This is a genomic window from Candidatus Pandoraea novymonadis (assembly GCF_003004665.1).
GTDB classification, from domain to species: Bacteria; Pseudomonadota; Gammaproteobacteria; order Burkholderiales; family Burkholderiaceae; genus Pandoraea; species Pandoraea novymonadis.
Genome location: NZ_MUHY01000001.1, coordinates 115,343 through 173,013, shown reverse-complemented (window position 1 = coordinate 173,013; position 57,671 = coordinate 115,343). Strand labels below are relative to the sequence as shown.

50 protein-coding genes, 1 tRNA gene, 1 other RNA gene and 1 pseudogene (2 of these 53 running past the window's edge) are annotated in these 57,671 nt (G+C 43.3%); 13 read left to right on the top strand and 40 right to left on the bottom strand.

Features of this window, described 5'->3' with window-relative positions:
* A protein-coding gene (locus BZL35_RS00770; protein WP_106181906.1) for a M3 family metallopeptidase crosses the window boundary here: on the top strand, nucleotides 1-937 show its 3' portion. It extends 1,157 nt beyond the left edge of the window; 937 of the gene's 2,094 nt are visible here — the last part of the coding sequence; its start codon lies off the left edge, out of view; it ends in the stop codon at nucleotides 935-937.
* Nucleotides 938-1,039: 102 nt separating this feature from the next.
* Here the strand turns inward: BZL35_RS00770 and BZL35_RS00765 are convergent, their stop codons facing one another.
* The 15 genes and pseudogenes from BZL35_RS00765 to ndk all read right to left on the bottom strand — a co-directional run bounded on the left by BZL35_RS00765 (nucleotide 1,040) and on the right by ndk (nucleotide 17,157).
* On the bottom strand, nucleotides 1,040-1,576 hold the full coding sequence (locus tag BZL35_RS00765; RefSeq protein ID WP_106181903.1) for a phosphoribosyltransferase: 537 nt from the start codon (nucleotides 1,574-1,576) through the stop codon (nucleotides 1,040-1,042).
* Nucleotides 1,577-1,612: 36 nt separating this feature from the next.
* On the bottom strand, nucleotides 1,613-2,959 hold the full coding sequence (locus BZL35_RS00760; protein WP_106181901.1) for an adenylosuccinate synthase: 1,347 nt from the start codon (nucleotides 2,957-2,959) through the stop codon (nucleotides 1,613-1,615).
* Nucleotides 2,960-3,022: 63 nt separating this feature from the next.
* The gene (locus tag BZL35_RS00755) at nucleotides 3,023-4,171 is read right to left on the bottom strand and encodes an ATP phosphoribosyltransferase regulatory subunit (RefSeq protein ID WP_106181898.1); all 1,149 of its coding nucleotides are present in this window, start codon (nucleotides 4,169-4,171) and stop codon (nucleotides 3,023-3,025) included.
* A 246-nt stretch (nucleotides 4,172-4,417) separates the two neighbouring features.
* On the bottom strand, nucleotides 4,418-5,317 hold the full coding sequence (gene hflC, locus BZL35_RS00750; protein ID WP_106181896.1) for a protease modulator HflC: 900 nt from the start codon (nucleotides 5,315-5,317) through the stop codon (nucleotides 4,418-4,420).
* Between the two features lie 12 nt (nucleotides 5,318-5,329).
* Nucleotides 5,330-6,601 carry an FtsH protease activity modulator HflK gene (hflK, locus tag BZL35_RS00745; protein ID WP_245916309.1) on the bottom strand — a complete coding sequence of 424 codons (1,272 nt, stop codon included), beginning with the start codon at nucleotides 6,599-6,601 and terminating at the stop codon, nucleotides 5,330-5,332.
* A 250-nt stretch (nucleotides 6,602-6,851) separates the two neighbouring features.
* Nucleotides 6,852-7,919: pseudogene (hflX, locus tag BZL35_RS00740) on the bottom strand (GTPase HflX); the annotation flags it as partial.
* A 73-nt stretch (nucleotides 7,920-7,992) separates the two neighbouring features.
* Nucleotides 7,993-8,229 carry an RNA chaperone Hfq gene (gene hfq / locus BZL35_RS00735; protein WP_181276525.1) on the bottom strand — a complete coding sequence of 79 codons (237 nt, stop codon included), beginning with the start codon at nucleotides 8,227-8,229 and terminating at the stop codon, nucleotides 7,993-7,995.
* 116 nt (nucleotides 8,230-8,345) lie between these two features.
* Nucleotides 8,346-9,683 (bottom strand): ribosome biogenesis GTPase Der, encoded by a 1,338-nt coding sequence (der, locus tag BZL35_RS00730; protein WP_106181887.1) that lies wholly within the window; start codon nucleotides 9,681-9,683, stop codon nucleotides 8,346-8,348.
* 64 nt (nucleotides 9,684-9,747) lie between these two features.
* Nucleotides 9,748-10,890: an outer membrane protein assembly factor BamB gene (bamB, locus tag BZL35_RS00725; protein WP_476727299.1), complete on the bottom strand. Its 1,143-nt coding sequence runs from the start codon at nucleotides 10,888-10,890 to the stop codon at nucleotides 9,748-9,750.
* Between the two features lie 107 nt (nucleotides 10,891-10,997).
* Complete coding sequence (locus BZL35_RS00720) at nucleotides 10,998-11,627, bottom strand: tetratricopeptide repeat protein (RefSeq protein ID WP_106181882.1); 630 nt, start codon at nucleotides 11,625-11,627, stop codon at nucleotides 10,998-11,000.
* A 29-nt stretch (nucleotides 11,628-11,656) separates the two neighbouring features.
* The gene (hisS, locus tag BZL35_RS00715) at nucleotides 11,657-13,069 is read right to left on the bottom strand and encodes a histidine--tRNA ligase (RefSeq protein ID WP_106181879.1); all 1,413 of its coding nucleotides are present in this window, start codon (nucleotides 13,067-13,069) and stop codon (nucleotides 11,657-11,659) included.
* Nucleotides 13,070-13,080: 11 nt separating this feature from the next.
* Nucleotides 13,081-14,361 carry a flavodoxin-dependent (E)-4-hydroxy-3-methylbut-2-enyl-diphosphate synthase gene (ispG, locus tag BZL35_RS00710; protein ID WP_106182815.1) on the bottom strand — a complete coding sequence of 427 codons (1,281 nt, stop codon included), beginning with the start codon at nucleotides 14,359-14,361 and terminating at the stop codon, nucleotides 13,081-13,083.
* A 30-nt stretch (nucleotides 14,362-14,391) separates the two neighbouring features.
* Nucleotides 14,392-15,303, bottom strand: a complete 912-nt coding sequence (locus BZL35_RS00705; protein WP_219860852.1) for a helix-turn-helix domain-containing protein — start codon at nucleotides 15,301-15,303, stop codon at nucleotides 14,392-14,394.
* A 266-nt stretch (nucleotides 15,304-15,569) separates the two neighbouring features.
* Complete coding sequence (rlmN, locus tag BZL35_RS00700; protein WP_106181875.1) at nucleotides 15,570-16,685, bottom strand: dual-specificity RNA methyltransferase RlmN; 1,116 nt, start codon at nucleotides 16,683-16,685, stop codon at nucleotides 15,570-15,572.
* Between the two features lie 46 nt (nucleotides 16,686-16,731).
* Nucleotides 16,732-17,157, bottom strand: a complete 426-nt coding sequence (gene ndk, locus BZL35_RS00695; protein ID WP_106181872.1) for a nucleoside-diphosphate kinase — start codon at nucleotides 17,155-17,157, stop codon at nucleotides 16,732-16,734.
* A gap of 216 nt (nucleotides 17,158-17,373) precedes the next feature.
* On the opposite strand from ndk, the gene BZL35_RS00690 reads away from it, so the two are divergent.
* Entirely contained in the window at nucleotides 17,374-18,075 is a 702-nt protein-coding gene (locus tag BZL35_RS00690) for a Bax inhibitor-1/YccA family protein (protein WP_106181870.1), read from the top strand.
* A gap of 390 nt (nucleotides 18,076-18,465) precedes the next feature.
* Here BZL35_RS00690 and BZL35_RS00685 read toward each other — a convergent pair whose 3' ends face one another.
* The 7 genes from BZL35_RS00685 to ffs form a co-directional block, all read right to left on the bottom strand.
* Nucleotides 18,466-19,266 carry a 3'-5' exonuclease gene (locus BZL35_RS00685; protein ID WP_106181868.1) on the bottom strand — a complete coding sequence of 267 codons (801 nt, stop codon included), beginning with the start codon at nucleotides 19,264-19,266 and terminating at the stop codon, nucleotides 18,466-18,468.
* 318 nt (nucleotides 19,267-19,584) lie between these two features.
* On the bottom strand, nucleotides 19,585-20,394 hold the full coding sequence (locus tag BZL35_RS00680; protein ID WP_106181866.1) for a peptidoglycan DD-metalloendopeptidase family protein: 810 nt from the start codon (nucleotides 20,392-20,394) through the stop codon (nucleotides 19,585-19,587).
* 243 nt (nucleotides 20,395-20,637) lie between these two features.
* Complete coding sequence (gene surE / locus BZL35_RS00675; protein ID WP_106181864.1) at nucleotides 20,638-21,387, bottom strand: 5'/3'-nucleotidase SurE; 750 nt, start codon at nucleotides 21,385-21,387, stop codon at nucleotides 20,638-20,640.
* Nucleotides 21,388-22,116: 729 nt separating this feature from the next.
* Nucleotides 22,117-22,710, bottom strand: a complete 594-nt coding sequence (recR, locus tag BZL35_RS00670; RefSeq protein ID WP_106181862.1) for a recombination mediator RecR — start codon at nucleotides 22,708-22,710, stop codon at nucleotides 22,117-22,119.
* Between the two features lie 73 nt (nucleotides 22,711-22,783).
* Nucleotides 22,784-23,110, bottom strand: a complete 327-nt coding sequence (locus BZL35_RS00665) for a YbaB/EbfC family nucleoid-associated protein (protein ID WP_106181860.1) — start codon at nucleotides 23,108-23,110, stop codon at nucleotides 22,784-22,786.
* Between the two features lie 49 nt (nucleotides 23,111-23,159).
* Nucleotides 23,160-25,010: a DNA polymerase III subunit gamma/tau gene (dnaX, locus tag BZL35_RS00660; RefSeq protein ID WP_106181857.1), complete on the bottom strand. Its 1,851-nt coding sequence runs from the start codon at nucleotides 25,008-25,010 to the stop codon at nucleotides 23,160-23,162.
* A 201-nt stretch (nucleotides 25,011-25,211) separates the two neighbouring features.
* Nucleotides 25,212-25,311: signal recognition particle sRNA small type (ffs, locus tag BZL35_RS00655), an RNA gene on the bottom strand.
* 305 nt (nucleotides 25,312-25,616) lie between these two features.
* Between ffs and trxA the strand changes: the two genes are divergently transcribed.
* A complete protein-coding gene (trxA, locus tag BZL35_RS00650) occupies nucleotides 25,617-25,943 on the top strand; it encodes a thioredoxin TrxA (protein ID WP_106181855.1) in 327 nt (108 codons plus the stop codon).
* A 145-nt stretch (nucleotides 25,944-26,088) separates the two neighbouring features.
* Complete coding sequence (gene rho / locus BZL35_RS00645) at nucleotides 26,089-27,351, top strand: transcription termination factor Rho (RefSeq protein ID WP_106181852.1); 1,263 nt, start codon at nucleotides 26,089-26,091, stop codon at nucleotides 27,349-27,351.
* Nucleotides 27,352-27,544: 193 nt separating this feature from the next.
* Here the strand turns inward: rho and BZL35_RS00640 are convergent, their stop codons facing one another.
* Nucleotides 27,545-28,126, bottom strand: coding sequence for a C40 family peptidase (locus BZL35_RS00640; protein WP_106182814.1), 582 nt, complete (start codon nucleotides 28,124-28,126; stop codon nucleotides 27,545-27,547).
* An 887-nt stretch (nucleotides 28,127-29,013) separates the two neighbouring features.
* On the opposite strand from BZL35_RS00640, the gene fabI reads away from it, so the two are divergent.
* Nucleotides 29,014-29,808: an enoyl-ACP reductase FabI gene (fabI, locus tag BZL35_RS00635; protein WP_106181850.1), complete on the top strand. Its 795-nt coding sequence runs from the start codon at nucleotides 29,014-29,016 to the stop codon at nucleotides 29,806-29,808.
* Nucleotides 29,809-29,833: 25 nt separating this feature from the next.
* On the opposite strand, the gene BZL35_RS00630 is transcribed toward fabI, so the two are convergent.
* The 7 genes from BZL35_RS00630 to cysS form a co-directional block, all read right to left on the bottom strand.
* Entirely contained in the window at nucleotides 29,834-31,054 is a 1,221-nt protein-coding gene (locus tag BZL35_RS00630; protein ID WP_146128567.1) for an MFS transporter, read from the bottom strand.
* Between the two features lie 647 nt (nucleotides 31,055-31,701).
* Nucleotides 31,702-31,795, bottom strand: a tRNA-Ser gene (locus BZL35_RS00625).
* 129 nt (nucleotides 31,796-31,924) lie between these two features.
* Entirely contained in the window at nucleotides 31,925-33,178 is a 1,254-nt protein-coding gene (locus tag BZL35_RS00620) for an aspartate kinase (RefSeq protein ID WP_106181845.1), read from the bottom strand.
* Between the two features lie 124 nt (nucleotides 33,179-33,302).
* Complete coding sequence (gene tilS, locus BZL35_RS00615; protein ID WP_181276524.1) at nucleotides 33,303-34,850, bottom strand: tRNA lysidine(34) synthetase TilS; 1,548 nt, start codon at nucleotides 34,848-34,850, stop codon at nucleotides 33,303-33,305.
* 10 nt (nucleotides 34,851-34,860) lie between these two features.
* The gene (locus BZL35_RS00610; protein WP_106181838.1) at nucleotides 34,861-35,829 is read right to left on the bottom strand and encodes an acetyl-CoA carboxylase carboxyltransferase subunit alpha; all 969 of its coding nucleotides are present in this window, start codon (nucleotides 35,827-35,829) and stop codon (nucleotides 34,861-34,863) included.
* Between the two features lie 174 nt (nucleotides 35,830-36,003).
* Nucleotides 36,004-36,846 (bottom strand): DNA-3-methyladenine glycosylase family protein, encoded by an 843-nt coding sequence (locus tag BZL35_RS00605; RefSeq protein WP_181276523.1) that lies wholly within the window; start codon nucleotides 36,844-36,846, stop codon nucleotides 36,004-36,006.
* Between the two features lie 24 nt (nucleotides 36,847-36,870).
* Nucleotides 36,871-38,265, bottom strand: coding sequence for a cysteine--tRNA ligase (gene cysS / locus BZL35_RS00600; protein WP_106181836.1), 1,395 nt, complete (start codon nucleotides 38,263-38,265; stop codon nucleotides 36,871-36,873).
* Nucleotides 38,266-38,522: 257 nt separating this feature from the next.
* Here cysS and BZL35_RS00595 point away from each other — a divergent pair, with 257 nt between their 5' ends.
* From BZL35_RS00595 to BZL35_RS00585, 3 genes are all read left to right on the top strand, one after another.
* Nucleotides 38,523-39,164 carry a tetratricopeptide repeat protein gene (locus BZL35_RS00595; protein ID WP_245916306.1) on the top strand — a complete coding sequence of 214 codons (642 nt, stop codon included), beginning with the start codon at nucleotides 38,523-38,525 and terminating at the stop codon, nucleotides 39,162-39,164.
* 212 nt (nucleotides 39,165-39,376) lie between these two features.
* Complete coding sequence (locus BZL35_RS00590) at nucleotides 39,377-39,871, top strand: peptidylprolyl isomerase (RefSeq protein WP_106181834.1); 495 nt, start codon at nucleotides 39,377-39,379, stop codon at nucleotides 39,869-39,871.
* A gap of 85 nt (nucleotides 39,872-39,956) precedes the next feature.
* Nucleotides 39,957-40,739, top strand: a complete 783-nt coding sequence (locus BZL35_RS00585) for a UDP-2,3-diacylglucosamine diphosphatase (RefSeq protein WP_245916305.1) — start codon at nucleotides 39,957-39,959, stop codon at nucleotides 40,737-40,739.
* A gap of 336 nt (nucleotides 40,740-41,075) precedes the next feature.
* Here the strand turns inward: BZL35_RS00585 and BZL35_RS00580 are convergent, their stop codons facing one another.
* A complete protein-coding gene (locus BZL35_RS00580; RefSeq protein ID WP_245916304.1) occupies nucleotides 41,076-41,831 on the bottom strand; it encodes an RNA methyltransferase in 756 nt (251 codons plus the stop codon).
* A 790-nt stretch (nucleotides 41,832-42,621) separates the two neighbouring features.
* On the opposite strand from BZL35_RS00580, the gene BZL35_RS00575 reads away from it, so the two are divergent.
* Complete coding sequence (locus tag BZL35_RS00575; protein WP_106181826.1) at nucleotides 42,622-43,437, top strand: inositol monophosphatase family protein; 816 nt, start codon at nucleotides 42,622-42,624, stop codon at nucleotides 43,435-43,437.
* 114 nt (nucleotides 43,438-43,551) lie between these two features.
* Here the strand turns inward: BZL35_RS00575 and gltX are convergent, their stop codons facing one another.
* The 5 genes from gltX to BZL35_RS00550 all read right to left on the bottom strand — a co-directional run bounded on the left by gltX (nucleotide 43,552) and on the right by BZL35_RS00550 (nucleotide 49,184).
* A complete protein-coding gene (gltX, locus tag BZL35_RS00570) occupies nucleotides 43,552-44,955 on the bottom strand; it encodes a glutamate--tRNA ligase (RefSeq protein WP_181276522.1) in 1,404 nt (467 codons plus the stop codon).
* A gap of 436 nt (nucleotides 44,956-45,391) precedes the next feature.
* The gene (locus BZL35_RS00565; protein WP_106181823.1) at nucleotides 45,392-45,727 is read right to left on the bottom strand and encodes a DUF6587 family protein; all 336 of its coding nucleotides are present in this window, start codon (nucleotides 45,725-45,727) and stop codon (nucleotides 45,392-45,394) included.
* Entirely contained in the window at nucleotides 45,724-47,571 is a 1,848-nt protein-coding gene (gene feoB, locus BZL35_RS00560) for a ferrous iron transporter B (protein ID WP_106181820.1), read from the bottom strand. Before feoB ends, BZL35_RS00565 begins: the two co-directional genes overlap by 4 nt.
* A gap of 2 nt (nucleotides 47,572-47,573) precedes the next feature.
* Nucleotides 47,574-47,846 carry a FeoA family protein gene (locus BZL35_RS00555; RefSeq protein ID WP_245916303.1) on the bottom strand — a complete coding sequence of 91 codons (273 nt, stop codon included), beginning with the start codon at nucleotides 47,844-47,846 and terminating at the stop codon, nucleotides 47,574-47,576.
* 1,020 nt (nucleotides 47,847-48,866) lie between these two features.
* Entirely contained in the window at nucleotides 48,867-49,184 is a 318-nt protein-coding gene (locus tag BZL35_RS00550) for a DUF3579 domain-containing protein (protein WP_106181818.1), read from the bottom strand.
* A 264-nt stretch (nucleotides 49,185-49,448) separates the two neighbouring features.
* On the opposite strand from BZL35_RS00550, the gene argF reads away from it, so the two are divergent.
* Nucleotides 49,449-50,372, top strand: coding sequence for an ornithine carbamoyltransferase (gene argF, locus BZL35_RS00545; RefSeq protein WP_106181815.1), 924 nt, complete (start codon nucleotides 49,449-49,451; stop codon nucleotides 50,370-50,372).
* A gap of 886 nt (nucleotides 50,373-51,258) precedes the next feature.
* On the opposite strand, the gene murB is transcribed toward argF, so the two are convergent.
* Nucleotides 51,259-52,275 carry a UDP-N-acetylmuramate dehydrogenase gene (gene murB, locus BZL35_RS00540; protein ID WP_106181813.1) on the bottom strand — a complete coding sequence of 339 codons (1,017 nt, stop codon included), beginning with the start codon at nucleotides 52,273-52,275 and terminating at the stop codon, nucleotides 51,259-51,261.
* A gap of 138 nt (nucleotides 52,276-52,413) precedes the next feature.
* Here murB and BZL35_RS00535 point away from each other — a divergent pair, with 138 nt between their 5' ends.
* Nucleotides 52,414-52,899 carry a YajQ family cyclic di-GMP-binding protein gene (locus BZL35_RS00535; RefSeq protein WP_106181810.1) on the top strand — a complete coding sequence of 162 codons (486 nt, stop codon included), beginning with the start codon at nucleotides 52,414-52,416 and terminating at the stop codon, nucleotides 52,897-52,899.
* 87 nt (nucleotides 52,900-52,986) lie between these two features.
* Here BZL35_RS00535 and plsY read toward each other — a convergent pair whose 3' ends face one another.
* The gene (gene plsY, locus BZL35_RS00530; RefSeq protein WP_106181808.1) at nucleotides 52,987-53,580 is read right to left on the bottom strand and encodes a glycerol-3-phosphate 1-O-acyltransferase PlsY; all 594 of its coding nucleotides are present in this window, start codon (nucleotides 53,578-53,580) and stop codon (nucleotides 52,987-52,989) included.
* A 382-nt stretch (nucleotides 53,581-53,962) separates the two neighbouring features.
* Entirely contained in the window at nucleotides 53,963-54,901 is a 939-nt protein-coding gene (xerD, locus tag BZL35_RS00525) for a site-specific tyrosine recombinase XerD (RefSeq protein WP_106181806.1), read from the bottom strand.
* A gap of 294 nt (nucleotides 54,902-55,195) precedes the next feature.
* On the opposite strand from xerD, the gene tsaE reads away from it, so the two are divergent.
* Nucleotides 55,196-55,807 carry a tRNA (adenosine(37)-N6)-threonylcarbamoyltransferase complex ATPase subunit type 1 TsaE gene (gene tsaE, locus BZL35_RS00520; protein ID WP_420837010.1) on the top strand — a complete coding sequence of 204 codons (612 nt, stop codon included), beginning with the start codon at nucleotides 55,196-55,198 and terminating at the stop codon, nucleotides 55,805-55,807.
* Nucleotides 55,801-57,225, top strand: a complete 1,425-nt coding sequence (locus tag BZL35_RS00515) for an N-acetylmuramoyl-L-alanine amidase (RefSeq protein ID WP_106181801.1) — start codon at nucleotides 55,801-55,803, stop codon at nucleotides 57,223-57,225. Before tsaE ends, BZL35_RS00515 begins: the two co-directional genes overlap by 7 nt.
* A gap of 73 nt (nucleotides 57,226-57,298) precedes the next feature.
* Here BZL35_RS00515 and BZL35_RS00510 read toward each other — a convergent pair whose 3' ends face one another.
* A protein-coding gene (locus tag BZL35_RS00510) for a VTT domain-containing protein (RefSeq protein ID WP_106182809.1) crosses the window boundary here: on the bottom strand, nucleotides 57,299-57,671 show its 3' portion. 269 nt of this gene lie beyond the right edge of the window; 373 of the gene's 642 nt are visible here — the last part of the coding sequence; its start codon lies beyond the right edge, outside the window; its stop codon occupies nucleotides 57,299-57,301.

The window sequence follows — 57,671 nt, the reverse complement described above, 5'->3', positions numbered from 1 at the left end:
TATAACCATCAAGTCTCAGGTTGCTGAAGTGTGGCATCCAGACGTTCGCTTCTTCAGGATCGAGCGCAACGGCGAGCTCATAGCACAATTCTATATGGATCTCTTTTCACGTGAAGGGAAAAGAGGGGGGGCTTGGATGGACAGCGCTCGTACGAGAAAACGTCTACATGATGGCAAATTACAAACACCTATCGCATATTTGGTATGTAACTTCGCAGCTCCTGTACGCAACAAAACAGCCTTATTACTGCACGAGGACGTCATTACGCTATTCCATGAATTCGGTCATACCTTACACCACGTGTTAACAAAAATAGAAGACAGCGCCGTTGCAGGCATCAACGGTGTCGAGTGGGATGCTGTTGAACTACCATCGCAATTCATGGAAAATTTCTGCTGGGAATGGGATGTGATAGAACATATGACATCCCATGTTGATACCGGAAAATCGCTGCCACGCACACTCTTCGACAAAATGATTGCCGCCCGTAATTTCCAAAGTGGTCTGATAATGCTACGTCAGTTAATGCTTTCGGACTTCGATATGCATTTACATTACGACTTCGATCCACACTCTCCAATGCCATCAGTGCTCGATCTGTCACGCAACATCAATGCAAAATTCAACGTCATCCCACAAGTGGAGTTCTCCAGATGGCCACTCACTTTCAGTCATATTTTCTCTGGAGGTTATGCCGCTGGCTACTATAGTTACAAATGGGCCGAAGTGCTGTCGGCAGATGTATATTCAGCATTCGAAGAAGCAGCCAGGTCAAGCGGAACAATCCTCGATACTGTTACGGGAAAACGTTATCACGATGAAATCTTAGCTGTTGGCGGAAGTCGTGAAGCAATGACATCGTTCATTGCTTTCCGCGGTCGCCCACCAAATGTCGATGCATTGCTTCGTCATAGTGGAATGATTTCAAAGAATTGAAGATAAAAGCTCAGGGCTGTCCGAAGTCTACAAAATCTTCTGAAAAAGGGAGGGGGTTCATTTTTTCATGAACCCCCTCCCTTTTTTCTCATCCCACGTGTTTTACTTTGATCGTCGAATTAAAATCGAAAGATTTTCAGGCGATAATGCATCGTAATATTCAAACGGTTGATGAATCCAAGGATTCATCAACAAGAACTTGACATAATAATCGGGTACTAATATCGAACGTGATTTGCACCATAAGACTGCAGACCTTATCTCAGTCACCTCTGGAAAGCGATCCTTTAAATGAAAAAGGACACGCTGAATCGTGACGCCAGAATCCACTAAATCATCAACTAATAACACTCTTCCTTTCAATGCACCACGTGTAATGGTGATGTGCTGAGCTATATCCAGATCAGAACGCACCATCCCAGTAGAGTCATGATAGGAACTTGTTGCCAAAATGGCAAGCGGAAGACCATAGATACGCGACAAATGGTCTCCAACGCGTAAACCTCCACGGGCAAGACACAGAATTTGATCGAATTTCCACTGAGATTCGTAGATTATGAACGCCAAATACTCAATCATACGATGATATTCATCCCATGAGATCCAAAGATTATCATCGTCTTTTTTCGACAAATTCATACCCCTTTCTCAACTAGGTATTAACTCTCCGATATGTCATACGTAATCCTTAAAGGGGTGGCGAAGTAAAATCGTTTCATCACGATCTGGTCCAGTCGAAATCATATCAATCGAAACAGTACTTGCTTCCTCAATACGTTTGAGATAATTTTGAGCCTGAATCGGTAATTCACAGAATTCCGTCACACCAACAGTACTTTTGGTCCAGCCCGGGAAATCTTCGTAGATCGGTATGCAACGTGCAACATCCACAGCACCACGTGGCAAGATATCGATGACTTTCCCATCAACAGTGTAACCTACGCACAAACGGACTGTCTCCAGACCATCGAGCACATCAAGTTTAGTGATGCATAGTCCAGACACACCATTGATCTGAATCGAACGCTTAAGTGCGGCAACATCTAACCAACCCGTTCGACGAGGACGACCCGTCACTGAACCAAATTCTTTACCAATGGTAGCCAATCGCAAACCAATTTCTTCCTGACAAGCAGAATTATCAGCATCGTACAACTCGCTCGGAAATGGACCTACACCAACACGAGTACAATACGCTTTTGTAATGCCCAAAACATAATGTAAATGTTGCGGAGATACCCCTGCACCAGCAGATGCTGCACCAGCAACGCAGTTACTGCTTGTAACAAATGGGTAGGTCCCATGATCAATGTCGAGCAGAGTGCCTTGGGCGCCCTCAAACAATAGGTTGTGGCCTTTTCCATTGAGTGAATATAATTCTTGCGATACATCAGCAACCATTTTCCTCAACCGAGGCGCATAACCAAGCATTATGTCAAGAGTTTCTTGAAAATCGATAGCCTTCGCACCCAAGTACTGGGTCAGTACAAAATTATGATAATCGAGATTATCTTGTAGATGATCGGCAAAAGTTTTCGGATTGAATAAATCTTGGATACGCAGCGCACGGCGTGCGACCTTATCCTCATACGCTGGGCCAATACCACGACCAGTCGTGCCGATCTTAGTTCCCTTTCGACGAGCTTCACGAGCCTGATCAATCGCAATGTGATACGGCAAAATAAGTGTACAAGCCTCAGAAATTCGGAGACGGCTACAAACATCTAAGCCTGTACTTTCAAGTTCTTCGACTTCTTTAAACAATGCCTCAGGTGATAATACAACACCATTGCCAATGTAACAGGTAACCATCGGGTGCATAATGCCAGATGGAATCAAACGGAGAATCGTCTTCTTCCCCTTAATAATAAGGGTATGTCCAGCATTATGCCCACCTTGGAAACGCACCACGCCTTTCGTATGATCAGTCAACCAATCTACAATCTTACCTTTACCTTCGTCACCCCATTGAGTACCGATGACAACTACGTTGCGTCCCTGATTCAAAGCCTTACCTGACATAAAAATAGTTAGGTTGGTTAAAAATGTATTTTACCCGTGTTAGCACAAAGGAGCGCTGCTTTTTCAGCGAGCTACCACAACCCACTCTCCATTTTTCTCGACCAACACACGATCACAAGCAAATTCTTCCAAATCATAATGGTGGCCTGTCATCATACAGATGACAACTTCACCCATATCACGGAGCATCTTGACCTTGACTGATAAGCCAGGTGGGTCACCGGCAGGCGCCAAAATAGCCTGCCTTCGTGCTTCTATTCTGGCAATTCTTGCCAATTCAGGCAAATCTAGCGAAAACCCTGTCGCAGGACGTTCCTGACCACACGATAATCCTGCCCTATCATAACGTCCTCCACGAGCAATAGCATTTGGAATTCCATCAACATAAGCAGAGAACATCACGCCATTGTGGTATTTATAGCCTCGTAGATCCGCCAAATCGATTGTGACAACAGTCTCTTTACTCTGTGCCGCCAAATAAGCGAGATCCTCGAGCGCCTCTCGTACACGAAGTAAATCAGGCAGACGATGACGAGCTTCATCAATAATACTTGGAGCACCGTATAGCTTGGGCAAAGCGCGTAATGCTTCACGTGTTACGGGTGGCAAGGCAGCTGTTAGCTCCCTAAGTTCAGATACATCTTTCTTTGCCAATGCACTAAATAACATTGATTCGAGTGCCTTAGCCTCCGGAACACTATCAAGCAAAGCGTCGAGTATACCTGCATGACAAAGATCAATACGAATATGGTCAAGGCCAGCTAACCTTAAACAATGTAACAATAACTCTTGAATCTCCAAATCGGCTTCCAGGCTTCCATGTCCAAAAATTTCCGCTCCAATTTGAATTGACTCACGTGCCCCCAATAAGTTACGAGGCCTTGTAAATAAAACACTGCCAGCGTAACACAAACGAGTAACCGCTTTACGATCGAGTAAATGGGCATCGATACGGGCAATTTGTGGCGTGATATCAGCACGCAAACCCATCGTGCGGCCCGATAATTGATCAACAAGTTTAAAGGTCTGCAAATCTAAGTCATGACCAATCCCGGTCAGCAAAGACTCAACGTACTCTACCAAGGGTGGCATAACAAGCTCGTAGCCATAAGTGCGAAATCGATCAAGCATCAGACGTCGCAGATCTTCAATCTTACGTGCTTCTAAGGGCAACACATCAGCAATGTTTTCTGGAAGTAGCCACTTCGACATGGAAATATCTTGATAAAGAGATGAGAAAACGCTATTCAAAAATCAGCTAAAACACTCATAAACAAAAAGCAGAAAAACAGGCACTTACGAAGACTTTGGAAGTATATAACACATCTTGCATATAACACTTCTTACAAAAAAGAAGACACCCTGATAAAAATCAGGGCATGAAAGTCAATACTAGAGAGAAAACAAGTAAGTAAATGGAAAAAATACAGATTATTCAACAGAATTTTCAGTGCGATCTCATTTACCCGCTTGTTCTTTAGATGTACCAGTTGCTTTGGAATTTCTCATAAAGCGAAAGAAATCAGAGTATGGATCCGTAATAATCACATCTTTCTTGTCTCGAAAAGTATTCCGATAAGCTTCTAAGCTCTGATAAAACTTCGCAAATTGTGCATCACGACCAAAAGCCTTACCGTAAATCAACGATGCTTGAGCATCTCCCTCACCTTTAATTCTCTCAGCTTTGGCATAGGCTTCTGCCACCACAATATCTCGCTGGCGGTCTGCATCTGCACGAATTCGCTCAGCCTCAGCAGCACCGGTAGAACGTAGCTCATTTGCCACACGCTTACGCTCCGCCTCCATACGACGATACACTGACTCGCTAATACCAGAAGACAGATCAACACGTCGCATTCGCACATCAACGATCTGAATCCCAACTTCCGCAGCATCATCCCCAACCTTGTGGCGCACCCACTGCATTACCTGTTCACGTTGTGAAGATACCACTTCGCTTACAGTCCTTTTTGTAAAAGCCTCTTGCAACGCTGAACGAATCTGCTGCGTCAAACGATCACGAGCTAGATTGTTGTCACCTTTAAAACTGATATAAAACTTACGCGGGTCAACAATACGCCACTTCACATACGAATCGACAATTAAGTTCTTTTTCTCAGCAGTGATGAAACGCTCGGGCTCAGGATTATCAATCGTCATGATCCGCTTTTCGAAATAAAGCACATTCTCAAGTGGTGGAGGTAATTTAAAATGTAAACCTGGCTTGTCAATCACCTTTTTAATTTCACCCAACGAAAACACAATCGCAAAACGTCGTTGATCGACCACAAACACCATAGAGACAAAAACAAACATCAAAATGATGAGCGTAAAAATAATGGTTCCAATACGGTTCATGAGCCTATCCTCTTAGCGTGAGTCTCGCTCGCGGTTGCGAAGTCTCTCGGGAGATCGATCATAATCATCAGCTGTAGCAAGGTCATCGCTCATTTTTCCTGCAGCAGCAGGAGTCACTTCAGTAATACTCTCAGCACGATTATGCTCCATGATTTTATCTAGCGGCAAATACAACATGTTGTTATTGCTCTTCGTATCAATCAAAATCTTGGTTGTGCGGGAATAAATTTGCTGCATAGCTTCAAGATACATTCGCTCACGCGTAACCGCCGGTGCCTTAGCATAGGCCTCCTGAACGGCCTTGAAACGATCAGCATCACCTTGTGCAGCCGAAACGGTACGTGCCTTATAAGCGGCAGCATCCTCTGTTAAACGCGAAGCTGTCCCCTGTGCACGGGGCACCACATCGTTAGCATAGGACTGAGCTTCGTTCTTCAAACGCTCTAGATCTTGCCCTGCCTTAATTGCATCATCAAATGCTGCCTGAACCTGTTCTGGGGGTTGGACACTTTGTATTGTCACCGTAGTTACGATGATACCACTCTTATAACCATCCAGAATGCGCTGAATCGACGAAACTAATTCATTCGCGATCTCTTCGCGACCCGCGTAAAGAACAAAATCCATTTTGCTCTTGCCAACAATCTCCCGGACTGCAGTGGCAGCTGCCAAACCAACTGAAGATTCCGCATCAAGATTATTAAATAATAATTCACTCGCATCTTTAATGCGATACTGAACTGCAAAACGCACGTCAATAATGTTCTCATCGCTTGTCAGCATAGACGAATCCTTGAGGTCTGTATCACGAATCGTATTCGGACGACCAACCTCGACTGAACGGATTTGAGACATATTGACGATCTCATGAGACTGAAATGGATACGGAAAACGCCACTGAATGCCCGATGTAGTGGTATATTTGTACCGTCCAAACTCAGTCACAACTCCCACCTGTCCTTCCTGAACAATAAAAATCCCTGAAGCCAGGAAAATCAAGGCAGCGATCACAATGGCAACGATAAGACCTAAGCCTGAGGTACTCTTGGTACCAGAAGACTTACCCTGATTGCCATTTTTTCGGCGAAATAGATTAGTCAATCGATGATTAAAATCTCGCCAAAGTTCATCAAGATCAGGCGGACTATCTTTTCGATGAGATCCTTGATCTTTCAGATCAGGAGTGTTTTGGTTCAGCTCATCAACTCCCGTTAGGGGTTCATTGCCCTGACTTCGTCCCCACCGCGGGTCATTCAGGGAAAAAATTAAGCCAACTCTTCGCATTAAGGCTCTTGAAAGCATAAAAAGAAGCATGGTAAAAAAGTTATCGATAATGAAACTTAAAGTGGCCTGGTGACACCTTCCACAACTATCCTCATCCACTATTCGGCATACTAATGCCATAGCCTGTTAAAAAATAGGGCAATAGGTAAATCATTATGTAACGTTTTTTAAACGTCCTTAGCTCTTTTTTTAAAATTCATCAACTAAAGGTGGCGTCTCCGCCTCATTGTAACTCAATATTTAACCTTACTAACTCTGAAATCGCCTGTCGAAGTAAATCAAGTCCTTCTCCTGTGTGAGCACTCAAGAACACACGCGAAATTCGACCAGTCTCATCGCGCTGAATGTAAGGTCGATGCGATATTAATCTCGGCACAAGATCAATTTTATTCCAAACCAGAATCTGTGGAATATCAGCGCAGTTAATGTCAGACAAAACTTCATTCACTTCGTCCATCTGGTCTCTACGTACAGAATTCGAGGCGTCGACGACATGTAACAAGATATCGGCGTGCACCGTTTCTTCCAAAGTCGCACGGAATGCCGCCACTAATTGATAAGGCAACTCACGAATAAATCCAACAGTATCGGACAATACTACGTTTCCAATAGTATCCAAGTAAACACGTCGTGATGTCGTATCAAGTGTTGCAAACAACTGATCAGCGGCGTAAACCTTTGCTTTCGTCAAAGCATTGAATAATGTGGATTTACCCGCATTGGTATATCCAACCACTGAGATCGAAATCGTACCATTACGTTTACGTAAACGGCGCTGCGTATCATGCTGACGCCGCAACTTAGCCAACCTCATTTTTAGTAGTTTTACACGACCACCAATCAAACGACGATCTGTTTCAAGCTGAGTTTCACCGGGTCCCCGCAAACCAATTCCACCTTTTTGACGCTCCAAATGAGTCCAAGCACGTACGAGGCGTGTACTTAAGTAATTCAATTGCGCAAGTTCAACCTGTAATTTGCCTTCATAGCTCTTCGCCCGTTGTGCAAAAATATCAAGAATCAAAGCAGTACGATCAACAACGCGTGTTCCAAGAAAATTCTCGAGATTACGCTGCTGCCCAGGACTTAAACTGTGATTCAAAATCACTAATTCAGCTGCGTAGTGACGAATAGCTTCTTTCAGCTCCTCGGCCTTACCTTTACCGATGAATAATTTTGCATCAGGACTACAACGACGACCAGTGATCGTAATTACAGACCGTGCCCCTGCACTTTTCGTCAGAAGATCAAGTTCATGGAGAGCAGCTTCGAAATCGATTTTTCCGAAATCAATACCAACAAGAGCGGCATTTATCAAATAATATGCGTAAAAATAGAATAGATTTAAAAATATGTGAAATAATTTTTTTATTTTACCAGAAGAATTAAGATCAAGTTGACTCGGCTTCCATATTGAAATTTACTGCACGCGTCGGGACCACAGTAGAGATCGCGTGCTTATATACCATCTGCGTCACTGTATTACGCAATAAAACAACATACTGATCAAACGACTCAATATTTCCCTGCAACTTAATACCATTGACGAGATAGATCGAAACGGGAACATTTTCTTTGCGCAAAACATTCAAAAACGGATCTTGTAACAGTTGCCCTTTGCTGCCCATAGGATACTCCATTTATTTTTTTATCTATTGCCCGTAAGCTGGAAGGTGTAGTCACACTATATTTCAACCTCAATACTATAGCTGATTTTAGCAAAATCACGTACAGCATCGATGATTCATTCTGTTTTTGCATAAGGATTTTTTCCATTTCGAAATTCAATACGTAATGGAGTTCCCTTAACTCCAAAAGCTTCACGAAATCTGCGTTCAAGATAACGTTTATATGCCTCAGTGACACCATCGAGACCATTGCCGTGAATCACAATAATTGGTGGATTTGATCCACCCTGGTGAGCATATCGTAATTTTGGCCGCGAGAATCCATAACGGCGTGGCTGTTGGAATGCGACTGCTTCCTGCAAAGTTCGCGTCAACTTTGGCGTTGGCAATTTTGCCATTGCCGCGGTATAAGCACTATCGACCGAATACATCAATTGTCCAACACCAATTATCTTCAACGCCGAAATAAAGTGAACATTAGCAAATTCAAGGAACTTAAGTTTTCTCTTCAATTCTTCTTTTATACAATTACGAAGATACTCATCAATATCGTCCCATTTATTGACACCCACTACTAATGCTCGCCCCGACTCAACAATAAAGGCAGCAATATTAGCATCCTGACTCGAGATATCTTGACGAGCATCAAGCAACAAAATAACAACATTAGCATCTGCAATCGACTGTAGTGTTTTAACCACAGAAAACTTTTCGATCGCTTCGAAAACTTTACCTCGACGCCTCAAACCAGCAGTATCGATCAAGGTGTAGAGTTTTTGATGTCGCTCAAAATCAATATAAATAGAGTCTCGTGTTGTGCCTGGCATATCAAAAGTAACCACACGCTCTTCTCCTAGAAGAGCGTTGACTAACGTTGATTTTCCAACATTCGGACGACCGACAATAGCAATCCGAATACGACCATTGTTTTGTTGCGATACATTAGTTTCCTCAACATGCATGCAGAACGACTCGAGCGCAATATCGATTACTTCTCCGACGCCATCACCATGCGCAGAAGAAATTGCAAATGGCTCACCCAAACCAAGTTCATAAAATTCATTGACAACGGCGGTAAACTTCATGCCCTCTGTCTTATTGACAACAACCATGATCGGCCGCCCTGTCTTGCGCAGGTAATCAGCAATAATGAGGTCCTGCGGCACAACCCCCAACCGCCCATCAACGACAAAAATAACCATATCGGCTTCAACCACAGCCTGGGAGGTCTGTTTACCCATCTCGTGAAAAATACCATCCCTCGTTACTGGCTCAAAACCACCTGTATCAATCACAAGATAAGGATATTTGCCAAGCCGGCCTTCGCCATAGTGCCGGTCACGCGTGAAACCCGGAAAGTCAGCAACGAGCGCATCACGAGACCGAGTCAAACGATTAAAGAGTGTTGATTTTCCAACATTAGGGCGTCCAACAAGTGCAATCACAGGTTTCATAAACAAAGTCTAGACAAGTGCGCCCGACATTCATGCCGGCCGCGCACAAAAACATAGGGCTTGATTATTTGGGATAATAGCCAATCAAATTACCGTCACAGGTCTTAATAACGAGAGTCTGTCCTGCTAATACTGGTTGTGTACTAACAGCGCTACTCGTCTTCATCCTAAAAACAAGTTCACCTGTATCTCGAGAAAGAAAATGCACATAACCTTGTAAGTCCCCTACGACGAATAAATGACCAAATGCCAACGGCGCACTCAAACCACGGCACTTCAATAGATCGTTTTTCCAATATATTTTTCCATCGCTGGCAGAAAATGAAAATATCGAAGAATCGGGATTAACAGCAACGACCATTTGATCATCTTGTGTCATCTGTTTAAGTGATAAAAACTCCCGCTCCCAGATGCCGCCACCGTTCATTGCGTCAACGCAAACCAGACGCCCTTGGAAGGTCGACGCACATATCTGCTGACCAAATGGTACTGGAGTACCGCTTACATCATTCATAAGCTCAATTTCAGTTATACTTTTTATATGGGACAGTGATTTAATCCACAACGGATGGCCTGTTTGAAGATCGAGTGCCGCGAGCTTCCCCCCTGGAAAGCTGGCCACCACAGCACTGTCACCAAGAAAAATCATCCCGGAGTATGTGCGCAACATCAATGGCAGTGAAGGCTGTGTGTAGATCCATTTCACAGCACCCGAAACAGAATCGAAGGCCAGTACACGGCCATTAATTGCACGCACAACAACGAGTCCACGTCCAACCAGCGGTGGAGCGAGCACTTCGCCACCAGCAGGCGCAGTCCAAATCTGTTTACCACTACTATCTAAAGCAATAACATTTCCATCAGCTGTCGCCACCACCGTTGTGTCGCCATCACTACCCGGATTAGCAGTAATATCAGATCCAATTTTTGCCGACCACGTCTTTACACCGGTATCGGCATCGATACAAATCACACTATCCTTTCCATCCAAAGTTAATATTGAATGGCCAACCACAACCGGCGCGAAGTCATAATGACCTGCCTTAGCAATGGGAATACTCCAGATTTGACGCATCATCAAATCTTGCTGAGTCTCCTGTATCAATGACATCTGTTCATGTACCGGTTTTCTAACAAATAGGCCGCATCCTCCAAATAATGTCATGGCAATGATGCTAGAAATGAATAATCGAAAGAAATAATACATATGCTTTAGTAGACTATTGCTAAGTGGGGGAAGCATCAATCGATCAAAATCGATAAAGATCATCATGATCCTCGCTTATACACAATTAGTATCTAAGTGGTTCACATTTAGCCACCCAAAGCATCTAGTTTGAACTGAATAAATTCACGAAGCGACACTTCTTTTGTATCCAATTTCTCGAGCGAAAGTTTATACGCTATACGGGCAGCTTCAATTTTATCCTGTGCGGCAAGCAAATCACCACGACGATCCTCAAACAAACCTATAAACGAAGGTGATGGGACACTACTAAGCACCTTCAAACCTTCCTCATACTCTTTTTGATCTAACAACAAACCCGCCAACCGGAGCTTCGCAAGTTGCCGATATTCATTATCCTTTGAACCTTCAATAACCCATTGCAAGTGCTTCTTCGAAGCCACAGAGTCGCCAGATCCATCAAGAATTTTCGCTGCGAGTAGCGCCGTCATCTTCGCATAAGCGATATTCCTAAACTTATCTTCCATATCGAGCACAATCCGCGCAACCTGTTTCTTATCATTTTGGTCTACAGCTTTGTTCAAAGCTCCATATAAGACACGCGCTTTGACTACCTGCTTATGCTCAAGGTAACGACTAAGATTCCAACCGACAAAAGCTAAAATAATTAGGATGAAGATCCAAATGATATTTTTACCACATCGCGCGTACCATGCCTTGATTTTCTGGATCTGTTGATCTTCCTGATGATTGTCCATTCCTTATGCTCCTGATGAATTCCTAGAAATCATTCACTATGAGTAGACTCCATGGATGCTATCCGGACTTCATTGGAAGTCTCTCTCACTTCTTGAGGGAATGCTGTTCTATTCACTGGCCTCTTTGCAGAGGAAACAATTGCATCCATCAGGTACTCAGTCAACATATCGAATGCTACACGAGTCTGATTATTTTTTTCGTTGGTAGCACGAAGATGCTTAACTACCGCAGCTCCATCAATAACCTCATTTTCACCGAAAATAACAGCAAACGCAGCACGACTAGAATCCGCACGCTTCATCTGCGATTTAAAACTACTGCTCTTACCGGCGGGACTACAGTGGAAAAGAACATTAAGTCCCGCATCACGCATGCGCTCAGCCGCAATCAATGCAGGTGCAACAGCCATTTCTCCATGATGAACAACGTATACGTCGCAGCTTTCCATCTGAGGCACCAAAGCTGCTTCGCGAAGCAGCTCCAAAATACGTTCAACCCCTATTGCCCAACCACACGCTGGCGTGGAATCGCCACCAAGTTGTTCGATCAATGAATCATAACGACCACCACCCGCAACTGTACCTTGTGCACCAAGCTTATCCGTTATCCACTCAAAAACTGTCAGATTATAATAATCCAGTCCGCGTATAAGGTGTGGATTAATCTTAAAAGGAACATTATTTGCCTTAAGCAAGGACTGCACCTCTTCAAAATGCTGCTTCGAAGAAGCTCCAAGATAGTTGATTAACTGTGGTGCTCCTTCCAGGAGCAATTGAATTGCTGGATTCTTCGAATCTAGTATGCGCAATGGATTTGTATACAAACGGCGTTTACTGTCTTCATCAAGATATTCAATGTGATTCTCAAAATAAGCCATCAAATCTTGACGATACACTGCGCGCTCTTCCGCTTGACCTAATGAATTTAGTTCAAGATGAATACCAGTTAATCCAAGATCGTCCCATAACCTCTGACATATAAGAATAATCTCAACATCTACGTCCGGACCTGCAAAACCAAGAGCTTCCAGTCCAAGTTGATGAAACTGGCGATAGCGGCCACGCTGTGGCTTTTCATGACGAAACATTGGACCAAAATACCACAAACGCTGCGGACCGCTATACAGGAGATTGTGCTCCAACGCAGCACGCACCACAGCGGCAGTATTCTCTGGACGCATAGTGAGCTTTTGGCCATTAAGAATGTCAGTAAAACTGTACATTTCCTTCTCAACAATGTCAGTCACTTGACCAAGACCATGCAAGAATAATTGTGTCTGCTCAAGAATCGGCGTGCGGATATGCTGATAGCCGTAAGCACGTAATATAGCACGCACGGTTTCTTCAAAAAAATCCCACAGCGACTCATCCTGCGGCAGGATATCATTCATACCTTTTATGCCAGTCAACCTGCTGATGCGATCTTGCTTTGCTTCACACATAGTCAAATCTTTTAACCTTTTTTTAATTGCTCCAGTGGAATCTCTGGTGCATATCGAGTCTTCACGTAATCCTCAATGATTTCCTGAAACGATTCAGCAATGTCGTCACCACGCAAGGTACATATTTTTTGTCCATCAACAAAAACAGGAGCTGCTGGTGATTCGCCAGATCCCGGCAAACTAATACCGATGTTCGCATACTTCGACTCGCCAGGGCCGTTAACAATGCAACCCATCACCGCCACATGCATGTTCTCAACACCACGAAATTTAAGCTTCCAAACCGGCATTTGCTCGCGCAGATAAATCTGAATTTTTGATGCTAACGTTTGAAAAAGATTACTTGTCGTGCGTCCACAGCCAGGACACGAGATAACCATGGGTGAAAATGCCCTAAGGGCCATGGTCTGCAAAATCTCCTGTGCGACAAGAACTTCCACGGTCCGGACTCCATCTGGCTCAGGAGTCAATGAAACCCGAATGGTATCCCCAATTCCTTCTTGAAGAAGAACGGACAACGCCGCGGTCGATGCCACAATGCCCTTTGATCCCATACCGGCCTCGGTCAAACCAAGATGCAATGCATAATCGCAGCGCCTTGATAATTCACGGTACAACGCGATCAGGTCCTGCACTCCACTCACCTTACAAGATAACAAAATATGATCAGCTGCCAAACCAATATCCTGCGCACGGAGTGCGGATTCGGTGGCTGATGTAATCAGTGCCTCATACATCAGACTTTGTGCATTCCAAGGTTTCACACGCTGAGCATTTTCATCCATAATGCGAGCAAGTAACAAGGGATCAAGACTTCCCCAATTCACGCCAATTCTCACAGGCTTATCGTACTTACACGCCACCTCAATCATCTGCGCATACTGCGTATCACGCTTTTTACCTTGTCCAACATTACCAGGATTAATTCGATATTTTGAAAGAGCCTCTGCACAAGCTGAAAAATTTGTCAACAGCATATGACCGTTGTAATGAAAATCGCCAATCAAGGGCACATTAATATCCATCCGATCGAGTTGCTCTCGAATCAGAGGAACTGCAGCTGCTGCTTCTGGTGTGTTAACGGTAATGCGCACCAACTCTGATCCAGCCTGTGCCAACTGCTTAACCTGAATAGCCGTAGCAATCACATCAGTAGTTTCAGTATTTGTCATTGACTGAATACGAATAGGCGCATCTCCCCCAACCGTCACGAGATTACCATCCCAACTGATGGCAACCTGCCGAGTCTTACGACGCGTGACTGACCCAGCAATAATTGGCATGCATTCCATAGAAGTCATAATTTCTCTCACGACTACGCCTTACTGCAATGTAAGGCGTACTACATTGCCAACATTGTTAGCTTTCAATTCAAGAGGTTGGCCATTGAACTGAGCGTGCTCAACACCATAGACATTACCGATTACGACCTTCAAAGGGACATCTCCTGTGATGTCCTGGACATCACCTCCACTGAGCAATTGTGAAAGTAGCACACTGCCATCACTCTGACGCACTTCAACCCAACTATCAGCCTTGAGGCTCAAGATCAGATTTCCCCTATTCATAGCCCCATTATTCAGCGTAACATCTGATGGCAGTTCTATTGGCTCGACCATACGAACTGGTAAAGAAGCCACCGACATCGAGCTCACGAAACCACTCGCAGCAGTTATCATCTCATGCAATAAATCTGGGTAAGTGATTAAATCAGAATTAGCCATCACACGCTGACTGTCTAACTCAATCAATTTGTGATTATCATGCCTGATGAAGTATCCAATAACACCTGCCACAATTCCCCCTATCACTACTAGCATCCAAAGCCATTTCACTGCAGAAGAAAAAGCTGAAGAACGGAAGGGAATTGTTGTGTAAATGCTAGAATCGTCCAATGCAGGGGGCGGCATGAAAGCATTCGAATGGCGAAATGGACGCAACGGCTCGATTAGCTCCATCGGATTAGCGCCAACGATACGAGCGTAACCCCGCACAACACCTTGGAGAAAAGAGATCTCCGGCAAGGTATCCCATTCCCCAGATTCCAAACATCGAAGCTTTAATGGTGAGACTTTAAGTCTCGCTGCGACCTCTTCTATACAAATACCACGTACTTGACGCAGTACCATAAGTTGGACGCCCACCTCAGTGGCCACATCAGCGAGACTTCTCTCAAAATTTGCACCTACCGGTTCAGATTTCTCATTAACTTCAATCTGGTCTCGCTTATCCATCGATAAGCCCCCATTCATAAGCAGCCGTCATAGAAAGCTTAGAAGATATACTGATGAAGCAAAGAAAGTTCGAAAATTCTCCACGAATAATCACCTGAACGGAACTCTACAGTGCTTGATGGAACTATCGAAATGGCAGTTCGAAATTGATAAGCAGTGCCTCATTCGAAATTCGTATAACTGCAGTAAAGAAAAAATCAACACATAAAACAGCATCAATCAACCCCCTCTGCATCATCGAAATATGACCACACAATCTCATAAAACTACACGTCAAGAGGAATTTGACCAAATTTACCACGTTGTACCAAACGTGTGCGGTCCTGCACTTCTCCAGCCAGTTGCCCACAAGCCGCATCAATATCATCACCTCTGGTCTTTCGAATAGTTGTCACGAGCCCTGCTTCCAGTAAAATCTGAGAAAATCTTCGGATTTGAGAATCCTGAGAACACAACAAACCCGAGCCAGGAAATGGATTAAAAGGAATCAAATTAAACTTGCTAGGGACATCACGCGTCAACGCCACCAGCTGTCTTGCATGCGCTTCCGAATCATTAATACCGTCGAGCATGCAGTATTCAAACGTAATAAAACCTCGAGGGGCAACTTCTACATAGCGGGTACACGCACCCATTAATTCTCGCAATGGATATTTCTTGTTAAGTGGCACCAAGCAATCACGTAGCAAATCATTTGGCGCATGTAACGAAACCGCGAGCGCCACTGGCAATTCAGATCCAAGCCGGTCCATCATCGGAACAACCCCAGACGTCGACAGCGTGACACGACGACGTGACAATCCATAGGCGTTGTCGTCCAACATTAAATGCATCGAACCTACAACAGGCTCAAAATTAAGCAATGGCTCTCCCATACCCATCATCACCACGTTGGTGACCACACGTGGCTGTCTGGCATGACTGCCGAGAGATTTGCGCAGTGAGAACTCCGCCATCCACAGTTGTCCAATGATTTCACCCATCGTGAGATTACGCGAAAAGCCCTGTTTTCCTGTCGAACAAAAACGACAATTGACTGCACATCCAGCTTGAGAAGAAATACAAAGTGTGCCACGCGTTTCCTCTGGGATATAGACAGTTTCGATCGCATTACCCTGACCCACATCGAGCAACCATTTTCGCGTACCATCGATAGATGTGTGATCAGTGATTACTCGAGGGACACGAAACTCCGCACGCGTACTGAGTTTTTCCCGCAGCGGTTTTGCTAAATCGGTCATGCTTCCAAAATCAACCACTCCAATCTGGTGAATCCACCGCTGCAACTGGCGCGCACGAAAAGGCTTTTCGTTAAGAGACTCGAAATACGCGATAAGCCTATCTGGATCGTAATCAAATAGATTCTTTAGCGATTCGGTCATAACATCTTATTTATTCCATCAAAGATTGTGAAATATCTGATTCCGTTTAGCGGGAGTAGACATTCAGCCCCGGGAAGAAGAACGACACTTCAAATGCAGCTGTTTCTGCTGCATCAGAACCATGCACCGCGTTGGCATCAATGCTATCTGCAAAATCGGCACGAATCGTGCCCACAGCAGCTTCCTTCGGATTCGTCGCACCCATCAACTCACGATTCTTGGAAATCGCGTTTTCGCCTTCGAGTACTTGGACCATAACCGGACCCGAAATCATAAATTGGACCAAATCATTAAAAAATAAGCGTGAACTGTGAATAATGTAGAATTGCTCGGCTTCCTCACGCGAGAGCTGAACGAACTTTGCCGCTGCAATCTTTAATCCTGCGTTTTCAAAACGACTGTAAATCTGTCCAATCACGTTCTTGGCAACAGCATCGGGCTTAATAATCGACAATGTGCGTTCAATCGCCATAAAAAACTCCAAAAATTAATCAAATATGAGGCAATAAACAGCTCGGCATTCTATCACGAAGGCTGTTATAATTTGCTTGGTTCGACTGTTTGCTTTTTTGATCGAGATTCTTCCTTGTTTGCACAAGGCATAACGTGTCTTTTGTGACAAAGGGAAAGTTGTTCAATTTCCCTCACTCAAAATTAGCATCGAGTGTTCACTTGCAGAGGAAAATATATGAACCAGGATTTTCAGAATTTTAGTCAAAGTCTCAGTAATAAAAATACAAGCGTTCGCACACATAATCGCGTATTACGCAACACTTACTGGCTCCTTGCGTTATCTATGCTACCAACAGTCGTTGGAGCATGGATAGGGGTGAGATATGGTTTGATGCACTTCGCAGCCGCCCCAATAATCAGAGCAGTCGGATTCCTAGTGGTTGCTTTCTGTATTATGTCTGCGATAGAAAAATTCAAGCATAGTGGCGTTGGTGTTGTATTATTGCTTGGCTTCACCTTCTTCATGGGCATTATGTTAACGCCATTGCTTGGCCACATTTTAGGTTACGTCAATGGTGCTACGCTCATTATGACGGCATTTGGCGGCACAGCGACAATTTTTGGCGTAATGGCGAGCATTGCAACTGTGAGCAAGCGCGACTTCAGTAACATGTCAAAGTGGTTGTTCGTAGGTGTTATGCTAATATTAATTTCCTCAGTTGCCAACATTTGGCTTCAACTGCCTGCCCTAACGCTGACGGTATCGACCTTGGCAATTGCAATCTTCTCAGCCTACATCCTTTTCGATGTGCAGCGTGTTGTTAATAAAGGCGAGACCAACTATATAACAGCAACATTAGCCATCTACCTCGATCTGTATAATGTCTTCGCCAATCTGCTATCGATCCTTGGCATTTTCGGTGGAAATCGCAGCTAACCCTTGCCTTATTATCACGGAAATGACGAATCTTTAAGATAGATACCATTAACTTTGCGAATTTTCATGAGTCCACCCACTCTACAGATGTCCTGCCATTTTTCAGTCCCCTAACACAATTGGTACCTACAATAAAATTTAACAGTTAGAAATAATCAAATTAAACAGATTTAGCATCTCACCTCACAGTAACATCGCTTAGATAGATAGAAAGACACTGTGATGCCTACTCTTTTCGCAGATATATCCAAAATTAAACGCGAGGATCATGAGTTTCAAAAGCTATATAATCGATCGAACCGAAGACTATCGATAGTGGAAATTAGAAAAGTTGGCTATTTGAATGAGGATTGCCAGTATCCGTAAGCAATACACTCAAAAAAATCTCATTCAAAATGAAGTATTGCTTGGCTCATCATGCCAAGCAGCCAAATATTCCTTCCAGTGTAGTCCAACTTGGACCTTTAATGTATGTTTAACGAGTTGAATTTCTTTTTCATACTCTGACATCTTTAGCCCACCTCGCATGAGCTGAAATCGACAATACAAGAGATACGTATTCACAACATCCGTCTCACAATAATTTCTAATTTCAGCAAGTTTACCTTGCTGAAAGGCTTCCCACACTTTGCCACCGTCCATACCTAACTTGCCAGGAAACCCGCAGAGCTTCGCAAGATCGTCCAATGACACACTCGCACGCGCCTGATGCATAGCCAGAAAATTCATTAAATCGAGATGACGCCGATGATAACGACTGATGTAGTTATTCCATTTGAATTCACGATCGGCATCGCCCATTTCCCAATAACGAAACGCTTGTACACCGTAGATCATCCCTCTATAGTGCAGAACCGGTAAATCAAACCCACTACCATTCCAAGAAACGAGTTGAGGTGTATACTTTTCTATCGTTCGATAGAATCCACTTACCAGTGTCACCTCATCATCTTCAAGAGTACCAATAGATTTCACACGAAATTCATCACGATCTCGAAAAACACAAGAAATAGCAACAATACGTTGCAAATGTAGCGGCAAAAAATCATGCCCAACCTTCTCGCGACGGGCAGCAAATGCTGCCTCAGCAACAACATCATCCGAAAGTTGGGAATATGAAGCTTCAAGACTGCGTAAACCATCTACATCCGGAATAGTTTCAATATCAAAAACTAGTGTAGGAGCTGTCATCAATCAGTAAAAAACGTACAATTTTAAAAAAAGATATGAAGTTGTATACCAAAATTAACATTCAATTTAGCAGATTTTTCTACATTCAAATCAGGGTCGTAGATTAGAAAATCTAGAGTATACAAGTGGAATCAATATTTAAATTGAAGCACTAGAGTTCAAATGAGTAAGAAACTGCTGTGCAATTAATATATTATTAAAATGTCAATCATCAGGTCATGTAACTCTTCAACCCAAAGGGATAAGATACAGCGAAAACGTCATCTATATCTTGTAACTCCGTTACAAGTAGGCCTCTTGATTATTTAATCTCAATTTTTATTGAGGTTTCAAATACTTTATCGGATCTACAGGCTTTCCATCACGCCGCACCTCGAAATGCAGCATCACGCGGCTCGCATCAGAGTTTCCCATTTCAGCAATCTTTTGCCCAGAGATTACGCTGTCTCCTTCTTTAACTAGCAAGCTTTTATTGTGAGCATATGCAGTCAGAAAAACAGCATTGTGTTTGATAATTATTAAATTACCATACCCACGCAAACCGGCACCCGAGTACACCACCTTCCCAGCGTTTGCGGCTAACACAGGGTCGCCTACATTCCCTGCAATATTCAAACCCTTATTATTTCTATCATTAAATGCGGCAACAATGTTGCCTCGCGCGGGCCATGCTAACTGAAAAATCTCCTCACTCGTAGGAACCGATGCAGCTGACGCTGCTGGCATCCGGCTGACAGAAGATGATCTATTGTTGGATAAACTATCGGCCGGCGCTGCAAGAATACCTGATTGTGGCATTAATGTCAGTCTTTCTCCAATAGGCGCCTTCATACATAGCACTTGGCCAACTTCAATCTGATCAGGATTCGTAATATTATTCCAACGCGCAATATCATGGTAATTCTGTCCATTATCCAGCGCAATCCGGTATAAACCATCTCCTGACTTAACACGATAATAACCTGGTGGCACTGGCGGATAATCTACCGCCGGTGGGATGCGAGATACAGTCGTTATGATCGTTCTGTCAACGATAGGTGCATTGACTTGTCGGGTCGAGCATGCTGGCACCATACTCAACAACAATACACTTACGATGCACTTATAAAATCCCGCTCGAAAATTCACTCCACTCCTCCGGAAAATATTACAGTTTCCTCTCAAATGAGAGATAATTTTAAAGGTATAGACAAAATCCACAAGATACATTTCTCCCCGCTCATGGACTTCCATCTGCTCAATCATCGTCGAAATTTATTGTGCGCCACCCATTGGCGTGATCAAAAATGCTGCGACACTCGACAATCGTAATTGCCTATCACTATATTTAAATATAGTATGAAACTTTAGTTTGGTTTCCTCATTGTCCAATCACCCACATCGCATAAGCCAATCATTCACGACTCGAAGCTGATCTGTATGTGTTAAATCAAGTTGCAAGGGAGTCAACGAAACGTGATCGTGTTCCACGGCATGAAAATCTGTGCCTTCGCTGCTATCGCGTGCCTCTCCAGCAGGACCAATCCAATAAATTGTGTCACCATGTGGACTCTCTTGACGGATTACTGGGTGAGATGGATGTCTCTTCCCCAGACGGGTAGCAAGCATACCCTTGAGTTGAGAATATGGTAAATTTGGAATATTGACATTCAACAAGAAAGGTGTACTCAAAGGCCACTCCATATAACGTTCAACGACCTCGCGTACTACCTGCGTTGCACTATCAAGATGACTCCAGCCCTTATTAACTTGTGAAAAAGCAAATGATGGGATGCCAAACAAAAAACCTTCAGTCGCAGCTGCCACAGTCCCAGAATAAAGAGTGTCTTCCCCCATATTTTGACCATCATTGATACCAGATACAACAATATCAGGATGTGTGTCCAACAAACCCGTCAAAGCAATGTGCACACAATCAGTCGGTGTACCATTAACATAACGGAACCCATTGGCACCCAGAAAAACTGATAATGGTCGTTGCAGAGTCAAAGAATTAGATGCACCACTACAGTTTCGTTCTGGCGCCACCACGGTAATCTCACCAAGAGGAACCAAGGCCTCATAAAGCACTGCCAAACCTGGTGACTGATACCCATCATCGTTGCTAATCAGGATTCGCATGAGATAAAAATTGTAAACGGGTACGACCCCGACTATATATCACAAACAAGTTTACTATCCATTGCCTAATTTTATCATTCTCTTTTTTCGGGCAAAATTTTTCTAATTTTAACTTGATCAAGCTAGGTAGCACACAGCGCATTTATTCTCCGAAGGCACGAAAAAGTGAACGTACCTTTCACAGAAATGATCAGTTGAGATAAATTATTCGCTATACCATCCATCGGCAAATACAAGTGAATAAGAAAAATCTTGCCATTATTCGACAACTTTAGTAACACAATCCAAGATTGTCTCTTGAACCAGGATCCACCGAAAACTACATCAAAAACAAGAACAATAATACAGCCTGTTACTTAGAAACACTGTATGGTTTTTAAAATCATGGCCATGCGTACCTCTTGTCATCACATAGCTATCACTGAATAAATAGCCATCATGAGTATTAATGTAACCACCTTCATTTCCATAGCTATAGATTACTTAATTCAAGTCTGTAAAAAAGCAATTTATCGCGCACAGTATATCGATACCACCGAAGTGGTAATTGCGAGCTAAGCCACGCATAGGACAACTAAAGGCTACGGTATTTCAGCGCGATACTATGCAAAAATTGGAAATCCACTAAAAAATGACGATAAATATCACTAAAAACACATGCAGTATCTTCAGCATCAAAACCCATTCAACGCAAAAACTCCACTCACCAAACATCACTTCGAGACAGACTCAGAGTACCCTACGATCGAGCACAGCACGCGCAATTGTCTCTGGATCAACATATTCCAGCTCAGCTCCCACTGGTACACCTCGAGCAAGGCGCGACACCTCTAGACCACGAGATTTCAGCACTTGAGTAAGATAGTACGCTGTAGCCTCACCCTCGTTCGTAAAACTCGTCGCCAGCACAACTTCCTTTACGACACCATCCGTCGCGCGACGAATCAATTGCTCGAAATAAATTTCATCGGGCCCCACACCATCAAGTGGTGACAAGTGTCCCATCAACACGAAATAAAAACCCTTGAATGTAAGTGTTTGCTCGACTCTATTTTGATCAACAGGAGTTTCGACAATGCACAACAAGGTAGCATCACGATCTGGATCAAGGCATGTCTCGCATATACCAACTTCTGTAAATGTATTACAACGTGTGCAATTCTTCATTTGCTCCGCAGCATAGACGAGTGCCTTACCAAGGCGAAGTGCACCAATCCGATCACTTTGTAGCAAGTGATATGCAATTCTCTGCGCAGACTTAGGTCCGATGCCAGGCAACGCTCGGAGTGCCTCAACCAACGTTTGAAGGCCAGAGAAACTCATGTAAGGATTCTCCACAAACGGGGTGCCATACTGTCCTTGGACTAATCATAAAAAAACAAACGAAAAACATCGATTAAATGGGAAACTTAAAACCTGGTGGTAATGGTAAACCAGACGTCATATTACCCATTTTTTCTTGTGTTATGGCTTCGATTTTGTGTGTTGCATCATTAAAAGCAGCGCCGACAAGATCTTCAATCATATCCTTGTCCTCTGCGAACAAGCTTGGATCGATAATGACTCGTCGTACATCGTACTTACATGTCATCATAACTTTAACAAGACCAGCACCAGAATTTCCCTCAACTTCAATATGAGCCAGCTGCTCCTGCATCTTTTTCATATTATCCTGCATTTGTTGAGCCTGCTTCATCAGGCCAACAAGCTTTCCTTTCATCATAATGACTCCTGGGAGGGTAAAATTAAAATAATCGTGTAAGCTCACTGAATTATTCTATTGGACGAATCGTTCCAGGAAGGATTTTTGCACCAAAATCATCTATAAGTGAGCTCACCATAGGATCATTCGCAATTGACTGCTCAGCAACATGCTGACGTAGTACTACCTGCCTTGTAGCAATCGCAGCTGCTGTATTGTTAGTGGCACCTATTTCGACATGAAGCTCGACCGGAGAATTGAAATATTGAATCAAAACTTGTCTTAGTTTATCAACAGTAGATGCATCCGTCAGCTGCTTCAAGGGAACACGCAGCCTCAACATCTCTCCTGAGACTTCGATCAATTCGCTCTGACAAGCAAGCTGTTTTGCTAAACCACGCATAGGTAATTTTTCCGCCAATGCGGGCCATTCATCGATCAAGGTTAGTGGTACGTTGCCTCGACCATGGTTGAGCCCAAGAACAGAAGTACTGGAAGAAGCAAGCAAATGCTCTGCATCAGTGCTGCTACTTGAAGATTTACAGTTATAGCCATCTTCATATTCATTCTGCAATCTCGAACGCTGTTGCAGTATTGGCATCTTTCTGTTTGCTAAAGTGGAACTTGCTGCAAAAGTGTGCTTGGCTTCTTTCGTCAGTGACGTCGATGTCCCCGTCGTCGATGCAACAGCATCTCTCGTCGTAAGCGATTCTCTTGGTGTATGTCGCACTGCATACGTGTCATCTGAACTTGATGAAGAAAATGATGTTTTTGCGGAAACATTCGACTCTGACATTTGCGATGATAAAGGGGTGTGCGCTAGTGTCCCAGAAAAAAGTAAAGGGGTAAAAGCGGCCATACGTAGCAATGCCATTGAAAAACCAGTATATTCATCTGGGGCAAGCAAAAGATCACCTCGAGCTCGCGTGGCAATTTGATAATAGAGCTGCACTGTCTCTGCAGAAAATGCCGTTGCCAAACGGCGAATATCTTCTATCTCCACCCAATCATCGAAGAGAACATCGGGTGCGTACTGCACAAGCGCAATTTTATATAGCAGACTGCAAAGATCCTGAAGGCCAACAGAAAATGAGAAACTATTCTCAGCCATCTCATCGACTAAAGTTAGTAATTGACCATGTTTATTATCCTTCAACGCATCCAGCAAACGTACAAGTACGTGCTGATCAATGGCGCCAAGCATGTCACGCACCACAGACTCAGATAATGTCCCATCAGCATAAGTAATGGCTTGATCAGTCAAAGACAATGCATCACGCATACTCCCACTCGCTGCCTTGGCGAGCAAACGCAAAGCTTTCGGCTCATTTTTAATCTCTTCTTGACTCAAAATATGTGCGAGACGCGATACAATTTGACCAGCTGGCATCTGCTTCAGATTAAATTGAAGGCATCGTGACAAAACTGTAACTGGGATTTTCTGTGGGTCTGTTGTGGCTAGAATAAATTTTACGTGTGTGGGAGGCTCTTCAAGCGTTTTAAGCATGGCGTTAAAAGCATGCCCGCTGAGCATATGCACTTCGTCGATCATATAAACTTTGAACCGAGCATCGGCAGGTGCATAAATCGCCTTTTCCAGTAAGGACGTCATTTCATCAACGCCTCGATTCGAGGCTGCATCCATCTCCACGTAATCGACAAATCGCCCTTCATCAATCGCAGAACAAGAATGACAAACACCACAGGGCACAGCTGTTATACCACTTTCGCAGTTGATTGCTTTTGCAAGAATCCGAGATAACGTAGTCTTGCCGACACCACGTGTCCCAGTAAAAAGATATGCATGATGTAAGCGTTTCTGCTCAAGAGCATTAGTAAGTGCACGTACAACATGCTCCTGTCCAACTAACGTCGAGAAGCCTTTAGGGCGCCATTTTCGCGCGAGTACTTGATAAGTCATGGTGAATTATAACAGCTCGTCAGATGTACATCTGAGGGGAAAGTACACACTCATTACCGGATTTTACTGAAATATATGTAGCCACAATCAGGCCAAACAAAATCTCTGAAACATAAAGAGAGTACGTGGCACATAGAAACTGTGGTATGCATTGATAGGGTTGGCGAAAAAATGAGATTATTCGACGCCCGACCCGAAGAAGAGGACGAGCCCGACCCTCGGCACTGACAGAAACGGCTATGGCTGCTTCGTTCCCGATCTGACCAGATTGACCGCTCACTCCATGCGAAGGAGACCCGTCCATTTTTCATTATAGCATAATTTTATTTCGGCAAATCGATAGTGACGTTAACTGCGTGAACGTGACTCTTTAAAAATTGACCACAAACCTGTCACTTTCCACAAAGCTATGTTTATTACACATCCAACTAAGAATTCCGTTAACATACAACAACTTCATTAGCTTTTCTATCAGCTCCGCTTGAAGTTTTTGTAGTAGACTCCATCTATCTAGTAGATTCATCGTTTTATCTACCGGGGGAGCCATCTCTATTGGTTAGAGTTCAGCTAATCCATTTTTGAATAGCCAGATGTAATAACTTATCGATGAAAGAAAAAATCAAACATATTACTGACGAATCCTTCGAACAGGACGTTCTGAAGTCCGAAAAACCAGTGTTGCTGGATTTTTGGGCCGCCTGGTGTGGTCCATGTAAGGCGATTGCACCAATCCTCGAAGAAATCGCATCGGAATACAATGAAAAGCTACAAGTCGCTAAGCTTAACGTTGACGATAACCAAGTAACACCAACCAATTTTGGGATTCGTGGTATTCCAACACTAATTCTTTTCAAAAACGGGGTGATTGCTGCGCAAAAGGTTGGTGCCTTGTCGAAGGCTCAATTAACCACCTTTCTAGACAGTAATCTCTAAAAATTACTATGCTGTACATAATGTGATGCTTGTATATAACACTGCATGCCCTATAATTTGACAGAAGTTTCTAAGAGTTCTTCGAGCGTTCCCTCACTTTTCCCCTGATTTATCACTTGTCGTCATCCTGAGACGACGTCTCCGTATGCACTTATCCGAACTAAAATCTCAGCATGTCTCCCAACTGCTGGAAATGGCGAATAGTCTCGAAATCGAGAATGCCAACCGTATGCGCAAGCAAGAACTAATGTTTGCCATCCTAAAAAAACGCGCACGAACTGGCGAAACGATCTTTGGTGATGGAACACTTGAAGTCCTGCCTGATGGATTTGGCTTCCTACGCTCTCCAGAAACCTCATACCTAGCTAGTACGGATGATATCTATATCAGCCCATCTCAAATCCGCCGCTTCAATTTGCATACCGGCGACACAATCGAAGGAGAAGTACGTACTCCGAAAGATGGCGAGCGCTACTTTGCACTTGTTAAGGTAGATAAGATCAACCACCAACCACCTGAAGCCTCGAAACACAAGATCATGTTCGAGAACCTCACTCCACTACATCCAAATAATCCACTTCTGCTTGAGCGAGAGATTAGGGGTGAAGAAAATGTGACAGGCCGTATCATCGATATGATCGCACCAATCGGCAAGGGACAACGCGGCTTGCTAGTCGCCTCACCGAAATCAGGCAAAACTGTGATGCTGCAACACATTGCACATGCGATCACTGCCAATCATAGCGATGCGAGACTATTCGTGCTTCTAATCGACGAACGTCCTGAAGAAGTAACAGAAATGCAGCGTTCAGTTAAAGGAGAAGTAATCGCTTCCACCTTCGACGAGCCCGCCACACGTCACGTACAAGTTGCGGAAATGGTCATCGAGAAAGCCAAACGTCTGATCGAAATGAAAGAAGACGTGGTTATCTTACTGGACTCCATTACACGTCTCGCGCGTGCCTATAATACTGTTATCCCAGCTTCTGGCAAAGTCTTGACCGGGGGAGTAGATGCAAACGCATTACAGCGTCCAAAGCGCTTCTTCGGAGCTGCGCGTAACGTGGAAGAAGGAGGCTCACTAACGATCATTGCAACAGCAATGATCGAGACCGGCAGCCGCATGGACGACGTTATTTACGAAGAATTTAAAGGCACAGGAAACATGGAAGTGCACTTGGAACGTAGGCTTGCTGAGAAACGCGTTTATCCATCCATCAACTTAAATAAATCAGGCACACGACGTGAAGAACTCCTCATTAAACAAGAAATACTGCAAAAAGTCTGGGTGCTGCGAAAACTCATTTATGATATGGATGAAGCCGAAGCCATGGAGTTTCTTCTTGATAAAATGAAGCAGACTAAGAACAATGCAGAGTTCTTTGACCTAATGCGACGTGGTAGTTAATTAACATGCCTTGCATTGTAATGCCAGATTTTTAGCTTTTTTTGATTAGAATCTAGTAGCTGTAGAATGGCAAAAGTGAAACTGGCTATGGAAGAGATTGGAAAACTTCTCATCTCTTCCATAGCCTACTAGGGTTGTATCTTTCCATTTCTACGGTTACACAAACAATCAATGAAATTGCCAGTCCATTATATTACATAGGACACTCGTTCTTAAATAGTGTCTCAACACGAGTTAACTCACAATTACTGGCAAGTGATTCAACACGACGAGCACCATTGTAACGCGACATCCAATACGACTGACTAATATTTTCCACACGAATCTTTCCACCTGTTGATGGAGAATGCACGAACTTATCGCCACCAATGTAAATTCCTACATGTGAAAAGCTACGCCGCATCGTATTAAAAAATACAAGATCTCCAGGCTTCAGCTCATTTCTAGCAACGCGCTTACCAACACGACTCATCTCTTCGGAGCGACGTGGCAACATCATGCTAGCTGCATTTTGAAATACATAACGAACAAAACCGCTACAATCCAATCCACTTTCTGGTGTATTCCCCCCATAGCTGTAACGAACACCAATGAATTGGAGTGCATTAAGCACAACATCACTCGCCTTATCGCTAACATTAGAAAGGAGTTTTTGTGCCTGTTGTACACGCGATTCAACAAGTACGCTACTTCCAGTACTCGCTAACACTGAATGAGCAACAGGGTGGAAAACAGTTGATTGCGGCGGCTTAAGAGTAGTCGAAACCCTCGCCATTGCCGATGGGCTAGTATTATAAGGATCATCAAGTGAGTAAACAGACATCGAACCACTAAACAGGCCCGCAGCAATAAACATAGATAAAAATTGTCTTCTGTTGCGTAAAAGGTTTGCCTGCATGGGGATGCGTTCTAGCGATCGCTTAAAATGCTAATTCGTTGATAAACCAAGTAAATTGGTAAAAAATAAATTATTACCAATAATAACGTGTTTTCTATTAAATATACATATGCAATAAAAAATAACAATTAATAAAATGAAAAATTAAAATATTTCTGATTACATGAGGAGCGCTAAGTCCATAGCATATACTGCATTTTCAGAGTTACCATATATCTTGAAATACGATGAATAAAAAAGTTGATGATTTGGGGATGATGCACATTGAACTATCTTTAAAAGCTCAGATCAGAAAAACTTTCGAAAAAGGAAATTAGCTTATGTCAGATAATGTCTAAAAAAGTCACATGCTTGATACTGTGTAACGCGCCTAAGTCATGACAACAGAGTCAAAAAATGACTAGCTGATCACCAACTCTCTACCAACGTAAAGTACGCAAAAAAGAGCACAGAAATACGCTCCATCAAGGAAATGTAGCCACCACCGATACATCATTTTTACTTCTAGCAGATATTTCAAAAAATTCGTTGCTACCGATGACAGATACGAAGAAATCAAGATCCATCAACGTCAAAATATAACTCACTTTTAAAAAGATCGTTCAAAAATATTCATCGAAAACTCACTCCGAGTTTCTGAAAAAGCTGATAGACATATCAAAAGTACTGATCAAATATATCAATATCTTTCGCCTATTGAATCACTTTATGAGACAATTCGCATATTGGCATCCTCAAATTTTGTATCTAATTTAGGAGAATCTGTGGGTTTCCTAACTGGCAAGCGAATTTTAGTTACTGGCCTACTGTCGAACCGATCAATAGCGTATGGTATCGCAACAGCATGCAAGCGAGAAGGCGCTGAGTTGGCTTTCACTTATGTTGGATCACGTTTCAAAGAACGCGTTTCGGATTTGGCAAAAGAATTTAATAGTAAAATTATATTAGAACTCGACGTAAGCATCGATGATCAAATCTCCGCTTGTTTCGAAGAACTTGGTAAAACATGGTGTTCGCTGGACGGCATAGTTCACTCTATCGGGTTTGCACCACGTCAAGCCATCGCAGGTGATTTCCTTGATGGATTGTCACGTGAGGCCTTCCATATCGCTCACGACATTTCTGCCTATAGCTTCTCTGCGCTTGCGAAAGCTGCACTTCCAATATTATCAAATTCCGCTGCACTGCTCACATTGACCTACCTTGGCGCTGAGCGTGTCGTACAAAACTACAATACGATGGGTCTTGCAAAGGCTTCCCTCGAAGCAAGTGTACGTTATCTAGCGACATCTCTCGGCCCTCACGGTATCCGTGTCAATGGGATCTCTGCCGGTCCAATCAAGACACTGGCTGCATCAGGTATCAAGGGTTTCGGCAAGATTCTCGAATTTGTCGAACAAAATGCTCCCCTACAACGGAACGTAACAATTGAAGATGTTGGCAATGTATCAGCATTCCTACTATCGGATCTGTCTTCTGGCATAACAGGCGAAATCACTTATGTCGATGGTGGTTTTAATACAGTTGTTGGTGGTATACAAAGTTCCGTCACCGACTGAATAAAACCTTATTTCTTAAAAAGAACTACCCACTAACATTTTTAGATTCCTCGACTGCATCTCGTGTAGGCGCTTTCATAAAGTTCGTCGCTAATTTTGCAACAATGACTGCAGCTATCATTATAGCAATACCGAGCGAGACATCACCAAAGGCAAGGTATGCCACCTTGATGCTCTCGATCATAGCTACTGCTACAACAATTGTGATCATGCTCAACATGCCTGCGATTGTCGCGCGATTTTGGCTGTCCACTACAAACAACGATTGGCGGTACACAATACCGTAGCTCATCCCCATACCAAGTGCATGAAGGGAAATACCAAAAAGTAATGCCATATAACCAAAGTCAAAAATTGTGGTGCCAATAAAGGAAATAAATGCGCCAATCAATATCAATGATACACCTTTCTCCAGAAAGCGTTCATTGGATAAATGGCCCACCTGCTTTGCAAGGAATAGATTGCCAAGGCCCAAGGCTACAAATACTGGGATCTGCAACAAGGCATATTGCCATTGTCCAAGCCCAGCCCTTTCAATTAAAAAAATAGGACCAAGCCCGATCCAGCTCAGCAATGGAGTCGCCAAAATGCCCGTTAATATCGCTCCTTGCAAAAAACGTCTGGAACGTAATAACAACCAATAGCTTTTAAAAAACGTGCCGATATTGAATATTTCTCTATCAAACCGAGATAACTCTGGCATCGTACGATACAAACCAAGCAGTGATAGCACAGAAAGTATCGCAATAAACCAGAAAATGCTACGCCACGGCCAAATGGACACTATAGCGGCTCCTGCCAATGGACCAAATAATGGAGATAGCAAGGAAACATTAGCCATTAAAGCCATTACTCTAATAGCTTTTTTTTCTTCGAAAGCCTCATGCACCGTTGGATAGCCTACCGTCAACACAAAGCAACAACCCATGCCCTGAAAAAAACGCAACACAATGAATTGTTGCATAGTATGTACCCAATGTATTGAGATGCACGCAACGATGAACATAACCAATCCAGACAGCAATACACGCCGACGACCATAACGATCCGCCAACGGCCCAAGGAGCCACTGCAAGCTAGCGTTGCCAAGCATCGCTGCCGTGAGTGCAAACGTCGTCATATCGGATGATGTCCCAAACTCGCGTATCACGAGTGGCATCCCAGGCATAATCATATCGTTAGAAACATAGACGGCAAACTCAAATGCTACCAAGGATAAAGGAAAGTAGAAACGAGAAACAGTCACGTGAACCACACTCCTTTCATTTCACCACGCCCTAAGCATAAATCCATTGCTCATAGACATATCAAAAACATCCTCCACCAACAACATTAGGAAGTACTTTTATTTGTATAAAAATAAAATCGATCTGATTTTTATCATCACTTGACAAACCACTGTAATGAAAACTAACGGCAGTGCAAAACTTAGCTTAATTTAGCAAGCGATACGTATTAGATTAGACAGATATATCATACAGAAACCTCACATCATGAATATGAAACGTCCTGGATAATCTCAAATGATAATACCTGATAGAAACTGTATTCTACTTTCGTGGCTACCTTCACAATCATCAGTAAGCAAATAAGATTCAATGCTACCCCTTTGCTTTGCAAAATTATCCTCCTACGCGCAAAAAGAAACACCTGTTAGGTGCATGCTTGAAAAAAGGAAAATAGGAACATCTGCAGTAGCCCCCGATATAAACGAATCACCTGATTTCTGCTCAGATTTTTTCCGGAGTTACGTAAAAACCAAAAACAAGAAACCGATGACACTGGTGTCATCGGTTTAATTTAATAAAATTAAATCAGGGACTTAAAAATCTCAATAAAATGCCGAGAGAAAACCAAATAGTCCAAAATATTTTAGTTTTCTCTCGGCATTTCTGGCGGAGACGGAGGGATTCGAACCCTCGATCCAGGTTTTTGCCCAGATGCTCCCTTAGCAGGGGAGTGCCTTCGACCTCTCGGCCACGTCTCCCAAAAAGCAAGGCTACAAAAGGAATATCGTAGCGGACTCGTGATACTAACGGTTTGAAGTAAATCGGTCAAATAATAAACAAGAAAATATAACTTTTGTGTATTTTATATGTCATTATTTTATTGACGGTTATGCTTTTTCCAATTCGAAAGCCTTATGCAACGCACGAACAGCAAGCTCCATATACTTTTCGTCAATCAAGACCGAAATCCTGATTTCAGAGGTTGAAATCATCTGGATGTTAATACCCTCCTCCGACAAAGTAAGAAATGCCTTGCTTGCAATCCCCACATGCGAACGCATCCCAACACCAACGACAGATACCTTAGACACCTTCGGATCTCCAAGGACTGAGGCAGAAGAGATATGTTCCCTAACATTGGCTTCAAGCAGTGTCAGAGCTCTCTCATATTCTGCTCGCGGTACTGTAAATGTAAAATCAGTTGTCTTGCCATCAATACTCTGATTCTGAATAATCATATCGACGTCGATATTGGCATCAGCAATCGGCCCCAGAATTTGATACGCGATACCAGGGCGGTCAGGCACACCTCGCACAGTAATTTTAGATTCATCGCGCTGGAAAGCGATACCTGAAATGACAGCTTTTTCCATTCTTTCATCTTCCTCAAAAGTAATCAATGTACCCGATCGCATTTCTTCGTCCAAAGGGATCATCGGGTCAGTCAAGCTTGACAACACACGCGTCTTAACTTGATACTTCCCTGCAAATTCAACTGAACGAATTTGCAAGACCTTCGAGCCAAGGCTTGCCATTTCCAGTATCTCTTCAAACGTCACTTGACTTAAACGACGAGCGTCGTCGACAATGCGTGGATCAGTACTGTATACACCATCAACATCGGTATAAATTAAGCACTCTTCCGCCTTCAACGCAGCTGCTACTGCGACAGCAGACGTATCCGAACCCCCACGTCCCAGTGTTGTTACATTGCCATGTGGATCAACTCCCTGAAAACCGGTGATAACCACCACACGACCAGCAGCTAGATCAGCAACCACACGCGTATCATCAATCTCAGAAATGCGTGCTTTCGTGAAAGCACTGTCAGTTTTAATTGGCACTTGCCAACCAGCATAGCTAACCGCCTCGATGCCCTGTTCACGGAGGGCAAGTGCCAAAAGACCAACGCTAACCTGTTCGCCAGTTGCAGCGATAGCGTCAAGTTCGCGTGAATCTAGGTGTGATGAAATTTCTTTGGCAAGACCCAACAGTCGGTTGGTTTCTCCAGACATAGCAGATGGCACTATCACCAATTGGTGACCCGCTTTATGCCATTTGGCAACGCGCTTAGCAACATTTTTGATACGTTCGACTGAACCCATCGACGTGCCGCCATATTTGTGTACGATCAGAGTCATAATATTATTTTTACTAACACATTGTGTCTAAAAATGTTTATAAATCACCAAAAAATATATCCATGTCACACAACAACATTCCATCTATCGATTTGCACAATCCTTTAAAAAGCAGCAAGTATAGTCAACTGGATGGTAAAGTAGATGAACTGTCATTTTCCCACATAATCGTCCAAGAACGCTCGCTAGGCGATCCTTTTTCTGACAGCCATGAAGCATCGATGCCCAAATATGGCACAAAAAAGATCTTATCACTCATCCAAATAATTGGACCTTGTCGAGACCATACAGGCACTCCCTTGGACTGGAACCAATGTCGAAGCGAACGCGAATGTCCGTTAACGTTAGACCGCCAACGCTCACCTCCAACTCGTCCGCGCGCCGTCAAGAGTTGCTCGCGCAAAAATTCCTCCGGAACACCAGGCATGCCCACTTTAGATAGCAAAAAATGAATATGGCCATGCCACTCAGGTAAATGCCACCGCACCTCTCCCTGCCACCGAAAAATCTGCTCAATAGGAGGAGATCTTTCAATCCTCATCGAGGCATCCCGTAGAACCCACTGGAGGGTATCCCGATATAAACGCAGTACACCATAGCTATGCGGCAGTTCCAAGGAGGCGCCATACACAGCTCCACGCACCTGCTTGACCCACTCGCCTAAACGAGCTTCAGAAGGTAACGGCAAGCCGATCCGTCTAACCCAATAACGCAAGAGATTCGCTACACGGTCAGCATTAAGTCCTAGAATTGCACTACGACGTAACATACCATCCTCCAAATAGGCCATCTCCCAATCTATTTCTGCCAATTGCTCCAACAAACTCTGAGCCTGTGCCGCATGACGAGCAAACCTACCGAGTGTTTCCCGAGATGCTGGAAAATGATGAAGAAGCATCGGCATCACATCATGCCGTAACCCGTTACGCAAATAGTGTGTATCCTCATTTGATGGGTCCTCGACCCATCGTAATTTTTTCTCTCTGGCATACTCTTGCAATATCTCGCGTGGCAACTCAAGTAGTGGTCGCAGCAGCATCGTAGGATTATTATCCTGTCCAGGTATTACTCCCATGACCGGCATAGCGGCCACACCAGGCAAACCAGCACCACGTAAAAGTTGCAATAACACAGTTTCTGCTTGATCATTAGCGTGATGAGCAGTAAGAATCACATCCACTTTGTGCAAAGTGCATAACCCGGCCAGCGCATCGTAACGTGCAATACGAGCAGCAGCCTCGTCAGCTTTGAGCACTTTACCACGTCGTGGTACCTGAACGCGACGTGCAATAAAAGCCACATCACGCATCTCTGTTTCCCTCTCACAAAACTTCAACCAATCATCAGCTTCTGCTGCAAGGCCATGATGAATATGAAAAACCGTGATGTGAAGTAATGTATCCATCACAGCAAAACAAACGAGTGCATCAAGCAAAACAACGGAATCGAGCCCTCCACTCATGGCGAGTGCAACACGTAACGGTTCAGAGGTAAAGTTTTTGGAAGGACGATCCACAATGGCAATCTTTCGATTACGCATCAAATGCGATTGCCGAGCAGTACGCAGTACCTCACGAATCCGGGTAATAACACTATCGACGGTAGAATTGCTAACAGTATTAGCACTTCCATTAGTAATGTTAGTGGAATTAGTTTTTTGAAAGTACTGCATCCCGGCAGTATTATTTTTGGCTCGTTTCCTTGAACTTACCATAGCTCATCAAGCGCTCATGACGACGTTTCAGTAACTCATGATTGTCCATACAGTGGAATTGACGCAAAGTATCCGATAATGCTCGCTTGAGCATACCAGCAGTTCCAACAGAATCACGATGAGCACCACCAAGCGGTTCATTAATAATTTTATCGATTAACCCGAGTGTCTTCAAACGATGTGCAGTTAAATTCAACGCTTCAGCAGCTTCCGGTGCCTTTGAGGCACTCTTCCACAAAATAGACGCACAGCCTTCTGGAGAAATGACAGAATAGGTAGAGAATTGTAGCATCAACACTGTGTCAGCCACTGCAATAGCAAGCGCACCACCCGAACCACCTTCGCCGATGATCGTCGTAATGATTAATGTTCGCAATTCAGCCATGACATACAGATTACGACCGATGGCTTCGGACTGGCCATGCTCTTCTGCATCAATACCCGGATAAGCACCTGGTGTATCAACGAAAGAAAAAATCGGTAGACGAAACTTTTCAGCCAACTTCATCAAACGTAATGCCTTACGATAACCTTCTGGCCTAGGCATCCCAAAGTTACGGAGTGCACGTTCTTTCGTATCTCTCCCCTTTTGATGCCCAATAACCATACAAGCTTGCCCGTTGAAACGAGCCATACCGCCGACAATAGCTCGATCGTCTGCAAATGTGCGATCTCCATGCAACTCGTGGAAATCAGTAAAAATATCACGAACATAATCCAACGTGTAGGGACGCTGTGCGTGACGCGCGATTTGAGATACCTGCCATGGAGTCAGTTTCGAATAAATATCTTTAGTGAGCTGCTGGCTCTTCTTCGATAGGCGATCGATCTCTTCAGAAATATCGACTGCCGAATCGTCCTGCACGAAACGTAACTCTTCAATCTTAGCTTCCAAGTCGGCGATTGGCTGTTCAAAATCCAAAAAGGTGTTCTTCATCAGGTTTCCCAGGAAATTCGGCAGCATATTGTATCGCCATCAGTATGCTGATAAAAGCTATCAGACCAACTATATCTCGAAGGTACCCACCTCCTCAACAAAACTGCCAGACGCTATTTAGATTAATTAAACAGTGGTTGTTTAAAATCTCACCACCAAACCAACGCTGTACAGTTAATACTCAACTGGTATTGGATCGAGGCTACGCAACATATACCAAGTTGCCACAGTACGCCATGGCTCCCAATTCGCCGCAACTTCACGCGCTTCGCTACGTGTCACAGGCTCACCACTGAAATAATTCACACTAATAGCCTTAATTAAGGCTAGATCATCGAGTGGAAGTACATTCGGGCGCAACAAGTTGAACATTAAAAACATTTCAGCAGTCCAACGACCGATGCCACGAATCGAAGTCAACTCTAGGATGATATCTTCGTCATCCATCCCATCCCAATCGTTCACGTGGAAGGCATCAGATTTAAAATACCTCGCTAGATCAATCATATACTCAGTTTTACGTTTTGATAAACCGCAACCTGCTAAAGCCTCATGTCCTACTGTTATGAACTGTGCGGGCGTCAGTTTTGGACAGAGGCATTCGACACGCTCCCACACAGACTTTGCCAACTTCATCGAAATTTTCTGCTTCACAATCGAGCGAGCTAATGCGACAAAAGAATCTCCCCTCCCTGCCAAATGCATGGCCCCAAATTGCGGGATCAACTTCTTCAATATCCGATCACGCGCCATCAAGTCTTGGCATGCTTGATCCCAATATTCGGGACGTCCATGATTAGAAGTAATAGGCAAAGAGCTGGATCCATTAATACCTTCAAATTTCGCAGTTGCAGCATTGCCAGTAGATACGACCTCTTTCGTGTTGACCACCTCTACAATATCAAGGGAAGAAGACATGGATCCGACTATAGGATCAAGGAGAGTGGTATCAATCTTCGGACGATGGGAAGCCTTTATAACAGAGGTTCTTGATAGATCAGTTTTATGTGTAGCCATGGATTTCTTATTCACCCACGATCATCATGCCCGTCGCCATTGAGTAGCGACACCTGGACGGTCTTCGAGTACGATACCCTCCGCCAACAATTCGTCACGAATACGATCGGCAAGAGAAAAATCACGAGCTCGCTTCGCTTGCGCACGCAACTCAATACGAGCCTCAATATCAATATGTAAGGTATCTGATATGCTAACACCAACTGCACATTTTAGAAAATTACCAGGATCACGCGTCAACAAGCCCAACGTCCCTCCCAAACCTATCAGTTGACGTACCAGCATAGGATTACGCCTCTTGTTCACCTCATGAGCCAATTCGAACAGAACAGCAATGGCAACTGGCGTATTAAAATCATCGCTCATCGCTGAATGAAATCGCTGTGCGTAAGGCTCGTCCCAATCCAGCTCATCACCATCTCCCGAAGTATCTTTCAACGCAGTATAAAGGCGAGTCAAAGCCCTGGAAGCATCATCAAGATGGAGATCGCTGTAATTCAACGGGCTGCGGTACTGCGCTCGCAAAATAAAAAAACGAACGACTTCTGCATCATACTTTTTAAGAACTTCACGAACAGTAAAAAAATTATCAAGTGATTTCGACATTTTCTCATTATCAATACGTACAAAACCGTTATGCATCCAATAATTAACAAATGAATGACCACTCACTCCTTCACTTTGTGCAATTTCATTCTCATGATGCGGAAATTGTAAATCAGCTCCCCCACCATGAATATCAAAGTGTTTACCAAGCAGCTGGCAACTCATGGCAGAACATTCGATATGCCAACCCGGCCGACCCAAACCCCAAGGCGATGGCCATTTCGATTCTTCTGGCTCGCTTTCCTTAGCACTTTTCCATAAAACGAAATCTAGCAAATCTTGCTTTGTGGTTTTCTCGACAAGACGCTCACCCACACGCAAATCTTCCAAAGATTTCCCAGAAAGCCTTCCGTATTGAGTAAATTTACGCACCGCGTAGTTCACATCGCCATCAGGCGCTTGATAGGCATAACCATTGCGCTGCAAGGCAGAGATCATGTCAATCATCTGAGGAATAAAATCTGTTGCTCGCGGCTCGTAATTAGGACGTTGAACCCCTAAGGCATCTGCATCTTCATGCATGAATTGGATGAATCGCGTCGTTAATTGACAAATTGTTTCTCTATTCTCGATAGCACGCTTGATGATTTTGTCGTCCACATCAGTAATATTACGGACGTATGTGACATCATAACCAACTGTGCGCAACCATCGCTGCACCATGTCGAACACTACCATAACCCGTGCATGGCCAACGTGGCAGTAATCATAGACTGTCATGCCGCAGACATACATGCGTACCTCACCCGGGTTGTTCGGTATGAAGAGCTGTTTATCTCGCGTAAGCGAGTTATAGATACGCAGAAAATTCATAAAAATGATGTTTAGTTTGCAACGAGCGCTAGCCAGGTGCTGCACTGTGAGTCTAAATCCGTCACATTGATCTCATATCAAAGAGCTAAAGGGCTCGGAATCATAGAGATTACGAAAGGGATACGACACAAATGAGCTTTGTTAGAATTAGTATAGCATTTCTGTAGTTTTCTCCGACGACTTATCAGACACCTAATATTTAATTCATCATGGCTTATTCAAACTTCTCGCTCTGTTATTTCCTAAGATACAATTTTGTGTTCACTGCCATCATAAGCATCATTGTAGCCACTATCATCACAGGTGCTCTCATTATTCCTGTCCATGCTCAAGTACTTAACAACATGGTTTCCACACAAAAATTACAAACGCCACAACAAAAAAGCGAATCAGAAATTAATCAACATATTAAGGCACATCATTACAGCGATGCTCTACGTGCTGCCAACGTACACGTCAAAAAGTATCCACGTGACGCGCAAGTCCTTTTGACGAGGGGGCTCATACTGATGGAACTGAAGTTTCACCAAGAAGCTATCGATGTTTTCGTTGCATTGACACAGGACTTTCCGGAATTGCCAGAGCCTTACAATAACCTTGCAGCAGCATACGCATACCAAGGCGCTTTTGATAAAGCGCGCGATGCATTAGAGACGGCGATTCGGGTGCATCCCAATTTTGCGGTAGCTTATGAAAATCTGGGCGATGTCTATGTCAAACTAGCGTATAAAGCCTATCTACGAGCCCAGCAAATTTTCCCAAGCACAACGATCTGTAATAAAGCTGAGCAAATCGATCGTATGCTTTTGAAAAAAGAGATTAGAGGTCAACAACAGCCCTCAAACAATACTGGAGCAATACCAAAAAAATTCCTGCGCTCCAGCAAATTATGTAATTAAAACCAAAGCGCACATAAATCGCACATAATATGTTCTGGATTCAATTTCTCATTTTTTCTTCAACCGAAAAGGTGATTTTATTTCAACAATAAAAAGACAAATAAAGCACTGTAGCCTCTACCACAGCGCCTAAACTTCACCGATTATCATCAAAAATTAGTAAATTTCTTAACATACTCACCCCTCTAACAATATTTTCAAAAGGAAATATTATGGTTGAACTACATACGAATTTTGGAATCATTCGCCTTGAACTCGAACAATCGAAAGCTCCAAAAACTGTCGAGAATTTTCTGAATTATGTGCGGAAAGGCCACTACGAGAACACGTTGTTCCATCGTGTAATTAATGGATTCATGATACAAGGTGGAGGCTTCGCACCTGACTTACAAGAAAAAAAGACAGACGCACCGATCGAAAATGAGGCCAATAACGGCTTAAAAAATAACGCATACACAATTGCAATGGCACGAACTAACGATCCTCATTCAGCATCGGCGCAATTCTTTATTAATGTGAGTGACAATCATTTTTTGAACTTCCACTCATCGACACCTAGCGGATGGGGATACGCCGTTTTTGGTAAGGTCACAGAAGGGCAATCAGTTATCGATCAAATTAAGACTGTACAGACAGGTTCACGCAACTTCCATCAAGATGTCCCAATTGAGAATGTCATCATCGAAAAGGCGCTCATTATTGAATAAGCACGCTTAAGCAAAATCTACAGTGATGTCAGTATCTTCCACATCAATCAAACAGTGTTCGTTAAGATTTCGGGGCAACGGCCCCGTGCTTATCATTTCTGACCTCCACCTCAACCCTTCTTTTCCAAATACAGTACGTGCATTCGAGGATTTTTTACAGGGGCCTTCACGCCAAGCTTCGGCTCTGATTATCCTTGGTGATCTTTTCGAATATTGGGTTGGTGATGATATGCTCAACGCTGATTGTCCAGCACAATCCAAGATATCGACCATGATGTCTGTCAATGAACCATTTGGTATCTTCGCCCGCCGTATAACTAAAAAATTAGCTGAGCTCGCTGGAGCAGGAGTACCTATCGCTGTAATGCCTGGTAATCGCGATTTCCTACTAGGACAATACTTTGCACATATGGCTAGTGTTACAATGCTGAGCGATCCATGCATTGCGACGTTTCAAAACACACGATTGGTACTCAGTCATGGCGATGCCTTATGTCTTGACGACACCAGATATCTAAGATATCGACGAATAGCTCGTTCGTCTCTCTGTCAAGCTTTTTTTCTTGCCATGCCGCTCCAATGGCGCATAGCAATTGCAGAGCGCTTCCGGAAACATGGCACTACCAAGAGAGCACACAGCACAATCTGTGCAGATGTCGACTCTGGTGAGACACGCGCATTGCTATCAGCTGCAGACGCAAAAATTCTCGTTCATGGTCACACACATCGTCCCGCGTGTCATATCCACGGAGAACAAATCCGTTGGGTGCTACCAGATTGGGAATTTGATGTCGATCTCCCACGTGGAGGCTACCTGCAATGGGACGAGTGTGGTTTACGAGCTATCAGCTTATCTCTACCAGATTAACATCTGGTTATCAAGCGCCAATTCCAAAAAGGTATGTCAACATTCTGAGAGAAAAGATCAAACCATGAATGAAATGCATTTTTTCTTAATTCCTCAGATCCCTCATATCGGGTAAAACCATGGTCACATAATGTTTTTCTCGAGGGGATAACAAAGCCCAATCATATGGACAAGGAATGTCACATCTTTTTATCTGAATTCATCTCAATACAAATCAAAAATATCCCAGAGACAAAACCAAAAAAAATTCACAACATCCTCGAATCGAAACCAAACCTAGTGGCCAAAGATATCGAGAATAATAGCTGTAAACCTTATCTAAAGTGAGAATGTGACTCACTTCACGATTTTTCTTTCTAGAATATGTTTCGAAATCCCGCGCAGAATATTGACTTCCTCTTGCTCCAGATTGCTTCTGGCGAACAAACATCGCAAACGAGTCATGAGCTTTTGGGGATTCACAGGATCAAGGAAGCCAAGATCAATTAGTGCCCTCTCAAAGTGTAAAAGCATACCTTCGACATCATCATGCGTCGCAAGTATTTTTCGAGAGAGAGACGATATTTTTGTTACAGGAGCACTCCCACAGGCCAGGCCAACCTCATAAGCAATCAGCTGAACTGCCTGAGAAAGATTGAGCGAACTGTACATAGGACCCGTAGGAATATGCACTAAGAGATTACAACGCTCAACATCCACATTTAATAACCCAGTGCGTTCACAACCAAAGATAAAAGCTATAACGGCTCCCATTGAAGCTTGCTGTACCGCAAACTCAGCACTTTCCCTCGGCAATGTATACGGTGGCCCATACTCTCTGGTACGTGCTGTCAAAGCAATAGTAAAATGTACATCATTCAGGGCGGTAACTAGGTCAGGGGTTACCACAGCCGTTGTGAGTACATCAACAGCACCACTTGCAAAAGCAATAGCTTCTGGATCGTTAAGTACAGCAGGTCCCCCATTGGGATTCGCCAACACAAGTCGGCCAAATCCCATAGTTTTAATAGCGCGCGCTGCTGCACCAATATTACCTGGGTGACTGGTTTTATGAAGCACAAACCGAAAATGATCGAACAACAGGTTAGACAAAATGTCAAGTTTACTATCGGTGAATAAAAAGGACTAATAGATAACAAAGAAGAATACTCTAGCTTTTTTGTTTTAAAAAAGTAAAAAAATTTAATAAAAACATTCACCTCTGCATGAAAGAATCAGTAAATCAAAGAATCAATGAGCATTAAAGTGAAATAGCTAACTCCACTGATCTACGCTAGAATTTCGCCTTGCCATTATATGGTTTTAATCTATTTATAGTCTACAACTTAAACTGAAGCAAATGACTCAAGCGAAAGTGTATTAAATTTTTTTGATAATGGATGACTTTACTATATGGGAAAGCTTCTTTTAGAAGTACTCTGGATTACTGCTGCACATTACTTAATACACAAAGAATCAACAGACACTCACCAGTCCAGGCTATCCCAACATTGAGGCTTGATCAGCCAAACTACACTCAGAATACGACGTCCTTGAACTCCATTGAAGTCTTATGTCAATGCGAAATAACCACTCAAAATCGCTCAACATTTACAATTTATCCAATAACATTACCCTATATCCAAACCTCACATCGCTATATGACAAAAAAATACAACAAAACACAACCTGCCCCATCCGTTGAATCGCCTTTCACCAATACAATACAGTTGCCCTCAGCACCAACCCAGTAAGCATACTCAATCCACAAAAAGCATGTCACCAGACCCATAATATCTGACAACCAAATTAGAGAATATCACTCTTCACCAATTTTTCTTGCTTCACTCACAAAGTTAAGTCACGTTCAGCACCTCAGCATCAGCGACTACAGGATTAAACCATGCATCCAATGCTTAATATCGCGGTGAAAGCCGCCCGTCGCGCAGGTTCCATCATCAACCGCGCCTCTCTCGACATCGATGCAATCCGAGTCAGCAAAAAGCAGCACAACGATTTCGTAACAGAAATTGATCAAATGGCTGAGGGAGCAATCATCGAAATTTTATTGCAAGCTTATCCAAATCATTCAATCCTCGCCGAAGAATCGGGGGAAAGTGTGCAATCTTCCGATTCCGAATATCAGTGGATTATCGACCCGCTCGATGGCACGACAAACTTTATCCATGGCCTCCCTTACTATTGTGTTTCCATTGCCCTTTCACATAAAAGCCAAATCATACAAGCTGTCGTCTATGACCCCACCCGCAACGACCTCTTTACAGCATCGCGCGGCCGGGGTGCTTTTCTGAATGAGCGGCGTATTCGTGTTTCTCACCGTGACCGCCTATCCTATAGCCTTATCGGCACTGGCTTTCCTTACCGAGATCAGCAAGACATTAAAAGTTACTTAAAAATGTTCGGAACGATGACCCAAAATTGTGCAGGTATCCGTCGCCCGGGTGCTGCTGCACTCGATCTAGCCAATGTAGCAGCTGGACGTATGGATGGTTTCTTCGAGCAAGGCCTTCAACCCTGGGATATGGCAGCAGGCAGCCTGCTAGTGAGCGAAGCAGGCGGCTTGATAGGTAATTTCACAGGCGAATCCAATTTTCTCCATCAGGGTGAAATTCTTGCCGGTAATCCTAAGATATTCGCACAAATGGTAAACGTACTCAGTATCTACTCGCAATTAAAAAAACAACAGCCATCAGTTTAAGGTAAAAAATCTTACGACAAACACATCGCATAACCCATACCAATGAATGACGACAACAACACAAAAATAAGTCCTGTATAAGACAGGACTTATTTTTGTAAATTCAAATCTCGCTTAACGAGCCATCATTTTCTCCAACCGGGACAACACCGTATCACGACCTAACAACTCAAGCACCACATCAATCGGCGGCGTATGCATAGTTCCCATTGTTAGCAAACGGACAGGTATCGCCAGCTGTGGCATCTTTAACCCATTTTCCAACAACGTTGCCTTAAAAGACGACGAGATTAATTCACGACGCCACTCCGGCAACATGGTCAGCACGGCAATAAGGTCCTTCATTGCCATACACACCACGTCGGTGAAATATTGCCCCACATCCTCCTCTTTTAGATCAGGAATACGATAAAATATCTCTGCTCTTTGTGCAATATCTTCCACCGTGCTCGCACGGTCCTTAAATAACCCGATCACACAGGTTAATGGAGGTCCATTCTCGGTTAAAACCCCGGAACGCTCAAGAAAAGGTTGTGCCAGTGCAGCCAAACGACTATTGTCGGCTTTCTTTAAGTACTGATTATTAAACCACGCTAATTTTTGGGGATTATGTTGCGCGGGTGACTTACCCAAATGCTCCAAGTCAAACCACACTAAGAATTGTTCCCGTGAAAATACCTCCGCATCACCATGGGCCCACCCTAAACGCGCCAAATAGTTAACAACAGCCTCCGGCAAATAACCTGCCTCCCGGTACTGGATCACGCTCATCGCACCGTTACGCTTTGACATCTTCTCACCCTGGTCATTTAACACCGTAGGTAGATGGACATATACTGGCGGTTTTTTACCGAGCGATCGAAAAATGTTGATCTGACGAGGCGTATTATTAACGTGATCATCACCACGAATCACATGAGTAATTTCCATATCCATGTCATCAACCACTACACAAAAATTATATGTCGGCGTGCCATCTGGCCTAGCAATCACAAGATCATCAAGTTCTTCATTAGAGATCTGAATACGACCCTTCACGGCATCATCCCACTCTACAGACCCAGTCAATGGGTTCTTGAAACGCAGCACGGGCCTCGTTCCCACAGGCGGCTCTGGTAAAACTTTCCCAAATTCGGGACGCCAGCGCCGATCATAACGTGGCTTCTCACCTCTTTCACGCTGCTTTTCACGCAAATTCTCAAGCTCCTCTATGCTCATATAGCATGGATACACTTGTCCTGCATCAATCAGGCTTTTAAGGACTTCGCGATAGCGATCCATACGGTTCATCTGATAGAAAGGTCCTGCATCATAATCAAGACCAAGCCACTCCATCCCCTCGAGAATTACTTCGACGGCTTCCTTTGTTGAACGTTCTAGATCAGTATCTTCAATACGCAAGATGAAATCACCCTGATAGTGGCGAGCAAAAGCCCAAGCGTACAAGGCGGAACGGATATTGCCTAAATGGATGAAGCCAGTTGGACTCGGTGCAAAACGGGTACGGACTTTAGTCATGATCAACGAATTCGGTCATTCATGCGAAAAAACCTGCAGCATACTCAAGGGCAGGCTATCTGACAGGATAGAGAAACTTTTAATTATATTAGCAACAATGGGACCAATTACCCCTTACATATCCGATAGAAAATTTACTCGCAAGTATTCCTTAAAGCACACTGTCTCTTTCAAAGAACTTGAGAAGCTCAACTATACAAATTAAGTCAATTCTGCTGAATTTTTTATTTAGACATCCTTAAAACATATCCATCACTGAAGATGGTTTCATTTTTTAATAAATGCGATTCGTATGAAAAATACAATTTTTCTGCTATTTTCAACTTTCTAAGTCCAACTTTCTTTTCATTCATTGAGATTGGGGGCATACCTATATTCATATCATGAGCAGAATCATCGTAACATCATATTTAGCGATTTAGTGTAAACGAATAAATCAATCGCCGGCAGTCCGTCCTCGCTTAGCAACTGAACGATGAAAAGTCACCACACGGGGCTGCGCAATAAAATCTGTTGAAGACGCCATCCCGCAACCAGTACATGTCCCACATCCACTACTGCAATCTTTAGCCACTTTCGGCACATCAACTGGTCGACAAGCGCGACCTAATACACGTATCCACCTTGCATAATCCGGTCGATCTAGCCAAAGCGAGATAGCAGTCTGTACCTTTCCCGCAAGTGTGGGTAATATTTTTTGAAATAAATAAAGAATACTTATGAATGCTATAAGTACTATCGTAATATACTGCAGCCAAAGCGAAACTTTCATGTAAGTGCTCGTGCAATCGAGTACGTAATAAACGCTGCGAAATAAGCCATCAAAAACATATACCCAAACGAAAGTAGCACTGGCCACCATGATCGAGTTTCACGACGAATAACGGCAAGGGTTGACATGCATTGTGGAGCAAAAGCAAACCAAGCCAGCAACGAAAGTGCGCTGGCCAACGAAATATTGTTGGCCAGCGTATGCCCAAGAAGAAGCCCAACATTTCCATCATCACCGACAGCATAAACAGTAGCTAATGCTGCTACCGCAGTTTCACGAGCAGCAAAAGTCGGGATAAGCGAAAGGCTGATCTGCCAGTTGAAACCTAAAGGTGACAGAATCACTTCCAATGCATGACCTAAGTAAGAAGCAATACTGTATTCAATGGCGGGTCGTGTAGCATCCGCTGGCGGAGTCGGAAATGTCGAGATACACCACATGATTACCGTCAATGCGAGAATTACCCCTGTCAAACGCTTCACAAAAATCATACCACGTTCCCAAAGCCCAATACTCAAATCACGCAGTTTTGGCAAACGATAAGCAGGCAACTCCATGAGTAGTGCATGCTCGCCCTGGTTAGCATGAAAGCGACTCATAAACCACCCAAGTGTCATAGCTCCAATAATTCCAGCAAGGTATAGAATGAATAAAACAACCCCCTGAAGATTAAAAATACCCAGTACCGTCCGCGTTGGAATGAAAGCACCAATCAGTAAAGCATATACAGGTAAACGTGCAGAACAAGTCATCAATGGCGCCACTAAAATCGTCGTTAATCTATCTCGAGAATCGCTAATACTGCGTGTCCCCATGATGCCAGGAATCGCACAAGCGAAACTTGAAAGAAGCGGGATAAACGAGCGACCACTCAATCCAACTGAAAGCATAACCTGGTCAAGCAAGAATGCCGCACGAGGCAAATACCCAGACTCCTCTAAGATCAGAATAAATAAAAACAACACCAAAATCTCAGGCAAAAAACCGAGTATAGTACCCAATCCAGCGAGAATACCATCTGAGAGCAAACCTCTAATCGGCCCTTCTGGCAAGAAAATCTCAACTCGTGTACCAAGCCAACTAAAGACGTCACCTATCGCATCTGTCATAGGCTTACCAACGAAGTACACTGCTTGAAATACAAAAAACATCACAGCTGAAAGAATAAACAAACCCAACAGAGGATGTAATACCCAGCGGTCAATAGCATCATCAATAACATCGGTAGCACTTGGCATTGAAACGCTAGAGACCATTAAGCTCCGCACCTCGGCATGTAAATCAGCGTTTGGAAGGGAAATATCCGGCACAGGAGCAATCATCGTATCGGACACATAACCATCGAGCCATTGAACCAACGCCCTAGCGCCATCTTTCCGGACAGCGACCGTTTCGACGATAGGAGTATCAAGACTAGATGATAACTTCGGAATGTCGATTTTGATCCCTCGTCGTTGTGCGGCATCCATCATATTTAAAACAAGCAACATAGGACGCCCCAAACGTTTAACCTCCAAAACAAAACGCAAGTGAAGGCGCAGGTTCGTGGCATCAGCGACGCAAATAATCAAGTCAGGAGAAGTTTCACCTGGATAGACGCCCATCAGAACATCATACGTCACCTGTTCGTCAGGACTGGTAGGATAAAGACTATAACTACCAGGCAAATCAATCAGCCGAATCGTTCTCCCCGACTCAGTAGTAAACCGCCCTTCCTTCCGCTCAACAGTCACACCAGGATAGTTAGCCACCTTCTGACGTGCACCAGTAAGCTGGTTAAAAAGGGCTGTTTTACCGCAATTTGGATTGCCAATTAAGGCTACTTTTAGAGGAGATGAATTCATCGTTATGCGTCTTGAATCACGTTAACACGATCGGCTTCCGTCCGACGTAACGCAAAGCGTGTCGAACCAATTTGAACCAAAAGAGGAGTCGAACCCCAAGGGCCTAAAGCAACAATACGTACTGACTCGCCTGGAACAAATCCAAGCACACGTAGATGCTGCGCAATAAGATCTGTTTCATGAAGATCAGAAACCTCATCAACGACTGCAGAAACACCCTTTGGCAATTCCGATAGACGCACCCGACGTGAAGCTGGAATGAAAGTCGCTTGCATAATTATTGCCAATTATTTTGGCTTAAAATATCACTTAAAGACATAGCACTTTAATAAAACAACTCGTAAAGATGTATAGAGGCCATGTGGGAAAATTATTTCAGAACACCTCGATATTTAGGAAAAATCAAAACTTCAATGAAATCTGTATGCCTTAGAGGGACAATACAGAAAGATCGCCAACAACGTCAAATATTAAAAATATGTCTACATCAGCAACACAAGAGTACAGATAGAAATGGATCCTACTACAGTGAATGTTGGAAAAAATTTTGTACTGTACTCCAAAAACCAGCTACTGCTTGAAAAAGCAATATGTAAAAGTCTTATCTTAAGGATAATTATCGCAAAACGAACGAGTAAAAGTCACGGATAAACTATGATTCAGAATGAAAAAACTCCAGAATAACAGATCCTAAAGAAGCCCGGCCAGGCTACAGAGATCATTTTATTTTATCTTTAAAAAGATAAAAAAGCATATTGCAGCACGTCTGGTTGCAAGAGCCAATTTGAGATGGCGACGATAATGACAGTCTCTTACGAGATTCAAATTATACTGATAAAGTCAAATATAAGATCTATCAAAAAAGATTTCTTTAATAGTAAGAAGGCTAAACAACAAATGATCACACTATGCTCGTCCTAGGGTTATTACAAATGATTAAATCAAATCACTGAAAATCATTTTTAGATTACCCTACCACTGAGCTCCGCGCAAAAAACGCTCCTATGTAAAAATGAAATCACCTTTTCTAAAGGAATCCTCGGCTTCGGAGTGCTTGCTGTTTAAATGCACCTCATAACTCGTCAACAGATAATAATTTAAAATACCTGACCCATCGCCCTCGACGAATCGAAGCATGTCAAGCACTCTTGAGAAAAAGTAGACTATTATCCCAATGGATAGTGACTTAAAAAGTGAAATATACGTAAGTTAAGATTTTGAAAATAATCAGCCAAGCAACTAATTCAAAATACCTATAACACATCTCCATGAAAAATGGAGTAAAACTATACCGCTCACACTGCATCAGGAATTGAGCAAGCTTCCGTCAACTGAAGATTGTTGTCGTTAGCAAAATTAATGACGAAATCAAAAGCCATTGGCTCAATTTCACGAAGCCTTTCATCAACAACTACGCATTTCACATCACCTACCTGTATCGGACGCACATAAGGAGAATATTGCATATGCGCATATGGACCAGCAACTTTACTGCGACCAAAACACGATAGGACTCCACATATTCGTTCCGCCCAGTCACTTGGGCGAAACTTCTTACCATCCCGGGTAATGCCCTGGATGAAATACTCGCGCGCGGTAACCTGCTCGGTCATATTGTTCATCCCCTCATAAAACACCTAAGACAGCAAAAAAACGCGATGCTATCAAATAGGTCATTATATCTTACACAAGACCTGATAACCCATCTCGCTATCGATTAATAACATGTATGTAAACACTGGGGCTCTACATCAAGGGGTTCAGAATTAAGCGCATAGAATTAAAGCGTCTGACGACAAAACAATTTGGAATTTGATACACTGAAGAAACTTCTCTACTCCGACAGGCCCACTAAAGCCGTCCCAACGAAATAAAAAATGACAGACAATTCAATAAAACATTATCTGCAATTCAACGATTTTTCTCTGGATGAATACGACTATGTACTAGAACGTGCAGGGATTCTCAAAAAAAAATTTAAAAACTACGAGACTTATCATCCATTACATGACCGCACATTGGCAATGATTTTTGAGAAAAGTTCAACTAGAACACGTCTATCATTTGAAGCTGGTATCCACCAATTAGGAGGGCATGCTGTATTCCTAAATACTCGCGACACACAGCTCGGGCGGAGCGAGCCAATCGAAGACACGGCACAAGTGATCTCAAGAATGACAGACATTATCATGATCCGAACGTTTGGCCAAAAAATACTCGAACGATTCAGTCAGCATTCTCGCGTACCTGTCATTAACGGCCTGACCAACGAATACCACCCGTGCCAGGTACTGGCCGATATTTTCACTTATTGCGAACACAGGGGATCGATCAGAGGTAAGACTGTTGTATGGATTGGCGATGCAAATAACATGTTGTACACCTGGGTCCAGGCTGCCGAGATTTTTGGCTTCGTCATGCATATTTCCACGCCACCAGACTATCGCCTAGATAAAAAAATGGTCAAAAAATCTAGTTATTCATTCGTGCGTGAATTCGACAATCCTATCGAAGCTTGCAAAGGTGCTGATCTTATATCCACCGATGTTTGGACAAGCATGGGTTACGAATCAGAGAATGAAGCACGAAAGACCGCATTTTCCAAATGGTGCGTCAATTCTGATCTAATGGACCAAGCAAAATCCGATGCTTTATTTATGCATTGTCTACCTGCTCATCGTGGCGAAGAAGTCTGTGCAGAGGTGATCGATGGCCCCAAGAGCGTTGTATGGGACGAAGCTGAAAACCGCTTGCATGTACAAAAAGCTTTGATGGAATATCTATTACTCGGTCGTCTCTGAGTTTCATCCTTGCTACTCTAACTTTTAACTTTGATCCGTCTGAGAGTAATAAAAAAGTTCTTTGGAAAAACCAATTGATTGGCTTTACTAAAACATAGTTTTCTAAAAACTAGAAATTTATGTTCTATGTTTAGCATATCGATTAACATGGATTGCAAAAATATTTATAGTAATTTCCTTGCACCTGTAATGCAAAATCGAATCGCCCAGAGCAGAAGCTACCAAGTGTACTTATCAGCTCAAACACAGTAAGAGTATAGACCATGGCTGGGTAGCAAAATTCTCGCTACCCAGCGGTAATGGCAAATTCGACATCGAGGTTATTATTCATCCACCGTCACATCAACGTCCCATGGCCTCATGATGAATGAATTCAATCTGTGGCCAATTAAACATAGAACTACCATCTGACTTATACAACATCATCAAAGTACATCTCATTCCTAGTCAACCCCGGCACAGTAATGAGAATTAAGATATCAAAACCATAAAAGGGGAAACTCTATAATAGAGCTAGCAAGGTTTGCAAAGATACGACCCATATCCTCTTTTTTCATCATGAATAAGAAAGATTTACTCTGATCGAACGATCAGCTTGATTAGATTGTCTAGAAGCCTTGGCATGCAGGTATTCTGCCTGACACACTAATATGGGCTTACTATCGAGTACATAACATTAACGTAGTCACGACATTGATTTCTCCGTCATATCCATGTCTACTCAAGCCAATTAAATAGACATAGGATTTTATTGAGACGATAGCTATCTCTAAAAATAAGTCTGTGCTCATCGCACACTTATAATTAGCACTAAATCGTATTGCAACGTACGCAGATCAATTGATTTTTCACAATCCTCTCCAGCACATGCCATATACCATAATTATCAAAGAACAAGTGGTTCTATTTCAAGTTTTACACCAAATCGCTCCATCACACTCGTCTGAATGGCATTGGCCAACGTTAAAACATCGACACCCGACGCGCCACCAAGATTGACAAGGATAAGTGCCTGGCGTTCATATACACCCGCCTTTCTCAAGGTTTTACCACGCCATCCACATTGGTCAATCATCCAGCCAGCTGACAATTTCCAATCGCCTGAGGGTTGTTCATATGCAATAACATTAGGAAATCGCTCTCGCAATGCAATAAATGTAGATGCATCCAGCACCGGATTCTTAAAAAAACTGCCTGCATTTCCCATCGTCACAGGATCAGGCAACTTGTCCCGTCGAATGCCAATCACGGAATTGAAAATATCACGTGCTGATAATTTTTTGATTGTTTGTTCAGGCAATGTCCGTGCAAGTTCTGCATATCTGATCACGGACTGCCACGGATACGGTAGCCTGAAAGTTACCTGCGTCAGAATATAGCGCGAAGCATTTTTCTTAAAAAGACTGTCACGATAGCCAAAGGCACATGCCTCAGCATCGAGCGTCACGAATGTTCGAGTTGTCGTATCAAATGCGCGAACTGAATGCAAACGTTCTGCAACCTCAATGCCGTAAGCACCAATATTTTGAATTGGGGCTGCGCCAACCGTTCCCGGAATCAAAGCCAGGTTTTCGAGACCGGGACAACCTATATCAAGAGTCCATTCAACAAAATTGTGCCACACTTCGCCAGCGCCTACCTCAATGATCCAAGCATCTTCTTGCATCCCAACAAACCGACGTCCTTGAATACGCATCAGTATTATCAGCCCATCAAAATCACGAGTGAATACCAGATTGCTCCCTCCCCCAATTACGAGACAAGGCAATCGAGCTACTTCTGACATAGCTAACACACGACGCAAATCGTCCTCGCTATGCACAACTACAGCGAGTTGTGCCATTGCAGACAAATTAAAAGTATTAAAATTGCGTAGAGAAAATTCGCGGTACAGCTCAGGCATGAGGAATTTTTTTTGATCATCAATACATAGATTTAACCCTATGGCATAGCTGAATTATAATTGTGATCGAATAAGATGTCCTCTTGATCATGATGGCCAAATGCTTTTGGTCGAGTAACTAGCTATAGGAAAATCCAAATGCCATCGTTTGATGTTGTCTGCGAAGCAGATATGGTTAAACTCAAAAATAGCGTCGAACAAACTTGTAAAGAATTAAAAACACGCTTCGACTTCAAAGGATCGGACGCCAAAATTGAGCTCAACGAACAAGAATTAACAGCGCAAGCCGACGACGATTTCAAGCTCAGTCAACTACGTGATATCTTTATTCGGAAAATGTCCAAAAATGAGGTGGACGTGCGTTTTCTCGACTACGGAAAAATCGAGAAAATCAGCAGGGAAAAAGTGAAACAGACCATCAAAGTCAGAAAAGGAATCGAATCAGATTTATCCAAAAAGATAGTACGTATAATCAAAGACAGCAACATGAAGACGCAAGTCAGCAATCAGGGTAATACTGTACGTATCTCAGCTAATAAGCGTAACGACCTGCAATTCATTATGATCTTGCTCCGCAAGCAAATTACCGATATACCATTGGTATTCAATAATTTTCGGGATTAAAACCCACCGTCTGTGGGTACCAAAGTGCAATACCACACGATACTTCCTTCGTAAAACTCCATAAGGTAAAAAATCAAGATAACTGCCCTAGTCGATGCGACTTTCCTTACCAGTCAGCAACTTGGTGATATTTCCACGATGACAATAAACCAATAATATGGCCATAAAAATGGCCGAAATCATGTATGGTCCAGTACCAAATATCAAGACATAAAAAACCGGTGCAAGCACAGCTGAGACGAGCGCTGCTAAAGAAGAATAACGAAACCAGACAGCAATGATAAGCCAAACTGCCATTACAACAAAACCCACCACAGGCGAGATAGCGAATAGCACCCCTGCAGCAGTCGCAACACCCTTACCACCCTTGAAACGCAAAAAAATTGGGTACAGATGACCAATAAACACAGCAAGTGCAACTGCGGAAAGACCAAAATTACCTACTCCAAAAAAATCAGCGAAACATTCAGCGAGAAACACTGCCAACCAACCTTTGAAAGCATCGCCGATCAACGTGAAGAATGCGGCAATTTTATTGCCTGAACGTAGTACATTCGTGGCTCCAGGATTACCAGATCCATAGGAGCGAGGGTCGCGTAAACCCATAGTGCGGCTAACAATCACAGCGAATGGTACTGAGCCAAGTAAATAAGAAATAAGGATAAAAAACAACGTAGCCATGAAATATGAAAAAAATTTTAAATAAAAATGGCCAGCATTCTGCTTAAGCCGGACCTAAGTAGGACTTTTCATCGATACTAAAAAATTTAACGTGCCTACGGCAGATTGCTCATAAAAGCCAAAATTTTAAGCCATTATTTAAATGGCTCTGCATGCAAGTGACAATGATTATGCTGGTATTACCAAAATGGTATTTAATACGCACTAGAATAAGCATTCGCAGTGTAAAAAGTCAACAATACCAACTGAGGAATCTCTTATTGATTCATAATATCCAAACAGGAGATGAATTTCTCCTAGCTACCAAACATAAAGTTTCAATGTAACCACTAATGGTGAACGCCAGTCGCGAAATTAAATTTCATAGAGAGGACTGACTTGCTCAACCACGTGGGTGATGCTGCGCATGAAGTATTTTAAGACGTTCTCGAGCCACATATGTATAAATTTGTGTCGTCGAAATATCCGAATGACCAAGTAGTAATTGCACTACCCGTAAATCCGCGCCATGATTTATCAGATGCGTCGCAAATGCATGACGCAAAGTATGTGGTGATATTGGTGCGTGAACCTCAGCCATGGAAGCATAGCGTTTAATCAAGTACCAAAAAGCTTGCCGCGTCATCCCTTGACCGCGATGTGTGACAAAAAACGTATCGCATATACTAGCATTTAACAGAACATGCCGCGACTCACTCAGATAGTTATTTATCCAATTGCCGGCTTCATCACCGAAGGGCACCAAGCGTTCTTTTGCACCTTTGCCAAAAATACGCAGTACTCCCTCATTAAGACCAACCTCGAGCATTTTTAGAGAAACTAACTCTGATACACGCAGTCCACTAGCGTACATTAACTCAAGCATCGCACGATCTCGTAAACCGAGTGCCGTACCTATATCAGGGGCAGTAAGCAGTGCTTCAATTTGTGCTTCTGAAATAGCGCTCGGAATGCAGCGACGTCGTTTGGCCACTGTAATACGCAAACAAGGATCTATCAAGCAATGATGCTCACGTACAGCCCATCGATAAAAACGTTTTAATACCGACAAACATCGATTCACGCTGCTGGCAAGATCTATACTCCGATAAGCAAGATAAGCAGTCACATCAGTGTGCGTTACACCATTCAGCGATTTCTCTGAGGTAGTACTCAACCACTGAGCAAATAAACGAAGATCACGACGATATGCTTCAAGCGTATTAGAAGCCAAACCATCTTCAAGCCAAATAGTATCGTTAAACTCTTCGATCAATGTAATACTCGTTTGATAATTCGAAGAATCTGGATCAAAAGTAATCAACGTATCCACAGCATCCATAATAATTTCTGGACAAAAGCAAATAATAGTTAATCATCTAACACACGAAATATTTAATACTCACTCAGACCATCGAGAAACCAAGTTGACTGATAATTTCGATAAAAACATTTATTAATTTCGCATTTATACTCGATCCTTCTATTTTGGATACCGTGCTTATGTCATTACTTTTCTGTTATGAAGATACATCAAAATATCAGGTTATTCTGACGTTTTTCCATACTTCACCACGCTCATCACCAAATATATTCCAACGACACTACTGACACTTTGAACATACATTTCCATGTAATGCTGCTTCTTCGATCACAAAATCTCGACTTGTACTTTGACAGCGTAGACAATCAGATAAGCCTTCATTTGACTCCGAGGTATGTAATGCCCGCACATTCCACGTCAGATCACCCTTCACTGCATCACTTCTTACTGCCCAATGAAAACGCGACAAAAGCCTTTTCTGCGGAATTAGCAAAAGCGATCTTGAGACGCATGATAACTGCTATATCTCAAAAACATGGTCTACATATACAACTCTGTGGAGAGCTCGGTTCAGGCAAAACCACCCTCGTGCGTGCTTTATTGCATTCACTTGGACATACGCAACACGTCAAAAGCCCAACTTATACACTGTGTGAATCCTATCATCTCAAAACTCAAAACGGACCTTTAAGCGTTTGTCATTTTGACTTTTACCGTTTCATGGATCCAGCAGAGTGGCATGATACCGGTTTTCGAGAACACTTTAATGACCATGTTTTATGCCTCGTCGAATGGCCAGAGAAAGTCGGTGGCTTGCTCGGTATTCCTGATTTAAAATTGACGCTTGAGCCCAATGACGATTGTCGGCATCTTACTGTTCACGCTAGTACACGTGCTGGCCTGGCTTGCCTTCCAACATGCTGATTAAACGTTTTCGCTATACTGACAAGGATATCTTGTCAATCAACATAAGTCGACGCTGGGCTATACGCACAGGCGCATCCACGCTCATCCTAGCCATAACTGGAACGCACCTAACTTTCGGCAGCACGATCGTTGCCATACGTGTTTGGCCTTCTAAGGATTATACCCGTGTCACGCTTGAGACCGACACGGTTGTTCAGTTTCAGCAAACACTGATCGATAACCCTAATCGTTTTGTAATCGACCTAAATACCATTGAGATGAATGCCACTCTACGAGATCTCGGTTCTAAGATTCAATCGAATGATCCTCAGATCAGTCAGGTACGCGTTGGGCAATTCAAACCCAGTGTCGTTCGGATGGTATTCGACCTAAAAACAAGAGTAAAGCCGCAATCATTCACCTTACCTCCCGTCGCAGGCTACCGATATCGCACCGTTTTCGACCTCTATCCGACAATTGAGCCTGATCCATTAATGGAATTACTGGCCAAATCTGAGCATAAGAATGAGGCTCTTTCCAAAAAAAATGGGATTTTAGATCCAGAAACAAGCGAAGCATTCTTCCAAAAATATGCACAGGAGAACACCAAACCACTTCCATCTGCAGGGCAACCCGATACTGCCGAAAAATTGCCAACGGTAACACAACGTAACGATCCGGAAAAAGATAACGCAACGTTCGCTCGTACACGTGCTACAAAAACAATCCGCTTACTTACCATCGCTCTAGATCCTGGACATGGAGGCGAAGATCCAGGCGCCATCGGCCATCGCGGATCTTACGAAAAAGTAGTTGTATTACAGATAGCCAAAAGATTGCGTGACAAAATCGATGCACAGCCCAATATGCGAGCAATGATGACACGCGATGCAGATTTTTTTGTGCCACTTGCGATGCGTGTCCAAAAAGCCCGACGTGTCGACGCAGACCTTTTTATATCAATTCACGCAGACGCATTTACAACCCCCGATGCACGAGGCTCATCCGTATTTACATTATCCGAACATGGGGCCTCATCAATGACAGCTCGATTACTTGAAAAAACTCAGAATGCTTCCGACTTGATTGGCGGCGTAAACTTCAGAACCAATGATCGCGCCGTCGCACACGCTTTGCTTGATATGTCAACCACGGCCCAAATCCGTGATTCAAAGAATTTTGGCAGCACGTTATTACGCCAAATCAGTGATCTCAATAAATTACACAGTCCGAATGTCGAGCAAGCAAGCTTTGCCGTGCTCAAAGCACCTGATATTCCCTCAGTCCTAGTAGAAACCGCTTTCATTAGCAACCCTGAGGAAGAACGACGTCTAAATGACCCTGTTTTTCAAGAACAACTGGCTGACGCCCTCTTAAAAGGTATCAAACAATACTTCGCCAAAAATCCGCCCATCTCAAAGAATCGCACAACTTAATAGCAATAATCATTCACAAATAAACCAAGTAAATACCAAAACCAATCGATGGCGCGTCTTTATCTCCAACACTTTACTTCCCTGCCTGACAAGCATTCCACAACGCACCTATCGCGAGAGGCACCACAGCTGCTCCTAACCCTACTAACACGATAACGTTCAGATATTGTTTAACAATGGGTAAATTGCCAAATAGGTAACCGCCCCCGACCAACGACACCACCCAGATCCCAGCCCCAACTATGTTGTAAAATTGAAACCTCTGCCAGTGCATTTTGGATACGCCTGCCACAAACGCTGCAAACGTCCGTATAACTGGCACAAAGCGGGCAATAACGATGGTCTTACCACCATGGCATTCGTAAAAAGTTCGAGTCTTATGCAAGGTCTCTCGATCTAGAAAACGAAAATTCTTCTCATATACCTTTGTCCCAATGTAACTACCC

Bases quoted from the DNA above. Each gene is read 5' to 3' on its own strand.
- BZL35_RS00765 (WP_106181903.1), bottom strand. From the start codon at position 1,576: ATGAATTTGTCGAAAAAAGACGATGATAATCTTTGGATCTCATGGGAT.
- BZL35_RS00760 (WP_106181901.1), bottom strand. From the start codon at position 2,959: ATGTCAGGTAAGGCTTTGAATCAGGGACGCAACGTAGTTGTCATCGGT.
- BZL35_RS00755 (WP_106181898.1), bottom strand. From the start codon at position 4,171: ATGTCGAAGTGGCTACTTCCAGAAAACATTGCTGATGTGTTGCCCTTA.
- hflC (WP_106181896.1), bottom strand. From the start codon at position 5,317: ATGAACCGTATTGGAACCATTATTTTTACGCTCATCATTTTGATGTTT.
- hflK (WP_245916309.1), bottom strand. From the start codon at position 6,601: ATGCGAAGAGTTGGCTTAATTTTTTCCCTGAATGACCCGCGGTGGGGA.
- hfq (WP_181276525.1), bottom strand. From the start codon at position 8,229: ATGGGCAGCAAAGGGCAACTGTTACAAGATCCGTTTTTGAATGTTTTG.
- der (WP_106181887.1), bottom strand. From the start codon at position 9,683: ATGAAACCTGTGATTGCACTTGTTGGACGCCCTAATGTTGGAAAATCA.
- bamB (WP_476727299.1), bottom strand. From the start codon at position 10,890: ATGTATTATTTCTTTCGATTATTCATTTCTAGCATCATTGCCATGACA.
- BZL35_RS00720 (WP_106181882.1), bottom strand. From the start codon at position 11,627: ATGGACAATCATCAGGAAGATCAACAGATCCAGAAAATCAAGGCATGG.
- hisS (WP_106181879.1), bottom strand. From the start codon at position 13,069: ATGTGTGAAGCAAAGCAAGATCGCATCAGCAGGTTGACTGGCATAAAA.
- ispG (WP_106182815.1), bottom strand. From the start codon at position 14,361: ATGGAATGCATGCCAATTATTGCTGGGTCAGTCACGCGTCGTAAGACT.
- BZL35_RS00705 (WP_219860852.1), bottom strand. From the start codon at position 15,303: ATGGATAAGCGAGACCAGATTGAAGTTAATGAGAAATCTGAACCGGTA.
- rlmN (WP_106181875.1), bottom strand. From the start codon at position 16,685: ATGACCGAATCGCTAAAGAATCTATTTGATTACGATCCAGATAGGCTT.
- ndk (WP_106181872.1), bottom strand. From the start codon at position 17,157: ATGGCGATTGAACGCACATTGTCGATTATTAAGCCCGATGCTGTTGCC.
- BZL35_RS00690 (WP_106181870.1), top strand. From the start codon at position 17,374: ATGAACCAGGATTTTCAGAATTTTAGTCAAAGTCTCAGTAATAAAAAT.
- BZL35_RS00685 (WP_106181868.1), bottom strand. From the start codon at position 19,266: ATGACAGCTCCTACACTAGTTTTTGATATTGAAACTATTCCGGATGTA.
- surE (WP_106181864.1), bottom strand. From the start codon at position 21,387: ATGCGAATCCTGATTAGCAACGATGATGGGTATCAGTCACCAGGTTTG.
- recR (WP_106181862.1), bottom strand. From the start codon at position 22,710: ATGAGTTTCTCTGGCCTTCAAACGTTGGTTGAGGCACTCCGAGCGTTG.
- BZL35_RS00665 (WP_106181860.1), bottom strand. From the start codon at position 23,110: ATGATGAAAGGAAAGCTTGTTGGCCTGATGAAGCAGGCTCAACAAATG.
- dnaX (WP_106181857.1), bottom strand. From the start codon at position 25,010: ATGACTTATCAAGTACTCGCGCGAAAATGGCGCCCTAAAGGCTTCTCG.
- trxA (WP_106181855.1), top strand. From the start codon at position 25,617: ATGAAAGAAAAAATCAAACATATTACTGACGAATCCTTCGAACAGGAC.
- rho (WP_106181852.1), top strand. From the start codon at position 26,089: ATGCACTTATCCGAACTAAAATCTCAGCATGTCTCCCAACTGCTGGAA.
- BZL35_RS00640 (WP_106182814.1), bottom strand. From the start codon at position 28,126: ATGGCGAGGGTTTCGACTACTCTTAAGCCGCCGCAATCAACTGTTTTC.
- BZL35_RS00620 (WP_106181845.1), bottom strand. From the start codon at position 33,178: ATGACTCTGATCGTACACAAATATGGCGGCACGTCGATGGGTTCAGTC.
- tilS (WP_181276524.1), bottom strand. From the start codon at position 34,850: ATGCAGTACTTTCAAAAAACTAATTCCACTAACATTACTAATGGAAGT.
- BZL35_RS00610 (WP_106181838.1), bottom strand. From the start codon at position 35,829: ATGAAGAACACCTTTTTGGATTTTGAACAGCCAATCGCCGACTTGGAA.
- BZL35_RS00605 (WP_181276523.1), bottom strand. From the start codon at position 36,846: ATGGCTACACATAAAACTGATCTATCAAGAACCTCTGTTATAAAGGCT.
- cysS (WP_106181836.1), bottom strand. From the start codon at position 38,265: ATGAATTTTCTGCGTATCTATAACTCGCTTACGCGAGATAAACAGCTC.
- BZL35_RS00590 (WP_106181834.1), top strand. From the start codon at position 39,377: ATGGTTGAACTACATACGAATTTTGGAATCATTCGCCTTGAACTCGAA.
- BZL35_RS00575 (WP_106181826.1), top strand. From the start codon at position 42,622: ATGCATCCAATGCTTAATATCGCGGTGAAAGCCGCCCGTCGCGCAGGT.
- gltX (WP_181276522.1), bottom strand. From the start codon at position 44,955: ATGACTAAAGTCCGTACCCGTTTTGCACCGAGTCCAACTGGCTTCATC.
- BZL35_RS00565 (WP_106181823.1), bottom strand. From the start codon at position 45,727: ATGAAAGTTTCGCTTTGGCTGCAGTATATTACGATAGTACTTATAGCA.
- feoB (WP_106181820.1), bottom strand. From the start codon at position 47,571: ATGAATTCATCTCCTCTAAAAGTAGCCTTAATTGGCAATCCAAATTGC.
- BZL35_RS00555 (WP_245916303.1), bottom strand. From the start codon at position 47,846: ATGCAAGCGACTTTCATTCCAGCTTCACGTCGGGTGCGTCTATCGGAA.
- BZL35_RS00550 (WP_106181818.1), bottom strand. From the start codon at position 49,184: ATGACCGAGCAGGTTACCGCGCGCGAGTATTTCATCCAGGGCATTACC.
- argF (WP_106181815.1), top strand. From the start codon at position 49,449: ATGACAGACAATTCAATAAAACATTATCTGCAATTCAACGATTTTTCT.
- murB (WP_106181813.1), bottom strand. From the start codon at position 52,275: ATGCCTGAGCTGTACCGCGAATTTTCTCTACGCAATTTTAATACTTTT.
- BZL35_RS00535 (WP_106181810.1), top strand. From the start codon at position 52,414: ATGCCATCGTTTGATGTTGTCTGCGAAGCAGATATGGTTAAACTCAAA.
- plsY (WP_106181808.1), bottom strand. From the start codon at position 53,580: ATGGCTACGTTGTTTTTTATCCTTATTTCTTATTTACTTGGCTCAGTA.
- xerD (WP_106181806.1), bottom strand. From the start codon at position 54,901: ATGGATGCTGTGGATACGTTGATTACTTTTGATCCAGATTCTTCGAAT.
- tsaE (WP_420837010.1), top strand. From the start codon at position 55,196: ATGCTGCTTCTTCGATCACAAAATCTCGACTTGTACTTTGACAGCGTA.
- BZL35_RS00515 (WP_106181801.1), top strand. From the start codon at position 55,801: ATGCTGATTAAACGTTTTCGCTATACTGACAAGGATATCTTGTCAATC.